Source organism: Kribbella speibonae, assembly GCF_004331375.1.
GTDB lineage: Bacteria > Actinomycetota > Actinomycetes > Propionibacteriales > Kribbellaceae > Kribbella > Kribbella sindirgiensis.
Genome location: NZ_SJKC01000001.1, coordinates 2412660 through 2468958, shown reverse-complemented (window position 1 = coordinate 2468958; position 56299 = coordinate 2412660). Strand labels below are relative to the sequence as shown.

Genomic DNA, 56299 nt, shown 5'->3' with positions numbered 1-56299 from the left:
CATCGACGGCCAGCCGCTGGCCGGACTGAGCGAGCGCAGGCTGACCGAGCTCCGGCGGGAGCGGATCGGCTTCGTGTTCCAGTCGTTCAACCTGCTGCCGGCACTGACCGTCTGGCAGAACGTCTGCCTGCCGCAAGAGCTCGACGGGCGCCGCGTGAACAAGGCCGCCGTACGGCAGGTGCTGGAGCGCGTCGGCCTCGCCGACCGGGCCAAGCACCGCCCCGGCGAACTGTCCGGCGGGCAGCAGCAGCGGGTCGCGATCGCCCGCGCGCTCGTCGCCCGGCCGGCCGTGATCTTCGCCGACGAACCGACCGGCGCTCTCGACACCCAGACCGCCGCCGACGTCCTCGAGCTGCTGCGCGAGCCGGTGCGGACCCAAGGCCAGACGGTCGTCATGGTCACCCACGACCCGGTCGCCGCGTCGTACGCCGACCAGGTCGTCTTCCTCGCCGACGGCGCCCTCGCCGGCAGCCTGACCGCCCCGACCGCCGAAGCGGTCGCCGACCGGATGACCCACCTCGGCGCGCGGTCCAACCTGCAGGCGGTGGCGGGATGATGCGTCTGGCTGTCCGCACCTTGCGCCATCGCAAGAGCGGATTCATCGCCACGTTCATCGCGGTCGTCTTCGGTACGGCGATCGTGATGGCCTGCGGCGGCCTGATGGAGACGGGGATCCGTTCCAACGTCGAACCCGAACGCCTGGCCGCGACCTCGCTGGTCGTGACCGGCAAACAGTCACACCACCGCCCCGGTGTCGAAGACCCCACTCCGCTGACCGAACGCGTCGGCGTACCGATCGACCTCCTCGCCAAGATCCGTTCCACAGAAGGCGTCTCCTCCGCGGTAGGCGACTACACCTTCACCGCCGTCGGCCCGGCGGTTGCCGAGGGCCACAACTGGTCGAGCGCCGCCCTCGCCCCTTATGAACTCAGCTCTGGGAAAGCACCGCGTTTCGGGCAGGTAGTTGTCTCGTCCGGGAAGGTCGGCGAGCAGCTGACCCTGCTGATCAACGGCGAGCCGAAGACCTTCACGATCAGCGGAATCGCCCCCCGGGCCGCGAGCCACGCGTTCTTCTCCGATCGTGACGCGGCGCAGCTCGTCCGCAACCCGTCCCGCTTCGCCGATGTCGGCGTACTGGTTGCCCCCGGCACCGACCTCTCCGCGGTCAAGGACCGGCTGGAAGAGGTCGACGGGAACCTGACGGTCCGCGCGGGGGTCGACCGCGGCCTCGCGGAGCACCCGGATGCCGAATCCCACCGTACGGCGCTGATCGCGATCGCCGGATCGTTCGGCGGGATCGCGACGATGACGATGATGTTCGTGGTCGCGTCCACGCTGGCGCTCGCGGCGCAGCACCGGCAACGTGAGTTCGCGCTGCTCCGCGGGATCGGCACCACACCCGGTCAGGTCCGGCGGATGATCCTCGGCGAGGCGCTGATGGTCTCGCTGCCGGCCGTCGTCCTCGGCTGTCTGCCCGGGATCTTCCTCGGCGGGTTCCTCTTCGACCAGCTCAGTTCGCACGGCGTCGCCTCGCCGGTGATCGAGTTCTCGCAGGGCTGGATCCCGTTCGCGGCGGGCGCCGGCGCGGCGGTCCTCGCGGCCGTCGGCGCGGCGCTGATCGCGGCCCGGAAGTCGGCGAAGATCAAGCCGGTCGAGGCGCTGGTCGAGGCCTCGTTGCAGCGGAAGTGGTTCAGCTGGATCCGGTTGCTGTTCGGTCTGTTGTTCCTCGGCGGCGGGATGGCGTTGCTGATCGTCACCGCGACGGTGATGTCCGGGCCGCTGGCCGCCTCGACCGCGGGTCCGTCGATCCTCTGCTGGGCGATCGGTGTCGCGTTGCTCGGCCCGTTCTGGAGCAAGCTGGTGCTGGGGATCTGGCGCTGGCCGGTCCAGGCGCTGACCCGGGTCAACGGCCGGCTCGCGATCCGCAACCTGTCGGCACGATCGGTCGCACTGTCGGCCGCCGCGATGCCCGTGATGCTTGCCGTCGGCATCTCGACCGCCAACCTGTACATGCAGACCACACAGGTGCACGCGTCCTCGGAGGCGTTCACACGGGATCTGCGCGCGGACGCCGTACTGGTGTCGGAGGCCGGCCTCTCGCCGACGGTGCTCTCGCAGGTTCGTGAGGTGCCTGGCGTGGCGAGCGCGTCGGCGTTCGTCCGCAGCATGGGCGCGGTCGACGACCCTCGCAAGGCTCCGTTCGACGAGGACGGCGCGCCGATCATCGGCGTGGATGCGCAGGGCGCTGAGGGCACGGCGCCGGTTCGGTTGACGAGCGGATCGCTGGCCGGCCTGACCGGGGCGACCGCGGCGATTCCGGAGTACATGGCTCAGAAGACCGGTCGCGGGGTCGGCTCGGAGATCACGATGACGTTGGGCGACGGGACCACGACGAGGTTGCGGGTGGTTGCGACGTTCGCGGCCGAGCGTGGGTACGAGACGATCATCCTGCCCGCGTCGCTGGTCGTCGCGCACACGACGGACGGGTTGACGAAGCAGATCCTGGTACGCGCCGCGCCGGGAGCCGACGTACGGCCTGGTCTGGCTGAGCTCGCCGCCGCCCACCCGGGCGTCCAGGTCGCCGACCGCAGCACGCTGGTCGCGTCGAACGTCGAGGACCTGCAGACCCAGGCGTGGATCAACTACATGCTCGTCGGCATGCTGATCGCCTACACCGCGGTCTCGGTCGTCAACACCCTGGTGTCGACCACCCTGCGCCGCCGCCGCGAGTTCGCTCTGCAGCGGCTGACCGGCTCGACCCGATTCCAGGTGCTCCGCATGCTGACCACCGAAAGCGCCCTGGTCACCCTCACCGGCGTAACGCTGGGCACCGCAGTCGCCCTGGCCTGCCTACTCCCCTTCTCCGCCAAGGTAGCCAACGACGCCCTCCCCACCGGCCCGATCTGGATCTACCTAGTAGTCGTAGGAGCCGCCGCCCTCCTGACCTTCGCCTCAACCCTCATCCCAGCCACCACAACCCTCCGCCACGCCCCCACCCAACCGACCTACAACGACTAACAGGCTGGTGTGCAGAAGAACAGGAGGTACCAAGGCCGCCCCTAGTGCACCCGAGCGTCGCGGGGTTTGCGGCATACAGCGTCCCGCAGGTGCACTACCTGTTCTTCTGCACCCCCTTCCGCGACCTCCCCCCGGGGTTTGCGCTATCGGGCGGGGGTTGGTTCGGGGACTGGTTGGAGGGCGATGGTGGTGGCTTGGATGATGGGGGCGTTGGTGCGGATCCAGGTTGAGAGGGCGACCTGTAGGTCTTCGAGGTCGCGCTCCTCGAGGATCACGCCGGGTACTGGGACGCTCGCGCCCAGCTCTGCGAGGACCGGGCGGAGGTGGTGGTCGGCCAGGAGTTTGTGGCTCGGTGCGGCTGACACCGTCACCGGGACGACCACGGAGCCGGCCAGTGCGGAGGGCCGTAGTACGTCGAGGAAGCTCTTCAGGAGCCCGGTGTAGCTGCCCTTGTAGACCGGAGTCGCGACAACGATCACCGAGGCCGACGACACCAGATCGATCGCACTCTCGAGCGCGGCCTGCGCGTCGGCCCCGGCGTCCTCACCCTGGAAGATGGCCGGGGCGATCGTCACGAGATCGATCAGCTCGTCGATCCGGTACGGCGTACCGAGCTCGGAGGCGAGCAGCTCCGCGACCGACGCCGCGGCGGCCGCTGTCCGCGACCCGGCCCGCGGGTTGCCCACCAACGTGACCACCGACTGCGGCCAGACCGGCGGCTCCTGCGCACCTTGCGGCACGACCTGCGACTCGAACGCGACTGACGGCATCTGACCCATCTCCTGACCCCTCGACGGCAACTCCCTCGAGAGTAGTCAAAGTCGAGCCGCTTACTTGACTTTCTCAGAATCCGAACGCCGGGCCCGGACCTTCACCACGACGAACCACCCGACCGCCGCCACCGCGGCCACGATCACGACCTTCTGGAACACCCCTACCGACGACTCCACCAGATGCCACCGCTCACCGAGCTGATAGCCGGCGAAGATCAGCAACGAGTTCCACACCAGGCTTCCGACGGCCGTCAGCGCCAGGAACAGCGCAACCGACATCCGCTCCACACCGGCAGGCACCGAGATCAGGCTGCGCACCACCGGAACCAGCCGCCCGATCAGCACCGCCTTCGCACCGTGCCGGACGAACCATTCCTCGGCCTTGTCGACGTCCTGCAGCTTCACCAGCGGCAGCTTTTCGGCGAGCGCCCGCGTCCGTTCCCGCCCGAGCACCGCGCCCACGCCGTACAGCGCGAGCGCACCCACGACCGACCCGAGCGTGGTGAAGACGATCGCGGCGACCAGCCCGAAGTCACCCCGCGCCGCCGCGAACCCGGCCAGCGGCAGGATCACCTCGCTCGGCAACGGCGGAAACAGGTTTTCCAACGCCACCGCAAGCCCCGCGCCGGCCGGTCCCATCCGCTCCATGAGATCGATCGCCCACCCGGCCACCCCGCCGGTCGGCTCCTGCACCGCGCTGATCAGCGCCTGATTCGTCATGCCCACGAAGCTATGTGGACGGACAAACCGACACACTCCGGCCAGCCACCAACCGGCCCGGGGGTTATCCCCCCGAGGTGAGCACACCTACCAGTTACCGGGCACATGCCATTTCCTGTACCCAGGCCCCGGCGTTTGTTCACAGATCGGCATGGCGAGGCGGTGATCCGGCGGGTGTGCGAGGGTTTCCGCATGACTGTTGAGCATGCGCCGCGAGTCGTCACCTGCTCGGACCGCACGGAGCTCGGGCGGGCCGCAAGCGCCGCCGCTGCCGAGCGGCTGCGGAAGGCGATCGCAACGACCGGGCGGGCGCGCCTCATGCTGGCCGCCGCGCCGAGCCAGACAGCCACCCTCGCCGCGCTCGCCGTGGAACCGGATCTGGACTGGAGCCGGGTCGAGTGCTTCCACATGGACGAGTACGTCGACCTGACGCCGGAGGCACCGCAGTCGTTCCGCAACTGGCTGCGCCGGAACTTCCTCGACAAGGTGCCGCAGGCAACGTTCCACCCGCTGGCACCCGAGGACGGCCCGGACACCTACGCGGAGCTGATCGGCGACGAGCCGTTCGACCTCGTCCTGTTCGGTCTCGGCGTCAACGGCCACCTCGCGTTCAACGATCCGCCCGCGGACTTCAACGACCCGGCGGCCACGAAACGCGTCGCGCTGGACGAGACCAGCCGCCGGCAGCAGGTCGACGAGGGCAACTTCGCCCAACTCACCGACGTACCGACCCATGCGATCACCGTCACCATCCCCCGCCTGCTGAACGCGCACGCGCTGATCGGTTCGGTCCCCGGATCAGTCAAACGCCAGGCCGTCCACGACACCCTCACACAGCCGATCGACCCGAACTACCCCGGTACGGCGCTGCGCACGCATCCCGACGTACAACTCTTCCTCGACACCGACTCGACCCCCTAGCCGACGCCGAGATGCAGACCACCGGACGCGTCCACGACCTGTCCGGTGATCCACCGCGCCGCGGGTGAGGCCAAGAACGCGACCACCTCGGCGACATCATCGGCACCGCCCAACCGGCCGAGTGCGGTCTGCGCGACGATCAGCTCGGTCAACCCGGGCGTCTCGAAGATCGCGCCGTTCGCCTCGGTCCGGGTCGCGCCGGGCGCGACCGCGTTCACGGTGATGCCCCGCGCGCCCAGCTCCTGCGCCAAGGTGAGTGTCATCGTTTCCAGCGCACCCTTGGTGATCGCGAACGACGTCTGCGCCGGGTTCGCCATCCGGGTCGCGACCGACGAGATCGACACGATCCGGCCGTCGTCGGACAGCATCGGCAGCAGCCGCTGGATCAGAAAGTAGGGCGCTCGTACGTTGACCGCCATCAGCCGGTCGAACGCCGCCTCCGTGTCCGCACCGATCGGACCCGCCGGTGACGCCGCCGCGTTGTTCACCAGCACATCCAGCCGCCGGCCGGCCAGCTCCGCGTCCAGCTGATCAACCACCGACTCGACGTCACCGGGCACGCCCAGCTCGGCCCCGATCACGAACCCGCGCCCGCCGATCCGCGCCAGCGTCGCCTCGGCACCGGCCTTGTCCCGCCCGTAGTGCACGGCGACCTCACACCCCGCCACGGCCAGCCGCTCCGCGATCGCTCGCCCGATGCCGCGGGAGGCACCGGTGACCAACGCGACCTTGCCGTTCATGTTAGAAACTATCATGTTGTTAGTATCTACCACATGAACTTGAGAGACCGCCAGCGTGCCGACACCCGGCAACGCATCCAGCGGCAGGCGCTTCGCCTGTTCACCGACCGCGGGTACGACGCGACCACGGTGAACGACGTCGCCGACGCGGCCGGCGTCTCGGCGATGACGGTCTACCGGAACTTCCCCACCAAGGAAGACCTGGTCCTGTACGACGACTTCGACCAGCTGACCGCGACCACGCTCACCGAGCTGCCCGCGACCGGATCACTCACCGACCGCATCGGCCGGACCGTCCTGACCATCCTCGACCTGGCCGCCACGAACGAGCACGACCTGCTCCTCGCACGCCTCCGGCTGATGATCTCCACACCAGCCCTCCAGGCCCGCCACCTGGACAGCCAGTACCGCCTCCAGGAAGCCTTCGTCAGCGCGATCGATCCCACTCTCGAGTACGGCGCCCGCGCAGCCGCAAGCGCCGTACTGGGCGTGACTCACACCGCCCTGCTCCGTTGGGCCGCAGACAACGGGGAACGCAGCCTGACCGACCTCTTCCAGGAGGCGTTCAGCGCGACTTTCGGCCACTCAGCCTAAGGACGGCACGCCCGCACGATCAGATCGGCGGCTTCGGCCGCGATGCGATGCCGGTCGTCCGCGCTCAGCGGCTCGGTGCCTTGCAGCGTCGCCACCCGGCCCTCGGCAACCACCAGGAACGTCAGCTGTCGAGTCACCAGCGCCGGATCCGGGACCTTGAGCAGGCCCTTGGCATCGCAAGCACGCAGGTACGCCGCGATCAGGTCGTCGCGCCCGGGCTTGGCGGTTTCGTCTCGCCACATCCGCTGCAACTCCGGATGGTGCGGCAGCTCCGCGATCGTCAGGCGGTGCAGCGCCGAGATCGAGGGCGACAGGACGCCGTCGAGGATCGACTCGCCAGCCGCGGTCAGGTCGGCCAGCGGGTCCCCCGTGTCCGGCATCCCCGGGTCGGCCGCCACCTCCTGGTCCTGTCGCACCGCCTCGACCACGGCGAGGAACAGGCCCTCCTTGTCCCCGAAATGGCCGTAGACGGTCTGCTTCCCGACGCCCGCGGACGCGGCGATCGCGTCGACGCTGGTGCGCTCGTAGCCGAGCTCGAAGAACATCGCGGTCGCGGCCGCGAGGATCGCCGACCGCTTGGCCGGCGACTTCTTCCGTACCGGCGGCCGTCCTGGGCCGACCGTGCGCTCATCCGTCATACAGCCACCTTACTTGACTAGACGGTTCAGTCTAATTAGCCTCAAACAAGACTGAACCGTCAAGTCTAATTAGGAGGCTTCGCCCATGCCCGTCACCGAGACCCGGCTGGAACCCCGGCTGATCCGCCTCGCGCTGGTGCTGTCGATCGGGTCTGCGGCCACGCTGCTCGACACCACCATCGTCAGCGTCGCGATCGACCGCCTGACCCGCGAGTTCGGCTCGCCACTCGCCACGATCCAATGGGTCACCACGGCGTACCTGCTCGCGCTGACCGCGATGCTCCCGCTGACCGGCTGGGCCGTCGCGCGGTTCGGCACGCGCTGGGTGTGGCGGTTCTGCCTCACCGGTTTCCTGCTCGGTTCGGTCCTGTGCGCGGTTGCGTGGTCGGCCGGTGCGCTGATCGTGTTCCGGGTGATCCAGGGGCTGGGCGGTGGGATGTTGCTCCCGCTGCTCCGCATCGTGCTGGCCGAGCAGGCGGGTCAGGACAAGCTCGGCCGGGTGATGAGCTTCGTCATCGTCCCGACCCAGCTCGCTCCGGTCGTCGGGCCGGTGCTCGGCGGCCTGATCATCGGCGCGTTCGACTGGCGATGGGCGTTCCTGGTCAACGTTCCGGTCATCGTGGCCGCACTCGCCCTCTCCCGCGGACTCGTCACCGGCGGCCCGGCCGAGACCCGGCAACCGCTCGACCTCCGCGGCCTGGCGCTCCTCTCCCCCGGACTCGCGATCCTCGTCTACGGCCTGACGTCGTACGGCGAGATCGGTCGCCTTTCCACGGTTGCGACGACCGGGCTGATCGCGGGGATCGTCCTGCTGCTCGGGTACGGCGTCCACGCGCTGCGGACGGTGACGCCGTTGCTCGATCTCCGGCTGTTCCGGGACCGGTCGTTCAGCGCCTGCGCGGCGCTCGTGTTCATCTTCGGAGGCTCGCTCTTCGGTGCGATGTTCCTGCTGCCGCTGTACTACCAGCAGATCCGCGCGGCGACCCCGCTCGAGGCGGGTCTGCTGCTGGCGCCGCAGGGCATCGGCGCGATGATCGGGACCGTCTTCGTCGGCCGAATCCTCGACCGCACCGGCGCGACCCGGACCATCATGCTCGCCGGTCTTGCCCTCGCGGTGGCCGGCACAGTCCCGTTCGCGATCGCCGGATCAGGTACGCCGGTCGCGGTCCTCGCAGTCGCTCTAGTGGTCCGTGGCGCCGGGCTGACCGCCTCGTTGCTCCCGTCGATCACGGCGACGTACGCGACCTTGCCGAAATCGCAGTACGCCGCCGCGACGACAGGGACCCGGATCCTGCAGCAGATCGGCGGCTCGCTCGGGACCGCCGTACTCGCGGTGATTCTGCAGCGCGGATCGTTCCCGGCCGCGTTCTGGACAGCGGTCGCCATCACAGCCGCCGCCGCACTCGCCGCGCTGGCGCTCCCGAATCGTTCGACAGTGTGAGACAGGGGTGAGTCAGGTCAGCTCAGGGACCCTCAGATGGGCGATGGCGAGTTCGAATTCGCCGACGTCCAGCATTTCGGCGCCGGCGTCCTTGGTGGTCGAGGCACGCATCGAGGCCGCCGCTTCCCGGCTGCCGTCCAGCGTCTCCTGGCTGTCGTAGGTGACCGACGAGACCGCCCGGCCGGACACCCGGTCGACCAGCAGGCTGGCGCTGCAGAAGCCGGCCAGATCCTCCAGTCTCGGCAGTGAGGCGAGCTTGTAGACGTCGATCGCCCGGTCCAGGTTCGCGGGGTCGACCTTCACCCAGGTCGCCCGGACACACGCACCGGCCGTCGACCGGTGATCACGGTGCAGTACGGCGATCTCCCACTCCTGCACCATCGGACTGCCGCCGAGCTCCGCGGCGATCCTGTCCCGGATCGGCTGCAGCGCTTCGTTCGTGGCCCGCATCGCCTCCTCGGACTGCCAGGCACTGGTCGTGATACAGCGGCCGGACTCCCGGTCGACCAGCATGGACAGGCCGATACAGCCGTCCATCCCGGTCAGCATGGGCATCACCTCGTCGCGCACCCGCGCGACGCCGGCGTCGATCGACGCCGGGGCGGCATTGATCGTGGTGGAACGCGCGTACACGATCCACCCCCTTACGCTCAGGGCAGCGCCCGGGCGGCGCCGCCGGACACTTCTCACCCTCCTCCCGCAAGAGAACCCTGACAAGGGCGCGCTCAGCTGTGCTCGGCGACGTCGAAGACGTTGCCCTCGGGGTCCGCCAGCGTGATCCAGTGGGTGCCGTACTCGTTGTGCTCGTCGACACGCTTGGCGCCCAGGCCCACGAGCCGGTCGACCTCGGCGGCCCAGTCGGTGGCGGCCAGGTCGACGTGCAGGCGGTTCTTGCCGTTGCGCGGCTCCGGGACCTGCAGGAACATCAGCGTCGGCGCGTCCGCGGTCCGATTCACGGTCGCGAAGAACTCGTTGCCGTCAGCATCGACGTCGGACGACAGCACTCCGGCCCAGAAGGTCGCGAGGGACTGGGCGTCCGCGCAGTCGAAGACGATGCTCTCGAGGGAGATGGACATGATTCAGCCTTTCAGCACGGGGATCTGCCGGATCGGCCAGCAGACCTCGGTTCGGTAGTCGGCCGGATCGGGGACGTCCCCCGGGCCGATCGGGTACAGCTCACGGATCGGGCCCGGCGCCACCTCGCAGTACTCCGCGACGTGACTGCCGAGCGCGCCGTACGTACGGTCGAAGTCGGTCATCGGGCCGGCGTGCACGGCGATCGCGAAGAACCCGCCGGGCAGGTCGACGAGCTCGACCCCGTCGGCCGGCGGCTGGTCCGGGGCGACCGGGAGGAAGGTGACCACCTCGCCGGCGTCGTCGGTGAAGAACTCGTCGCTGTACGTCGCGCCCGAGGTGGCGCGGATGTCACCGGCGACGGCGTCGAGCTTCCCGAAGGCGTACTCGCACCACGGGCCGATCTCGTCGCGGATGACGTGCCCGGTCACGCCGTACGCGCGGAACGGCGGGATGAACCGGTACTGCACGTCGAGCACCGGGCGGCCGGGGGTCAGGAGTTCACGCAGCGAGGTGACGACGTCACGCGTATGGGCCAACTCCTGCTCCATCCGCTCGAGATGCGCGCGGAGCGTCTCTTCGCGGGCCGTACCGTCGGATGCCTCGACCACCGCGCGGACATCCGGGAGTGGCATCCGCAGTTCGCGGAGCCGCCGGATGAGCAAGGCGGTGTCGACCTGGTCGGTGCCGTAGCGCCGGTAGCCCGACGAGGCGTCGATCGCGACCGGGGCGAGCAGGCCGATGTCGTGGTAGTGGTGCAGGGTTTTCACACTCAGATGCGTCAGGCGGGAGAACTCCCCCACCGTCACCGTCGCCGTCATGTCCCCAAGCTTCCACCCTCCGGTAACCGGAGAGTCAAACGGCACCTACCCACCTGAAAGATCTTCAGGTGGGTAGGTGCCGGATCGAGCACGTCAGCCGCGGTAGCGGCCTATGACCTTGGAGAAGTCCCAGGCATTCTGGGGGACCCCGGAGCAGGTGTCGGCGCCGCCGCCGGTGCAGGGGCGGTCGCGGTTGACCGACCAGAAGGTGAAGCGGGCCAGGTGGTGCTCGGACGCGTAGGACAGCATCGACTCGAAGTCCGACAGGTTGACGCGCTCACCGGCCACGTCGGTGAGGCCGTTCATCGAGGAGATGCCGATCTTCCGGTACGCCGCGTCGTCGGTCAGCCCGTACGCCGCCTTGACCCGGTTCTTCAGCCCGTCGGCCGCCTGCCGGGTCAGCGTGCCCATGTTGGTCGACCCGCCACCGAAGTCGAACGGCATGATCACCCAGCCGTCCAGGTTCAGCCCGGAGTTCGCACCCCGCTGGATCAGGTCCTGCCCGTTCCCGTCCGGCCCGGACGTCGTCGTGCCGAAGGTCAGGTACGTCGCGATCCCCGGGTTGTTCTGCTCGACGATCTTCAGCGCGTCGATCACCCGCTGCCGCACGGTCGCGTTGCTGAACTCGGTCGCCTCGATGTCCACGTCGAACGCCTTCAACGACAGCGCGTTGATCACCTTCTGGTACGCCGCCGCGAGCTCGCCTGCCGACCCGCAACTCTCGCCCAGCTTGTTACCGGACCAGCCGCCGACCGATACGACGACGTCACCGCCGTTGGACCGGATCGTGTTGATCGCCTGCTGATCGACCCCGCCGGTGAGCGGCCGGTTCCCGTCCCACTGCGGGTTGCAGTACCCGTTGGACAGGATGAACGCCATCGTGAACCACTTCACCCCGGTCGCGTTCATCACCGTCGCCGGGTTCGGCGGGCTTCCCCAGCCCTGATAGAGGTACGGCGCTGCCGCCATCGGCGCACCGCCCGCCGGCGGAGGTCCGTCGTCCGCGGCCGGCACGTTCCACTTCTGGTTCGCCGCTCCGGTACAGCTCCACAGCTGCAGCGGCGTACTGTTCGCGGAGTTGTTGCCGGTGACATCGAGACACTTGTTCGCCTGCGGGTTCACGAGATCCCGGCCTGACGTGTACGTCCATTGCTGCGCCGCGGATCCGTTGCAGGTCCACAGCTGCACCTTCGCGCCGTTGGCGACCGAACCGCCCGACACATCCAGGCATTTACCGAGGGCCCGCAACGTCCCGTCACTCGATCGGGACCACTGCTGAGCACTCGTCCCATTGCAGTCGTACAGCTGCACCGCCGTACCGTCGGCGGAGTTCGCGCCGGCGACGTCCGCGCACTTCCCCGCCAGGCCGGTGATCGTCCCGGTCGCTGCCTGCGCAGGGCTCGCTGTCAGCAACAGACCGCCAGCGAGCACCAGAGCGGCAGCGGCCGCCGTCACGCGCTTCATGAGATGGTCCACTTCTGGTTCGCGGCGCCGGTGCAGCTCCACAGCTGCAGTGGTGTGCCGTTGGCCGAGTTGTTGCCGGTGACATCAAGACACTTGTTCGCCTGTGGATTCACCAGGTCTCTCCCACTCGTGTAGGTCCATTGCTGGGCGGCGCTGCCGTTGCAGGTGTACAGCTGGACGCGAGCACCGTTCGCGACGGAGCCGGCGTTGACGTCGAGACACTTGCCGAGAGCACGGACCGTCCCGTCACCAGGACGCGACCACTGCTGGGCCGTCGTACCGTTGCAGTCGTACAGCTGCACCGCCGTACCGTCCGCGGAGTTCGCGCCGGCGACGTCCATGCACTTGCCGGCCAGCCCCGTGATCTGTCCGCCGCCACCGCCGTCGCCGCTCTGCGAGCCGGACCAGGTGAAGGTCGCCGACGTCTTGGTCGGCAGCGTGTAGACGAAGGACTGCGAGCCCCAGTTCACCCGCACCGACTGCGAGCCCCCTGTGGTGTTGTAGGCGATCAGGGCCTTGGATCCGTCCGGGTTCTTCCAGGCCACGTTCTTCACCGAGCTGTTCGCGGTCGAGTCGATCCGGAGCGCGCCCGGCTTCACGAACTTCGTCAGGTGGCCCATCGTGTAGTACTCGACGGTCTTGGTGACCTGACCGCGCTGGCTGTCGTTGCGGTGCACGGTGACGAGACCGGTGCAGACGTTGCAGCCGGCGCCGACGTACGGCAGGTGGTTCTCGTCCAGAGCGATACCCCACTTGACCCACGACTTGTCCCAGTTGCGGGTGTAGTCGACCAGGTTGTTCATGTCCTCGGCCTGCTGGTTCGCGATCCAGGTGCCGCCGGAGTGCTCGGTCATGTACGCGTTCACCGACGGGTACTGGTTGTGCACCGTCGTCTGCAGGCTCACGTCGCCTCCGTACCCGTGCCAGGCGATGCCGCCGAAGTTCGGGTGGTTGCGCAGTGCGGCGTCCGCGATCGGGACCGACCCGAGGTCGTTGTAGTTGCCCCAGTTGTAGTCGAGGATCAGCACCTTGGTGGTGAGCCCGGCGGCCTGCAGCGCAGGCATCAGGTTGTTCTTGGTGAACTCGAGCAGGCCGGAGCCGTTCCAGTTCATCGACGCGTAGCCGGTCGAGTCCGAGCCGCAGCAGGTCGGCTCGTTCTGCACCGAGATGTAGTCGATGTGGTTGCCCTGGGCCTCGTTCTGCTGCAGGTACTTCACGAAGTACTGCGCGTACGTCGGCGCGTACTCCCACTTCAGCCAGCCGCGGTGCACGAAGTCGTTGTTGTCCTTCATCCAGGCCGGCGCGCTCCACGGCGAACCCATCACCTTCAGCGCCGGGTTGAGCGCCCGCGCCTGCTTCGTGAGCGGTACGACGTCCGCGAGGTCGTGCTGGATGCTGAAGTCGTTCAGGTCGCAGCACGTGTCGTCGTAGGAGTAGTTGAACCGGGCCAGGTCGGACGCGCCCATCGGGTTGCGGACGAAGGCCAGCCCGATCCCGTTGACCGGGTCGAACAGGTCCTTCATCACTTGGTCGCGGGTCGCGGCCGAGATCACGTTGCTGCTGTTCAGCAGCCAGGCGGAGCTGTCGGCGAACGAGGCGCCACCGCCCTCGAAGGACTGGTACGTCGTGTTCTCGTTGACCGTGACGGTCTGGTTCGCCGAGCCGCCGGCCGGGCCGAAGTTCACCGGCGTCTGCTGCTGCAGACCGCGGGTGACGTTCTGGCCGGCGGCGTCGTTGGTGGTGGTCAGCCAGATGTTGACCTGTTCACCGGCGGCCTGGGCTGGTGCGGCGGTTCCGAAGCCGAGCCCGGCGGCGGCCACGCAGAGCGCAGCGACCACAGCGGGCAGGAAGCGTTTGACACGCATGGGGCGGTTCTCCCTTGTTTTAAAGGAGTGTGGGGCGGTTCGTTGCCGGCGTCTGCCCGCGCCGCAACTGGTGGTCAGCACGAGGTAACCATCCGTGCATACCCGTGTCAACGGCAGAACCGAGACTTTTTTCAGATCTTTTATTTAGTCTCGGGCTTGACGTGGGAGCGTTCTCACGGCACGCTGCCGCCCAATCACGCCCTCATTCAGACGCCCCCGGAAATGAGGTACTCATGAAGCGTTCCCGCTTGCTCGCGTTCGTCGGGATCGGTGCCGCACTGGTCGGCACCGCCCTCCTCCAGCCCGCGGCCACCGCGCATCAGCAGGCCGACGCGGCAGCGACCGCCACGGTCTGGGAGGACAACTTCGACGGCCCGGCCGGCCAGGCCCCCGATCCCGCCAAGTGGCGGTACGACATCGGCGGCAGCGGCTGGGGCAACAACGAGATGGAGTACTACACCAACAGCACCCGCAACTCCGCGCTGGACGGCAACGGCAACCTGGTCATCACCGCCCGGCAGGAGAACGGCGGCTACCAGTGCCACTACGGCCCGTGCCAGTACACGTCGGCCCGGTTGCTCACCGCGCAGACCTTCACCCAGACGTACGGCCGGTTCGAGGCCCGCATCAAGATCCCCCGCGGGCAAGGGATCTGGCCCGCGTTCTGGATGCTCGGCGGCGGCAACTGGCCGAACGACGGCGAGATCGACATCATGGAGAACATCGGCAAGGAGCCGGCGACCGTGCACGGCACGATCCACGGGCCCGGGTACTCCGGCGCCGGCGGGATCGGTGCCGCGTACAACCATCCGAACGGCTGGTCGTTCGCCGACGACTTCCACACGTTCGCGGTCGACTGGGCCCCGGACTCGATCACCTGGTACGTCGACGGCGTGCAGTACCAGCGCCGTACGCCGGCCGACCTGAACGGCAACGCGTGGGTCTTCAACCACCCGTTCTTCATGATCCTGAACCTCGCGGTCGGCGGCTACTGGCCGGGCTACCCGGACGGTACGACGCAGTTCCCGCAGACCATGACCGTCGACTACGTCCGCGTCTCCACCCTCGGCAGCTCCGGCGGCACCGGTACGCAGATCACCGGCCTGGCCGGCAAGTGCCTCGACGTGGCCGGAGCGAACGCCGCCGACGGTACGACGGTGCAGCTCTACGACTGCAACGGGACGAACGCGCAGAAGTGGACGCGCCCCGGCGACGGAACGATCCGGGCCCTGGGCAAATGCCTCGACGTGGCGAACGCCGGAGTTGCCGACGGCACCAGGGTGCAGATCGCGACGTGCAACGGAAACGCCGCGCAGCAATGGGTCTACACGAGTGGGCACGACCTGGTGAATCCACCGGCGAACAAGTGCCTCGATGTCACCGGCAACAACTCCGCCAACGCCACGCCGACCCAGATCTGGACCTGCTCCGGCGGCGCCAACCAGAAGTGGACCGTCTAACGGACCACGCCTCCATCACGCAGTAGTCGTACTACGGGGAGGGTCGCGGCGCCGAGTGCTACGGCGTCGCGACCCAGTTCGCACAGGACGATCGACACCTGGGCGTAGGGCCGGCGGAGTGCGTGCTTCCCCACCTCCGCGCGGAGCTCGTCGAGGTGCTTCTCCCCCAGCAACAGCCCGGCCCAGCCGCCTAGCACGATGCGCTCGGGGTTGACCAGGTTGACCAGGTTCGCGAAGCCGGCCGCCAAGTAGCCGATGGTGTCGTTGACGATCGCCGTTGCCGGCTCGGTCGTCGACTCCAGCAGTTCGACGAAGGCCGTCTCCTCGTCGGCGCCGACAGTCCCGCCGGCGAGGCGGTACCGATCCAGGACGCCTTCCGCGCCGACGTACGCCTCGAGGCAGCCCAAGGCGCCGCAGCGGCACTGGCGGCCGCCGTACATGATCGTCATGTGGCCCCACTCGCCCGCGCTGCTGCGGGCGCCGCGGTAGCTGGATCCGCCGGCCACCAAGGCCGAGCCGACACCCGAGCCGACCAGGGCGACGACAGCGTCGGTCGCGCCGCGGCCCGCGCCGAACCACATCTCCGCCTGCCCGAGCATGTTCGCGCCGTTGTCCACGTGCACCGGGATATCGGTGCCTTCGGCAAGCAGCTCGGCGAGCGGGACCGCCTCCCAACCGAGTGTCTGCGCGTCGACGATCGCATTGTCCTCGACTACGCCGGCGACCGCGACACCGAGCCCGAGCACCTGCTCCGGCTGGATGCCGGAGGCAGCGATCACGGTCGAAAGCCCTTCCAGTACGTGCTTCACGACCGCTTCGGGTGACGGCGTGGCGATCGGGTGGTCGGCCCGCGCCAGCACGTTCATCGCGAGGTCGAACAGCTCCACCCGGACCCGGGTCTCCCCGACCTCGGCGCCGACGACGTACCGGAATGTTGGCGCCACCCGCAACAGGACCCGGGGCCGGCCGCCCTCGGACTCGACCGAACCGGCCTCCTCGACCACACCCTCGGCGATCAGTTCGGCGACCAGGTTGCTGACGCTCGCGGCGCTCAGCGAGGTCCGGACGGTCAGCTCCTGGCGACTCAGCGGGCCCTCGCGATAGATGCCGGTGAGGATCACCGAGCGGTTGGACCGGCGCATGTCACGCACCGTGGTCCGGCGTACTTCCATCCCTCAACCTCACGCTGCAGGGCCCCAGGTGGGCCGCTCGACCCCGAGTTCATCATGCCGTCCCACCCGACGGAAGGGGTGGCTTCTTCCAAGTCGTGAACTAAGCAGCGATTCGTTACCACTCCGTGATTGACGGCCCGTTGCGGTGTCGGCTTTGATCTACGGAACCGCTTCCGAAACCGGTTCCGTAGCGTCCGGCCCCGACCGCCCGAGGGGAGATTCAGCGTGTCCATCACGATCGCCGATGTCGCGGCCCGTGCCGGTGTCAGCAAGACGACCGTGTCACGCGTCCTCAACGGCAAGGGCGAACTGGACCTGCGCACCGCCGAGCGGGTCCGGCAGGTGATCGCCGAGCTCGGGTACGTGCCGAGTGCCCGCGCGGTCGGCCTGGCCCGCGGCCGGACCCGGATCGTCGGGATGCTGGTCCCCTCACTCACCTGGCCCTGGATGGGCGAGGTGCTGCAGGGCGCGGTCGACGTGGTCGAGAGCGAGGGCTACGGGCTGCTGCTGTTCACCTTCAACCGGGGTGAGGAATCCATGCAGCAGTTCGCGTCCCAGGTCTCGGCGCAGTCGTTCGACGGCCTGCTGGTGATCGAGCCCGAGGGCACGCTCACCTACATCGAGCAACTGCACGCGCGGGGCCTGCCCGTGGTCCTGATCGACGACCGCGACAAGCGCCCGCAGTTCCCGTCCGTCGCCACCACGAACTACGCCGGCGGCGAGTCCGCCGCCCGGCACCTGCTGGAGCTCGGCCGTCGCCGGCCACTGGTGATCACCGGCGTCGAACGCTTCGGCTGTACCCACGAACGCCTGGACGGCTTCCGCGACACCTACGCGGAGGCCGGGATCGAGCTCGACCCGAGACTCGTGTTCGAGGGCGACTTCACCCACGAGAGCGGACGCCGCGGCGTCCAGCACGCGCTCGACGAGCGACTCGAGTTCGACGCGGTCTTCGCCCACAACGACCTCTCCGCCGGCGGTGCTATCCAGGCCGTCCGGGAGACCGGGCGGAACGTGCCGAGCGACGTGTCGGTGGTCGGGTTCGACGACATTCCGTACGCCGAACACACCGAGCCCCCGCTGACCACGGTGCATCAGCCGATGCGCCAGATGGGTCAGGCCGCGGCCCGGATGCTGATGGGGTACTTCGGCGGCACACCGCTGCCGGAAACCCCGCAGGTGCTGCCGACGACCCTGATCGTCCGCAGCTCAACCGCCCCGAAAACCCGGTCCCACCAGTAGCTCCGGCGGCGGGGCAGCTGCCCCTGTCCCGCCGCCGGCGTACCCCTCGATATCGATCCGTTAAGGCGTCCGCTCTTCCCATGAGAGCGTTCTCACGCCACGATGCAGTCGCCCTTCCGGCTCAGGGAGGGGCATCCGCCAACAGATACACAGGAGGAACCGATGCGGGCACGACGTACAGTCGCGCTGGCCCTCACGGGCTTGCTCGCGGCAGCCGCTCTGGCTGCTTGTAGCAGCGGGGACGGTAATTCAGGCAGCTCCGGCAACAACGGCTCCGGCACCGCCGCGACCGTTCTGAACATCGGCATGCCGAACGGTCCGCAGACCGAGAACCACAACCCGTTCCTCGGCTCCTCCTCGGGCGCCTCGCTGGGCTACCGCTGGATGATCTTCGAGCCGCTGGTGATGATCAACGGGATCAAGCCGACCGAGCCCGGCAAGCCGTGGCTGGCGACCGAGTGGAAGTGGGACGCCAACTACACCAAGCTGTCGCTGACCGTCCGTGAGGGCGTGAAGTTCTCCGACGGCAAGCCGATGACCGCCGAGGACGTGGCGTACTCGTTCCAGATCCGCAAGGACAACGAGGGCCTCAACCAGGACGCGATCCCGTACGGCACGATCACCGCGTCCGGCAACAAGGTCGACCTGACCTTCACCCGGTCGCAGTTCACCAACCAGAACAAGATCCTGACCGTGTTCGTGATCCCGAAGCACCAGTGGTCGACGATCAAGGACCCGAGCCAGGACACCCTGAAGAGCCCGATCGGCACCGGTCCGTACACGGTGAAGTCGTTCACCCCGCAGACCACCACGCTGACGTTGCGCGACTCGTACTGGCAGGACCTCCCGAAGGTCAAGGAGCTGCGGTACACGTCGTACAACGACAACAACGCCCAGACCACCGCGCTCGCGAACGGCGCGTCGGAGTGGAGCTTCGTCTTCGTCCCGAACGTGAAGGCCGTCTACCAGGACAAGGACCCGAAGAACCACAAGCTGTGGTTCCCGGCGAACCTGGGCATCCACGGTCTGTGGATCAACACCACCCGCAAGCCGTTCGACAACCCCGCGGTGCGGCGCGCGATGAACCTGGTGATCAACCGCGACGACATCTTCATGCAGGGCGAGGCCGGGTACTTCTACCCGAAGGTCGAGTCGATGACCGGCATCCCGACCCCGGCCGGTGAGTCCTTCATCGCGCCGGAGTACAAGGACCTCAAGCACAAGGTGGACGTCGACGCGGCCAAGAAGGAGCTCACCGACGCCGGCTTCAAGCTCGAGGGCGACGTCCTCAAGGACCCGGCCGGTAAGCCGGTGACGATCACGCTGACCGACCCGGCCGGCTGGTCCGACTACATCACCGACCTGGAGATCATCAAGGACAACCTGTCCACGATCGGGATCAAGGCGACCGTCGACAAGGCCAACCAGGACGCCTGGTTCAAGAACATCGACGAGGGCAACTTCGACGCCGCGATGCACTGGACCAACGGCGGCGCGACGCCGTACGACATCTACCAGAACATCATGGACGGCAAGATCCTGAAGCCGGTCGGCAAGGGCGGCGTGAGCGGCAACTACGGGCGGTTCAACAGCCCGGAGGCGACCAAGGCGCTCGACCAGTACGCGAACGCCGCGGACGACGCGGCCCGCACCGCCGCGCTGAACACGCTGCAGAAGATCATGGTCGAGCAGATGCCGATCATCCCCACCTCGGCGTCCAACGTCGGCGGTCTCTACAGCACGAAGAACTGGGTCGGCTGGCCCGACGAGCAGAACCAGTACGGGCCGGCGCAGCCGACCCAGCAGAACGCTCTGCAGATCATCCTGAACCTGAAGCCGGCCGGCAGCCAGTAACAGCGGTGGACGGCGCCAGGCCCGGTCGGCCTGGCGCCGTCGCCTTGAGGAGAGACTGATGACGGTCACCGAGACCGAGGTTGTTCTGGAGGCCGAGGGCCTCACCAAGCATTTCCCGGTACGGCGCGGGCTCCGCGACCTGCTCACCCGCGAGCACAAGGCGGTGCACGCCGTCGACGACGTCCGGCTGACGCTCCGCCGGGGCCGGGTGACCGCGCTGGTCGGCGAGTCCGGTTCGGGCAAGTCGACCGTCGCGCGACTGCTGGCCCAGTTGTACGGGCGCACATCCGGCGAGATCCGGCTGCACGGGGAACCCATCACCGTGCACGGCGGCCGGAAGTTCCGGGCGTACGCGCGCCGCGTGCAGATGATCTTCCAGGACCCGTTCGCCTCGCTGAACCCGACGCACACCGTGCGGTACCACCTGACCCGGTCGCTGCGCATCCACGGCCGGGCCGGCGACCTGGAGGAGAACCTCCGCGATCTGCTGAACCAGGTCCAGCTCACTCCCCCGGAACGCTATCTCGACAAGTTTCCGCACGAACTGTCCGGCGGTCAGCGGCAGCGCGTGTCGATCGCCCGCGCGCTCGGCGCGGACCCGGAAGCGCTGCTCGCCGACGAACCGGTCTCGATGCTCGACGTGTCGATCCGCCTCGGCGTCCTGAACCTGCTGCGGGACCTGAAGGAACGGCTCAACCTCGCGATCCTCTACATCACCCACGACATCGCCTCGGCCCGGTACTTCGCCGACGAGACGCTGGTGATGTACGCCGGCCGCATGGTCGAAGGCGGCGACTCCGAGACCGTCACGCAGCACCCCGCGCACCCCTACACCCGGCTGCTGATCGAGAGCGCGCCGGACCCCGATCGCCTCGGCGAGCTGAGCAAGCCCGAGGACCAGGCCGGCGGCGAACCGCCGAGCCTGATCGCGCCGCCGTCCGGCTGCCGGTTCAACCCGCGCTGCGTGCACGCGATGCCCAAGTGCTCGACCGATCTCCCGCCCCGCTTCGAGCTCCCCGTCGCGGGTCATTGGGCCGCCTGCTGGCTCTACGAGGAGGGGGCGGCGAAGTGAAGTTTCTCCTGCAGCGGTTGGTGTTCTACGTCTTCACGGCGTGGGCGGCACTGACCATCAACTTCTTCATCCCGCGGATGATCCCGGGCGACCCGGTGACGTCGCTGATCAACAAGTTCCAGGGCCAGATGAGCACCGACGCGATCAACTCGCTGTACGTGCTGTTCGGCCTGGACAAGAACGCGTCGCTCTGGAGCCAGTACGTCGACTACTGGGGCCAGGTGTTCCGCGGCGACCTCGGGTTGTCGTTCACGTTCTTCCCGACCCCGGTCGCGGAGATCCTCCGGCAGAGCCTGCCGTGGACGATCGCCCTGGTCGGCATCACCACGTTCGCCAGCTTCATGATCGGTACGTCGCTGGGCGTGCTGGCGGGCTGGCGGCGCGGGTCGGTGATGGACGGACTGTTGCCGGTGACAACGTTCCTGTCGTCGATCCCGTACTTCTGGCTCGGTCTGCTGGCGATCACGCTGCTCGCCGGTCCGGACAGCTTCTTCCCGTCGTCCGGCGGTTACGAACCGGGGCTGGTGCCGTCGTGGAACGCCGAGTTCATCGGGAGCGCCGTCCAGCACAGCCTGCTGCCGGCGATCACGATCCTGATCTCGTCGGTGAGCGGCTGGATCCTCACCATGCGGAACATGATGGTGACGGTGGCCTCCGAGGACTACATCACGGTCGCGCACGCGAAGGGTCTGCCCGAGCGCCGGGTGATGGTCAGCTACGCGGCCCGGAACGCGCTGCTGCCGAACGTTTCCGGCTTCGCGCTGTCGCTCGGCTTCATCGTCGGCGGCACGCTGCTGGTGGAGATCGTCTTCTCCTACCCGGGCATCGGCTACAACCTGTTCCAGGCCGTCGGCGCGAAGGACTACCCGCTGATGCAGGGCGTCTTCCTGGTCATCACCTTGTCCGTACTCGTCGCCAACCTGCTGGCCGACGTCGCCTATCTGCTGCTCGATCCGCGTACCCGGAAGGAGGGCTGACGATGTCCGCACCAACCTCCACGATCACCGCGGTCACGCCCGAAGGACCTGAGGTCGCGGCCGCACCGGCGAAGCGCCGCCGGTTGCGATTCGTCGCGAACCCGAAGGCCGCCACCGGTCTGGTCGTGCTCGCGTTCTTCTGCCTGATCGCCATCATCGGCCCGTGGATCGCGCCGTTCGACCCGTCCGCCCGGAGCAGTGACCTGATCCAGGCGCCGTCCGGCAAGCACTGGTTCGGTACGACGCATCTCGGCCAGGACATCTTCAGCCAGGTGCTCGTCGGGACCCGCGGCGTGATGTTCGTCGGCCTGCTGGCCGGCCTGGTCGCGACCGCGTTGTCGATCCTGATCGGTGTCAGCGCGGGCTTCCTCGGCGGTGCCGCGGACGACAGCCTGTCCGCGTTGTCCAACGTTTTCCTGGTGATTCCGGCGCTCCCGCTGATCATCATCGTCGCGTCGACGATCCCGTCCGCCGGTGACCTCATGGTCGCGCTGGTGATCGGGCTGACGTCGTGGGCCTGGGGTGCCCGGGTGCTGCGGGCACAAACGCTTTCTTTGCGGCGCCGGGACTACGTCGAGGCCGCGCGGGCGACCGGTGAGAGCACCTGGCGGATCATCACGTTCGAGATCATGCCGAACCTGACCGCGATCATCGCCTCCGGTTTCGTCGGCACGGTGATCTTCGCGGTGATGTCCGAGATCACGCTGGCCTTCATCGGGATCTCGACGATCTCGGAGTGGAACTGGGGCACGATCCTGTTCTGGGCCCAATCACAGCAGGCACTGGCCCAGGGCGCGTGGTGGTGGTTCGTCCCGGCCGGGCTCGCGATCGCGATCCTCGGTACGGCGCTGTCGCTGATCAACTTCGGCATCGACGAGTTCGTCAGCCCGCGGTTGCGCAGCAGCGGTCACACGCGCATCAAGACCAAGGACGGGCACTCGGTCCGGATGCGCGTCGGCTTCACCCCCGTCCTGTCGTCGAAGCAGGCGCCGGTGACTCCCGTCGTACGCCGTGAGCAGGAGGAGGTCGCGTGAAGGCGCCGGTGCTGGAGATCAAGAACTTCCACGTCGACTACGGGCTCGGGGACGAAGCGGTGCAGGCGGTGCGGGACGTCACGCTGACGTTGCATCGCGGCGAGGTGCTCGGGCTGGCCGGCGAGAGCGGTAGCGGGAAGTCGACGCTGGCGTACGGCGTGACGCGGCTGCTGCCGCCGCCCGGCGTGATCAGCGGCGGGTCCGTGGTCTACCACCCCGCGTCGGGTGATCCGTACGACGTGATGGCGCTGACCGACGCGGAACTCCGGGCGTTCCGGTGGGCCGAGACGTCGATCGTGTTCCAGGGCGCGATGAACTCGCTGAACCCGGTGCACAAGGTCTCGACCCAGATGCTCGACGTGATCAAGGCGCACGAGCCGCAACTGTCGCCGCAGGCCCGGATCGCCCGGGCCCAGGAAATGCTCAAACTCGTCGGCATTTCCGCGGACCGGATGGACGCGTACCCGCACCAGCTGTCCGGCGGGATGCGGCAGCGGGTGATGATCGGGATGGCGCTCGTACTCGAGCCGCAGGTCGTGATCATGGACGAGCCGACCACCGCGCTGGACGTGGTGATGCAGCGGCAGATCCTCGCCCAACTGGTCGAACTGCGCGAGCGGCTCGGGTTCTCGGTGCTGTTCATCACCCACGACCTGTCGTTGCTGGTCGAGTTCTCGGACCGGATCGCGATCATGTACGGCGGCCGCATCGTCGAGGAGGCCCGCTCGAAGGACCTCTACACCGACAGCCTGCACCCCTACAGCGAAGGCCTCCTCAAGTCCTTCCCGGCCCTGCGCGGAGAACGGCGCGAGCTGTCCGGGATCCCTGGTTCGCCGCCCGATCTTCGCGGCATGCCGACGGGATGTTCGTTCCACCCGAGATGCCCGCAGGCGTTCGACCGCTGCTCGGCCGAGATCCCGGTGCTGGGGATCCCGTCGGCCCGCAACGACCCCCACCGATCTGTCGCGTGCTGGCTCCCCGGCCGCACAGCCTAGAAAGGCGAATATGAGCACTCTCATCGCGCGGCTCCCGGCCAACTTCCGCTGGGGAGTCGCCACCTCGGCGTACCAGATCGAGGGCGCGATCAACGCGGACGGCCGGACCCCATCGATCTGGGACACGTTCTGCCGCGTACCGGGCGCGATCGACAACGGCGACACCGGCGACATCGCCTGCGACCACTACCACCGGATGCCGCAGGACGTCGGCCTGATCAAGGACCTCGGTCTGGACACGTACCGGTTCTCGGTGGCGTGGCCGCGGGTCCAGCCACGCGGCAAGGGCCAGGTGAACCCGGCCGGGATCGGCTTCTACGACCGGCTGGTCGACGAGCTGCTTGCCCAGGGCATCGATCCGTGGGTGACGCTGTACCACTGGGACCTGCCGCAGGAGCTCGAGGACGCGGGCGGCTGGCCGGTGCGCGACACGGCGTACCGGTTCGCGGAGTACTCGATGCTGGTGTTCGACGCGTTGCAGGACCGGGTCGACACCTGGACGACGCTGAACGAGCCGTGGTGCTCGGCGATGCTCGGCTACGCGTACGGCGCGCACGCCCCGGGCCGGCGCGAGTACCCGGCCGCGATCGCCGCCGTCCATCATCTGCTGCTCGGGCACGGGCTCGCGACGTCCCAGATGCGGGCGGCGGCACCGCGCAAGCTCGACATCGGCATCACGCTGAACGTCGCGACGTCGTACCCCGCGTCGGACGCGGAGCCGGACGTCGACGCGGCGCGGCGCGCGGACGGGATGGGCCGGCGGATCTACCTCGACCCGCTCGTCCACGGGCACTACCCCGCCGACGTGGTCGCGGACCTCGCCCGCGAAGGCGTCGAGCTGCCGATCGAGGACGGCGACCTGGAGATCATCTCCGCCCCAATCGATGTGCTGGGCGTGAACTACTACTTCAGCCAGAAGTTCACCGGGTACGCCGAGGACGGCAGCACCGTCGACGCTCAGGGCCTTCCCGTCAGTCGCGACGTACCGCTGGGCAGGCCGCGCACCGCGATGGACTGGGAGATCGTCCCCGAAGGCTTCACCGATCTGTTGCTGAGCATCGCCCGCGACTACCCCGGCCTCCCGATGGTCATCACCGAGAACGGCTCCGCCTTCGACGACGTCCCCGACTCCGATGGCTTCGTGAACGACACCGACCGCACCGCCTACTTCACCTCCCACGTCACCGCGGTAGCCGACGCCATCGCCCAGGGCGCCGACATCCGCGGCTACCTGGCCTGGTCCCTGATGGACAACTTCGAATGGGCCTACGGCTACGTCAAACGCTTCGGCATCATCCGCGTCGACTACGACACCCAGAAACGCACCCCGAAGGCCAGCGCCCGGTACCTCAAGGAACTGGCTGCCAGCCATCGGGCCGGGCAGTCCTAGCGGTAGAAGAGCGGGTCGGCGACCAGACCGAGTACGACCGCGCGGGTCGGGTCGCTCTTCGCGGACGGCTTCGTCGGGTAGGTCACGCGGATCACGATCTCGCCGCCGACCGGCCATTCGTAGCGGGCGGTTCGAACGTACGTCGTTCCGTCCGGTCCCTCGGCGTACTGACCCCGGCCGCGGTCCGGTAGCGCGGCCGGGGAGCAGGTGGGCATCGAGAGGAGTTCGGCGCAGGAACCACGGCGCGCGGTGCCGAACGTGGTGAGCTCCACCTTGACGGCACCCAGGGCGCCCGCGACGTATTCCGGTTCGTTCCTTCCGGGAGTGCGCACGCTCTGCAGCAGGAGGTTCAGGTAGCGCGCCACCTGGAGTTCACCGGCCGGGCGATGGGCCTGAAACGTCTGCGCCCGGAGCAGCATCTCTGTGCGCTGACTCTCCGGCGGGGTCGCTGTCAGGGTTTCGGCGGGGCTGAGCACCGCACTGCCGACGGCTCCGACCGCAAGCACGGCGACGGTCGCGGAGGTCCCGGCCAGCAACCGGCGGACACGGAGCCGCCGTCGGCCGGCGGTCAGGTCTTCGGCCGGTGAACGCGGCAACAGGTCGTCCTGTGCCGCCGCGGCGTCGGTCAGTCGGTCGGACAGGATCTTCTCGTCGATCATCGGTGTGGTCCTCCTACGGCCCGGAACTGGGCGGTCAGCAACTCGTTGAGCTTGGACAGGGCACGCGTGCTCTGGCTCTTTACCGTGCCGGCGGAGCAGTCGAGGTCGGCGGCCGTCTCCTCGATCGTCAGTCCGAGGAAGTACCGCAGGACGACGACCCGGCGCTGCCCCGCCGGCAGTTCGGCGAGCGCCTCCATCAGGGCCCGCCGATCCTCCGCGGCCAGACCGGAGCCGGCGGGCGGATCCAGACCGTCCAGCCCCGGGGACTCCCGGCGCCACGGCCGCCGGCTCTCGTCGATCCCGGAGTTCACCAGGATCCGCCGCACGTACGCGTCGACGTTCCCGGACCGCTGCACCCGGTTCCAGGCGACGTACAACTTCATCAGCGCGGTCTGGACGAGATCCTCGGCCCGGTGCACGTCGCCGCAGACCAGGTACGCGATCCGCCGCAGGTGCGTGCGCCGCAGCTCGACGTACTCGCTGAACTCGTCGTCCCGTTTCGCCATCCGGCTCCCTTGCTCGCTCCGTCACCGCTACATACGGAGCCGATGACGAAAGTGTTGTCATCGTCGCCGAAATGTGGAGAACTCGTGGAGATCGCGGTCTCCACGAGCCCTCCAAGTTTCGGGGCGCCGGGCGGCGGAGAGTCGACCCCATCACTGAGGGATGGGGGCGGGGACGATGTACGACGTGGTGGTGGTCGGAGCCCGGTGTGCCGGGGCTGCGACCGCGATGTTGCTGGCCGGGACCGGCCGCGACGTGGTGATGGTCGACAAGGCACGGTTGCCGAGCGACACGGTGTCGACCCACGGGCTGCTGCGCGGCGGTGTGGTGCAGCTGTCGCGCTGGGGCCTGCTCGATCGCGTGTTCGCGACCGGTGCGCCGGCGATCACGCAGGTGCTCTTCGACATCGAGGGGGACTCGAAGGTACGGCGGATCAAACAGCGGGCCGGCGTGGACAGCCTGGTCGCACCACGCCGGTACGTGCTCGACGAACTCCTCGCGGACGCCGCCGTGGAGTCGGGCGCGGAACTCCGGACAGGGGTGACCGTCACCGGACTGCTGCGCTCGGACGACGGCGGGGTCGCCGGCGTCACCGGCCATGATGCGAACGGCGGCCACGTCGAACTGCCCGCCCGCCTCGTGATCGGTGCGGACGGCCGCCGGTCACGGATGGCCGGCCTCTTCGGCGCGGAGAAGCTCGAGCAGTTCACTTCGCCGTGCGCCGTCTTCTACACGTACGTCTCCGGTCTCGCACCGGATACCTACGCGTTCCACATCGGGAAGGACAGGTTCGCCGGCGTCTTCCCGACCAATGACGCTGCCTGCGTCTGGCTGATCCGGCCCACCCCGCTGCTCGAACCGATCCGGACGGCGGGCTCCGACCGGTCGAAGGCCTTCGTCGAACAACTCGACCTACTCGTTCCCGAACTCGGCGAACGAGTGCGCGCGGGCCGCATCACCGAACGACTCCGCGGTACGGCGAACCTGCCGAACTACCGCCGGCGATCCCACGGTCCGGGGTGGGCCCTGGTCGGTGACGCCGGCTACCACCGGGACCCGATCACCGGGCACGGCATCACCGACGCTTTCCGGGACGCCGAACTACTGGCGACCGCCGTCGACCAGGACGACCTGCCGTCGTACGAGGAGACCCGGGACGTGATGGCTCGCGAGGTCTTCGACCTGACCCGCGCCCTGACCGCCTTCCCGGCACCGGAGCGCTTCGTCGAGCTGCAACTGCAGCTCAGTGACGCGCTCGAACGCGAGGCCGACGCGCTCGCCTCGTTTCCAGAACTCACCGCACTTGCCGCTTGAAGGGACCAGCACCATGACCGCAACCACGACCGATAACGGCCGCAACGGTGTCGACGTCGCCACGTTGTTCGCGACGCTCGATGCCGTCAAGGCGCAGCCGGAGATCGCCCGCTTCCAGTTCCGCGCCACCAACCGGTGGATCAGCGGCACCCACAACCGCGGCACGATCAACGGGTACTACGGAGCCGGCCAGGAGAACACGCGTCCTGCCGACTTCACCTTCGACGCCGACCACCCGCCGGTACTGGTCGGCGGCGACAACGGGCCGACCCCGGCCGAGCACCTGCTGCACGCCCTCGCCGCGTGCCTGACGGCAGGTCTGGCCAACATCGCGTCGGCGCGCGGCATCGACCTCGAGGAGGTCACGTCGACGGTCGAAGGCGACATCAACCTGCTCGGTATCCTCGGGCTCGACCCCGAGGTCCGCAACGGGTACGAGGCGATCCGCGTCGTGTTCCACGTCAAGGGCGACGCCGAGGCGGAGAAGCTCCGCGCCCTCGTCGAACAGTCCCGCAGCCGCTCCGCGGTGTACGACGTGATCACCCACGGCGTCCCGGTATCGATCGACGTGGCGACGGCCTGACCTCAGCGCGGCGCGCGGAACACGTTTTCGGCGACCGGCTCCGTCGCGATCCCCGAGCCGGCCAGCAGATCGCGCACCCCCGAGGTCAGCCACACCGACCCCGGGGGTGCGTCGTCGGCCAGCCCGATCGCGACCTGGACGCCGTACGCGTCGAGCTCGAGTTCGTCCTTGGGTACTTCGGCGATCGCGATACCGAGCCGATCGCCGTCCCGCAGCTGGGCGAGCCCCGCGCGCACCGCGGTGGCCGGTCCGTCGAACAGCACCACCGTCCGGCCGGCCGGACCGACGCGGCGACGGCCACCCGCCGCGGCCAAGCCGGTCACCACGTCGTCCGACCTGTGGCCGGCCGGTACGACGACCGCGGCCAGCGCCAGCGGACGCGCCACCGGATCGGGAAGGTCGCGCAGGAACTCCTCGATCGGGTCGAGGATCTGATCCGGGTTCCCGGAGACGAAGTGGTCGTTGCCCTCCAGTTGCTCGAACCGCGCGCCGGGGACGCGATCGGCGATGTACCGCGAACCGCCGATGTCGACGAGCGCGTCACCGGTCCGGTGCAGCACGAGCGTCGGAACCCGGACGGCGGGCAACGCGTCGCGGACGTCCACCAGGGAGTTCATGTCCATCAGCGCCCGGACGGTCGACGGTGTCGCGGACGCGCGCATCCGCTGCGCCCACCAGCGCTGCATCGGCTCGTCCGCCGACGGGCAGCGCAGCAGCATGTCGGCTTCCCAGTCCCATTTGTTCACGAGGAGTTCGGTGTACGCCTCCCGCTCCTCCTGGGGCTGCGCCCACGGATAGTCCTCGGACCACACCCGCTTGGCATAGGTGCCGTACAGGACCAGCCCGGCCACCCGATCCGGGTGCGCGGCGGCGCACAGGACCGACATCGGGCCGCCCTCGGAGTACCCGACCAGCACCGCCCGGCGCGAACCGACCGCGTCCATCACCGCGAGGACGTCGTGCATCCGCGTCTCGACGTCGGGGATGCCGGACGGCCGGTCCGACATCCCGGTACCGCGCTTGTCGAACCGGATCAGCCGCCCGAAGGACCCGAGCCGGTGCAGGAAGTGCGCGTGCCGGGGATCCGCCCAGTCGAGCTCGAGGTGCGAGATGAAACCCGAAACCAGCACGATGTCGAGGTCGCCGCCGCCGGTCACCTGGTACGCGATGTGGAGCCCGTCGCTGACCGTGTACCTGATCGGCTCGCTCGGCCGCAGCCCGGGCTGCGTCTCGACCGGTGCGACGAACCGGTACCCGCGGCCGTGCAGCGTGCGGATCATCCGCTGGCTGTGACCGTCGTCCCCGAGCGCCCGCCGGATCTGCTTGATCCGGCTGGTGACGGCCGTCTCGCTGACGAAGCGGCCGCCCCAGACGCTGTCCATCAGTTCCTCTTTCGGAACCACCCGGTCACGGTGCGAGACGAGATACGCCAGTACGTCGAACGCCTGCGGCTCCAGCGGCACAGGCGACCCACCCCGCCGTACCTCGAACAACGCCGGGTCGAACTCGAGATCCCCACCAAACCCAAGCACCACTCTCCGAACTATGCCGGGTCAGCTACCCGAAGTCAGCCAGTCGCAGCTCGACTCCGAGGTCTTCGACGCGCTTGCGGGTGTCGTCGGACAGCTCGGCGTCGGTGATGATCATGTCGAGCTCCTCCAGATCCGCCACCTGGAACTTCGAGGTGGTGCCGTACTTCGTGCTGTCCGCCAGGAGAACCGTGCTGGTCGCGGACGCCAGCGCGGCGCGTTTCAGATCCACCTTGTCGAGGGTCGGCGCGCTCACCCCGCGGGAGATGCTCCACGCTCCCGTGCTGAGGAAGAACAGATCCAGGTTGATCGCGGACAGCGTCGCCGCGGCGAGCCGGCCGCTGCTCGACGCGCTCTCCTTGTCGACGGCCCCGCCGGTGTGGATCACCGCGACGTCCGGTACGTCGAACAGCGCGGTCACCGCGTAGAAGTCGTTGGTGACGACGGTGAGATCGCGCCGCCCGACGAGGTGCGGGACCACCGACTCACACGTCGTACCGGCGTCGAGATAGATCACCATGCCGTCGGTGACCAACTCGGCGGCCGCGGCGGCGATCGCGCGCTTCCGCGGCAGCTCGAGAACCGCGCGCTGCCGGCGTTCCTGGGGCGGCACCTGCCCGGCCGTCCCGGCGAGCCGGACGCCGCCCTGCACGGACACGACCTGGCCGGACGCCTCCAGCGCCGCGATGTCCCGCCGGACCGTCATGTGCGAGACCCCGAGGTAGTCGGTCAGCGCCCGCGTGCTCAGTACGCCGTCACGGCGCAGCAACTGGAGCACCCGCTGGTGCCGCTGCTCCGGAATCAAAGGTCCCGTGCTCTCCATGATCAGAACTTAACAGATCTTCACATCATCTGTTGACGGATGTGAATCACTGAAATAATCTGTGAAACCATGTTCACAAAGTTGCAACGACTTCAGGCCATCGCCGACACAGGCGTGGTCCTGATCGTCCGGCTCGACGACGCCGAGGAGGCCTACCAGGTCGCCACGGCGGCGATCGCGGGCGGCATCCGGGCGCTGGAGATCACCTACTCCGTCCCGAACGCCCTGCGGGTCATCGAGCGACTCGCCACCGAGCACCCCGACGTCGTCGTCGGCGCGGGCACCGTGCTGGACGCGCAGGCGGCGTACGCCGCGATCCAGGCCGGCGCGCAACTGCTGGTCAGCCCGAACCTCAGCCCCGAGATGCTCGCGGTCGCCAACCGCTACCAGGCGGTCTCGATCAGCGGGGCGTTCACCCCGACCGAGATCGTCAACTCGGCCGAGGCCGGCGCGGACCTGGTCAAGCTGTTCCCGGCCGAGGTCCTCGGACCGCAGTACGTGAAGTCGGTGCTGGCCCCGCTCGGCCACATCCCGGTCGCGCCGACCGGCGGGGTCACCCCGGAGAACGTCGGCGAATGGTTCGCCGCCGGTGTCTCCGCGGTCGGCGTCGGCAGCTTCGTGACCAAGGCCGAGCACACACCGGGCGACTACGAACCAGTGGCGATCGCCGCCAAGACCTTTCTGGCCGCCGTCGATCAGGCGCGCGCTTCATAAACTCTCCCTAGGAGAACCGCCATGCAGGACACAACTCTTCAGACCACGGACACCGCACAGGACGCGCCCGCACGACCGACCCGCGTGCGGTGGTTCTTCATCGGCCTGCTGGTCATCGGCGGCGTCGTCAACTACCTCGACCGCGGCACGCTCGGCGTCGCGAACACGACGATCGCCGCGGATCTCGGCCTGAACACGATCGAGATGGGCGTGCTGCTCTCGGCGTTCGCCTGGCCGTACGCGATCGCCAACCTGCCGGCCGGATACCTGGTGGACCGGTTCGGCGCGAAGGCGATGTACGCGTGGGCCGCCGGCCTGTGGTCGGTGATCACGATCATCACCGGCTTCGCGCGCAGCTTCTCCTTCCTGTACGCCGCGCGCGTGGCCCTCGGGATCGCGGAGTCGCCGTTCTTCACCTCCGGCCTCAAGGTCTCCCAGCGCTGGTTCCACAAGGACGAGCGGTCGCTGCCGCTGTCGCTGATCAACACCGGCTCGCAGATCGCCAACGCGATCGCACCGCCGCTGCTGACGTTCCTGATGCTGACGATGAGCTGGCAGGGCATGTTCATGGTGGTCGGCGCCTTCGGCCTGATCGTGGTGGCGGTCTGGGTGAAGCTGTACCGCAACCCGACGGCCGCCGAGGAGGCCGCGATCAAGGGCCTCGGCGAGGAGGCCGCCGCCGAACGGCAGGCCGCGAAGGGCTCCTGGGGCTCGCTGCTCAAGCAACGCAACACCTGGTTCATGGTGATCGGCGCCTTCGGCATCTTCTACACCGTCTGGGTCTACCTGACCTGGCTGCCCGGCTACCTGCACACCAGCCGCGGGTTCAGCCTGACCAAGACCGGCTGGATCGGGGCGCTCCCGTTCCTGTGCGGCATCGTCGGCGTCCTGACCGGCGGGCTGATCTCCGCGTGGGCGATCAAGCGCGGCGTCCGGACCCTCACGGCGCGGAAGATCCCGATCGTCGGCGGCGCGGTACTCGCCGCGGCCGCGGTCCTGCCGGTGGCATTCGTGCAGAGCGACGTACTGAGCATCACGCTGCTGTGCGTCGGGTACTTCGCGGCGCAGATCCCGATCGGCGTGATCTGGACCCTGGCGTCGGACCTGGCCAAGCCCGCGCAGGTCGCGTCACTGGGCGCCATCCAGAACTTCGGCGGCTTCCTCGGCGCGGCGCTCGCTCCGACCGTCACCGGCTTCATTCTCGATGCCACCGGCAACAACTACAGCCTGGTGTTCATCGTCGGCGGCGCACTGCTGCTGGTGGGCGCGACGTCGTACGGTGTGTTCGTGAAGGAACGTCGTGACTCCTAGGGTGTTCTTCGTGATCGGGCCGGCCGGCTCCGGGAAATCCACCGTGAGCCGGCAGCTGGCCCGGCGGTACGCCGCGACGTATCTGGACAAGGACACCGTCGCGACGTCGTTCACCGAGCTGCTGCTCGAGCAGAACGGTTCGGACAAGAACGACCGGGACCACAACGCGTTCTACCAGGCGGCGATCCTGCCGCTGGAGTACGCGACACTGCTCCGGCTCTGCGCCGACAACCTCGACGTCGGGCGTTCCGTCGTACTGGATGCTCCGTTCGGCCGGTACTTCAGCGACCGCGACTACCTGGTCGACGCCACGGCCGGGTGGCCGGCGGCGGAGCTGATCGTCGTCCACGTCACCGCGGAGAGCCACGCGATCCACGACCGCGTGGCCGATCGCGGCCTCCCTCGCGACACCTGGAAGCTTGCGCACTGGGACCAGTTCTGGGCCACCGCTACCACCAGGCCGTGCGAATGGTCCGGGGCCACCCACATCCTGCTGGACAACTCCGGCCGGACGCTGAACCTGGACGGGTTCGACGAGGTGTTGCGGCTCTCGCTGACATCGTGACCCGCCTGGGATGGCGCAGACCGTCGCCGGCCGCCACGATCGGAGTATGCGCAGAATCGCCCCGTCTGCGATCATCGTCATCCTGCTGGCGTTGATCAGCCCTGTTGTTCCCGCGACCGCCTCGACTCCTGATCGGCTGGTTGCCGATTGGGTCGCGCCCCTGAGCACCAGCGGCCGCTACATCGTCGATGCGAACGGCAACCGGTTCCGGTTGAAGTCCGGGAACTGGCACGGTGCCAGCGGGACGTGGAACGGGTCCGGCGACCAGAGCGACAACGCCAACCACCACGCCGGCGAGAACAGCAACCGGATGCCTCTCGGGCTGGATCGGGCACCGATCGCGGACATCATCGCGGGTTTCGCCGAGCTCGGGCTGAACAGCGTCCGCCTGCCGTTCTCCAACGAGATGATCCACGACAACACGCCTGTCTCGGCCGTCGCGGCCAACCCCTCACTGGCCGGCAAGACACCGCTCCAGGTGTACGACGTCGTCGTACAGCAACTCACCGCCGCCGGGTTCGCCGTCATCCTGAACAACCACACCACCACGACCCGCTGGTGCTGCGGTCTGGACGGCAACGAACGCTGGAACGCGAGCCAGTCGACCGAGACCTGGGAGAACGACTGGCTGTTCATGGTCAACCGCTACAAGACCAACCCGCGCGTCGTCGGCGCCGACCTCTACAACGAGGTACGGCGGGATCTCCTGGACGACCCGAACTGGGGCCTCGGCGACCAGCACGACTGGTTCGCCGCCTCACAGCACCTCGGCGACCGGATCCTCACCGAGGCGAACCCGAACCTGTTGATCGTTGTCGAGGGCATCAACTGGACCGGCATCCCCGCCGACGGTCTCCCGCACGACCGCCCGACGCTCACCCCGGCGCGCACCCTGTCGCACACGCTGGTCGCGTCGAACAAGCTCGTCTACTCGGCGCATTTCTACGACTACACCGGCCCGCGGCACAGCGGCGCGACCGGGACCGGCGAGACCCACGATCCGCGGTACCGCGATCTGTCGCCCGAGGAACTGATCAGCGAACTCACCCGGCAGGCGTTCTTCGTCACCGGCGAGGAAGGGCATTTCACCGCCCCGCTGTGGATCAGCGAGTTCGGCATCGGCGGCCGCGAGGAGACCGGCGTCCTGCAGCGCGCCTGGTTCGAGCACTTCGTCGACCAGTTGATCCGCACCGACGCCGACTTCGCGTACTGGCCGCTGGTCGGCTGGCACGAGAACCGCACCGGCAACGGCTGGGCCCTGCTGGCCTGGGACTCCGCCGGTCAACGCATCGGCCTGTACGACGGCGACGACTGGCGCGCGTCCGCCTGGACCCGCTTGCTGAACGCACCGAGCAAGACCGGGCCGGTCGAGCCGTCGACGGTGTGGAAGATGCTCAGCCCGGACCACGGAGACTTCGTCCAGTCGTTGCGGATGCGTGTGGCGGGCGACTGGGACACCGGCGCCCGCAAGGCCGCGTGCCCCGACGGACTCCGCCTGGCCGGCCTCAGCCACACCGGCAACCGCGGCCTCTGCCGCTCAGGCGGACCTGTCTGGTCGGGCGCCTATGAAGTGGTTCACGACGAGAGCCATGTGTCTCCTGACTGGGCCTCGGGCTACACGAAGTACCAGTGCGCACCGAACTTCTACCTGATCGGCTACAGCGTGCGCGGCGCCCGCGTGTCGTCCGCCCTGTGCGCCGGGACGTCGCAGTCGTTGGGATCAGTTGGCCGGACGGTTTGGTTCGACCGCGGCGACAACCGTGGCGGTGGCGGCGGCGACTTCGCGAGCGGGCACTACAAGGGCCAATGCGCCGACGACGAGTACGCCGCCGGGATCGCTTTCACGACGCGCGTCGGTTCCAGCGGTACCCCGGATGCCCTGTATTGCCGCAGACTCGTCCCATGATCCCTGCACCCGCTCTCCTCACCTCAGCCGACGGAACCTTCACCCTCACCACCTCCTCGGGCGTCACCGCACCTCCCGAGCTCGCCGACCCGGTAGCCCGCTTCGTCGAGGACGTGGAACTCGACGGCGGCCTCGCGCTGACCGGTTCCGCCGGGATCACCGTGGAGCTCGCGCCGGTGGACGACGTACCACCCGCTGCAGGCCTCCGCGCGGATGGCGACGAAGGTGCGGATGAGCGGTATGGGTTGGAGGTTGCGGCCACCGGGGTACGGGTTTGGGGTCCGACGCCGGAGGGGGTTCACCGAGGGCTGACCTCTCTGCGTCAGCTCATCTCGGCGCATCTGCAGGACGGTGCGGCTGTGCTACCTGCTGCTCGGATCGTCGACGGGCCGCGGTTCGCGTGGCGTGGGCTGTCGCTCGACGTCGTACGGACGTTCCATACGCCGGACGAGGTACGACGCGTGATCGACATGCTCGCGTTGTACAAGCTCAACGTGCTGCACCTGCACCTGACCGACGACCAGGGATGGCGGGTCGAGGTGCCGTCGCGACCGGCGTTGACCGATGTCGCCGCGAAGGGGGCGCTCGGCGATCGTCCAGGCGGGTACTACACCCGGGACGAGCTGGCCGAGCTGGTTGCGTATGCGGCTGAGCGGTACGTGACCGTCGTACCCGAGATCGACATGCCCGGGCACACGTCGGCGGTGTTCACGGCGTACCCCGAGCTGGCCCCGGCCGAGCTTCGGACGATCGAGCTCGGCAACGGTACGTCGATCCCGCTGAACGCGCTCGAGCCGGGTCGCCCCGAGACGTGGACGTTCGTCGAGGACGTGCTGGACGCGGTCATCCCGCAGTTCCCGCAGAGCGCGTACGTGCACATCGGCGGCGACGAGACCTGGGGGATGTCGGACGAGGATCACGTGACGTTCGTCGAGAAGGCGGCCGGGCTCGTCCGGGATCGCGGGAAGAAGGTGGTCGGCTGGCAGGAGATCGCCCGCGCCACGCTCGGCTCCGAGGATGTCGTGCAGTTCTGGCTGGACCTCGACATCGACAAGATGGGCGAGAACCCGGACGCGCCGACGCCGCCCGAGGAACTGCTGCCGGTGCTGGCCGACGCGCTGCGCAAGGCGAAGTACGACGCCCCGAAGGCCCTCGAGCAGGGCGCGAAGCTGATCGTCTCGCCGGTGACCTGGCTGTACTTCGACCGCCCGCACGCCGACACGTCCACCGACGCCGAGCAGGACAAGGCCCGGGAGCGTCTCGGCCTGGAGTTCTACGGTGCCGCGTCGATCGAGCACGGCGTTTCGTGGGACCCGGTGGACAGCCTGCCCGGCATCGAGAGCGCCGACCAGATCGCCGGCGTCGAGGCCGCGATCTGGTGCGAGACCATCACCGGCCCCGAGGACCTCGAACTCCTGCTCCTCCCCCGCCTCCCCGGCGCCGCCGAGAAAGCATGGTCCCACAAAACCGACACCAACTGGCCCGAGTACGCGACCCGCCTAGCCCAGCAGTCCCCAGCCTGGCGCAACCGCACCTGGACCTGGCTCCAGTCCGTCGAGGTCGACTGGATCTGACCTCACTTTGAGAACCCACCAACCGTTTTTCAGCTCGCTGGGTGGTTGGTGGGTTCTCAAAGTTGTTGGGATTAGCAGGTGGCGGTGGGGGCGGCCCAGTCGGCGCGGTCGTTGTAGCCGCCGTCGCCGGCGTCGCCGACGAGGAGGTCGAGGACGCGGACGCCGGTCAGGTCGACGTCGAACTGCTTCGGGGTGAAGCGGTCGACGGTGCCGCTGTCGAACAGGACCTTGCCGTCGCCGACGACCTGGAACGTCGACGTACCGCCGTCCGGACCGACGTTGCCGACCACGTCGTCGATGCCGACGGTGCCGGTCAGCCGCGCGCACGACTTGCCCAGGTAGTACCGGATCAGCGACGGGGACGCGACACCGATCCCGGTGGAGTACGTCGTGCCAGTGAGCTTGATCGGGTTGCCGCCGCCGACGCTCTCGTCGATCGTCGGCGACATCCAACCGCTGGTCGCGGTGATCCACTGATGATGCGACAACGGCACCGTCCCACTCGGCGGTTCGGGCGCGACGACCACCGGAGACAGTACGGTCGTCTGCTTCTGTACGCCGTACCCGATCGCCTGGTACGTCGTTGTCGCGGTCAGGCTCGCGGTGCCGGGCGGGGCACCGGCCGGGAGCTTGACGGTGAACGCGAACGTGGCTTGCCGGCCGCCTTCGATGAGAGCAGGTGCCTTCGACAACGACTTCACTGTCCACCCGGTGCCACCGGCGACCGTTACCGCCGGGGTGAACACCGGCAGCAGCCCATCGTTGCGGACGGCAACCTGCACGGTGAGCTCGTCACCACCGGCAACCACCGGCGCCGCCCCCTCGGGCTGCGCGTCCGTCCCGACCTTCGTCACCTGCGGGATCCCCGCTGTCACATGCGGTACGCCGGGAATTCCACGGGCCGGTGCGACGCGGAACAACGCCGTACCGTGGGCCGGAACCGCCGCGCTGATCACGCCACCGCTCTCGGTCACCTTGTTGCTCCAGGCGTTCTTGAGCGTGAACCGATCGCCACTCAGTCCGACCGCCGACGCGGTAGTGGTGAGCGTTTGCGCGCTGTCGCCCCTGTTGAGCAGTACGACGGCGCGGCTGCCGTCGGCGAGCCGCTTGACCCACGTCTCCGTCGTACCGGCCGCGCCGACGCGAACCGCCTGAACCGCGGCCTTGTCCTGGTTGATCGCCAGCACGTCCGGATCGGTCAGCATCCCGATCGTGGTCGCGCTGAGCTTACGGATATCGCTGCCGACGACGAGTGGTGCGGCGGCGACCGCCCACAGCGTGAACTGCGTACGGAACTCCTCGTCGCTCATCCCGAGCTCGGGCGCCAGGTAGTCCGGGTCGCTGAACGCGCCGGGCTTCACGACCTCCGGGTGCCGCGCGTTCGCGTCGTAGTTCCGCAGTACGTCTTTGAACTTGATGTCGCCCTGGAACCCGACGTCGGTGTACGTACGCCACGACTGTGCAATTTCCGGCGCGTACGACCACGAGTTGATCGACTGCTGGGACTCCGGGTAGTTGCCCCAGTCCGGCGACGTCACCGGGTTGCACAGGTTGAAGATCATCGGCCGGTGGCTGGCGTTGTTACGCAGCGCCTGGGCGAACTCGGTGAAGACCGTCTTCGGGTCCAGGTTCGCCGCGATACCGCACAGGTAGTCGACCTTGACCGCGTCGAAGCCCCAGGCGGCGAACTGGTCCGCGTCGCGCTGGTAGTACCCGCCGCTCCCGAGACCGCACTTGCCCGGGATGTACGGGCCGGCGTCGGTGTAGATACCGGCCTTCAGGCCCTTGCTGTGGATGTAGTCGACCAGCGGCTTCAGGCCGTTCGGGAACTTGGCCGGGTTCGGCACCAGGTCGCCGGCGTCGCTGCGGGACTGGTCGGCCTGCCAGCCGCCGTCCAGCCAGACGATGTCGTAGCCGGCCTTCGCGAGGCCACGGCTCACCAGGGAGTCCGCGACCGACTTGATCGTGTCCTCGGTGAAGTCGCCACCGAGTCCGTAGTACGTGTTCCAGCCCATGTAGGGCGTCGGGCTGAGGACCGGAGCTGTGGCCTGAGCCGCCACAGCTCCGGTGGTAGTCGCGAGCGCGCCGGCCAGCAAGGCCGCCGCGATCACCCCACCTAGCAATCGCTTCATCCTGATTTCCTTTTCTGCCGTTGAGCGGAACGGTCAGTCGAGAAGCTCGACGACCAGGCAGTGCGAGTCGGCGGAGTCGTCGAACGCGACCCCGACCTGCAGCAGGTAGCTGCCCGAGTGGGTCTCGTTGCCCACCCGGTAGTTCTTCGCCGGATCCAGCCCGGCCAGCGGCACCCGCCGCGGCCGGGTCGGCAGCGTGCCGCGCACGTTGCCGTCGCCGGTCTCCCACAGGAACACCACGGACTTGTGCGGACCGACGTACTGCACGCCGCCTGCCAGCCCGTAGACCTTGCTCTCGGTAATCAACTCCCGAAAGCCCTTGTACTGCTCGATATGACGTGCGGCCGTCTTCAGCTGGTCGTCGGTCCAGCGCGAGAGATCCGCGCCGATCCCGAGCACGCCGGCCATCGCGACATGGAACCGGACATCGAGCGACCGCTCCCGACCGTCGTGCGTACCCTCGGCATCGGTCACCCACGAACTCATCAGATGCGGAGCGAACCCGCTCCGGAATCCTTCCTGAATCCGCAGCCGATCCAGCGGCGCCGTGTTGTCACTCGGCCAGAGCGTGTCCACCCGCGCGGCCGTCCCCAGATCCACCCGCGCGCCGCCACCCGCGCACCCTTCGACGAACACGTCCGGATGCTCGGCCCGCAACCGATCGAGGATGGCGTAGAGATTCGTCACCACGCGGCCATCAAGATCCCGGCGCTGATCCCCGGAGTCCAGCCGTGGCCGATTCGCGTCCCACTTCAAGTACTTGATGTCGTACGACGACAGCAACCGATCGAGTGTTCCCCAGATGAACTCGCGGACATCGTCGCGACTCAGATCGAGCAACAGCTGATTCCGCACCAGCACCGGCGCCAGGCGGTCCGTCCGCAGAATCCACTCCGGGTGCTCCTCCGCCAAGCTCGACTTCGGGCTGACCGACTCGGGCTCGATCCACAACCCGAAATCCAGGCCGATCGCTCGCAGCCGGTTGATGAAGCCGTCGAGCCCGTCGGGGAACTTGGCCGGATCGACCTCCCAGTCCCCCAGCCCGCCGGTGTCGTCCGACCGGCCGACGAACCATCCGTCGTCCACCACGAACGTCTCGACGCCGATACCCGCCGCCCGCCGCGCCAACTCGAGCTGATGGTCGGCGCGGATGTCGAACTCGGTCGCGAACCAGGAGTTGTACAGCACCTTCGGAATACGTTTTCGCGACCCAGCCCGCTCGTACTCGTGGAAGACCCGCGCCAACCCGTCCGCGCCCTCAGCACTGCAAGCCCCGACAGCCTTCGGCGACACCCACGTCTGTCCCGGCTCGAGCCGCAACCCGCGGCTCGACGACGTCCGGCCGGCCTGGATGCGCAGCAGTCCGGTCGTGTCCACGTCGGCCGACATCTCCCACGACCCCGACCACGCCAGCTGTACGCCGTACGCGACATCCCCATCGGTAGCCAGGAACGGCGAGTACGAATGCCCTGTGATCCCCTGCGCGCTCCCGATCGTGAACCGTCCGCGCGGCAGCGTCACCGACGTCTGCTGGAACTCGCTGTTCCACTCGCCCCACAAGTACTTGACGGTGTTCCCCACCGGAACCACGAACCCAGCCGAATCGTGCCGATACAGCGTCAGCTCGTCCGCTCCGTCGTTCCGCACCGAGACCCAGCGCTCCACCGCATCCCCGACCATCCGGTAGTGCAGGACGATCCGGATGACATCCGCGAACTCGAGTTCCAGCTCGTCACCCTCACGGGCCTCGACGAACACCGGCCGGAACTCGTCGGAACCGTCCGGTCCGCCGACCACCAGGTCAACAGGTGCCGTGTAGCGGACGCCGCGGACGGCGTACTCCACGGGCTCCACGTCCGCGCGCGGGACGAAGTGCTCCGTGCCGACGATCTCCACCGGATGCGAGCCCCAGGCAACCAGTTGCGCCCACTGACCGTGATCCGGTACGCCGACGACGTACGACGTCGACGTACCGCGCAAGGTCCACGTCCTCACTTGACCGCTCCGATCGCCAGCCCGCCGACGAAGTGTTTCTGGAACCGGAGGAACACCGCGACCGTCGGCACTGCCGCGATCACCGTGCCGGCCGCGATCACGTTCCACGACGACACGAACAGGCCTTGCAGACCGAGCAGCGCGGGTGTGACCGGCATCTTCTCGCCGGAACGGATCACCGTGATCGACCACAGCAGGTCGTTGAAGATCCACGTGAACGACAGCGCCCCTAGCGCTGCTAGCGCCGGACGGGTCAGCGGCAGGATCACCGCCGAGTAGATCTTCCCCGGCCCGGCCCCGTCGATCGTCGCGGCCTCCTGGATCTCCCGCGGCAGGTCCCGCATGAACCCGTGCAGCACGAACGTGTAGAACCCGAGCCCGAACCCGACATGCACCGCGATCAGCGCGATCAGCGTGTCGTAGTACCCGATCAGCTCCACGAACCGCGAGATCGGGATCAGCAGGATCTGCGGCGGCAACAGATTCCCCATCAACATCAGCAACAGGATCGTCCGCCGGAACGGGATGCTGTAGCGCGCCAGCCCGTACGCCGCGACCGACGCCAGCCCGAGACTCAGCAGCACGGCCGGGATCGTCACCAGCAGGCTGTTGATCAGCGCCCGGAACTCGTCCGCGTCCTCCCACGCCGACTTGTACGTCGAGAATGTGAACGAATGCGGCAGTGATCCGAGTCCGTTCGCCGCAACGTCGTCGAACGAACGGAACGAGATCACGATCACCCACAGGATCGGCGCCACCCACAGGAACGAGATCAGCCCCATCGCGACGTGGTAACCGGTACGCCGTATCACGTTTCCTCCCGGAAGGCGCGGATCAGGTAGCCGAGGATGACGGCCAGGGCGAGGACGAAGATCACCACGGCCAGCGCGGACGCGTACCCGAGCTGGGTGGACTGGAAGGCGGTCGAGTACATGTACGTGCTGAGCAGCTCCGACGAGTGGTACGGCCCGCCCTTCGTCATCGACCAGACGATGTCGAAGGACCGCAGCGAGTCGATCACGATCACCGACAGGACGACCGAGTTCACGCCCTTGAGCTGCGGGATCGTGACGTACCGGGTGCGCTGCCAGGCGGACGCGCCGTCGACCTTCGCAGCCTCGTAGAGCGCGGGGTCGACCGCCTTCAGGCCGGCCAGGTACAGCACCATCACGTACCCGATCTGGCGCCACAGGGCCGGCACGATCACGGCGTACAGCGCGGTGTCCGGGTCGGCCAGCCACGGGCGAATGAAGTTGCCCAGGCCAACGGTCCGGAACACCGTGTCGACAAGTCCATCCGGCTGGTAGAACACCCGCCAGATCAGCGCGGTCACCACCAGGCTGAAGACCACCGGCGTGAACAGCGCGGCCCGGTAGATCCCGACACCGCGCCGCTCCCACTGCAGCAGCAACGCCATCCCGAACCCGCCGACCACGCTCAGCCCACCGAACAGCACCAGCCAGATCGCGGTGTTCTTCAGTGCAGTCCGGAAAATCGGATCGGAAACCATGTCCCCGAAGTTTCCGAACCCGACGAACCGAGGCGCCGACAACCCGTCCCAACTCGTCAACGCCAACCAGAACCCCTGCACAGCGGGCCAGAACACCCACACAGCCTCGACCACGAACGGCACCAGCACGAACGCGAGGATGAGCGGAGAGACCCGCCGCGTACGACGTTTTCCGAACGCCGAACCGCTTCGGCTCCGGGTCTCCACAGCTGTGGCTGTCACGCCTTGAAGACCTTCTGGGCTGCTGCCTGCCAGTCGGCGAGGATCTTGTCGATCTGGTCCGGCTTGTCGAGGAACTTGGTGAGGGCGGCGTCGGCGGTCGGCTGGAGGGCGTCGCTGGAGTCGCGGTTGAAGAACTGGGTGATCTCGGCGGCGCCTTCGATCATCGCCTTGCCCTTCTTCACCAGCGGTGTATCAGCCGACTTCCCGTCCGGGTTCGCCGGAATCGCCGTACCGGAAGAGTTCTGCACGTAGATCTCCTGCGCCTCGGCCGTCGCCAGCCAGGTCAGGAACTTCTTCGTCCCGTCGACGTCCTGCACCTTCTTCGAGGCGAAGTACCCGTCCGTCGGCGCCTCCTCGGCGACCGGTACGGCCGGATCGATGATCGGGAACTGGAAGAAGTCGATGTCGTCCAGCGCGTCCTTCGGCGCCGAGTCCGCGAAGAACGTCCCGATCAGGAACATCCCGGTCTTCCCCGCGAGCAGCGCCGACGTCGCCTCCTGGAACGGGAACGACTTCCCCTTCGGGTCGAAGTACGGCAGCACCTCGCGCCACTTCGTGAAGACCGCCTTCACCTTCGGGTCGGTGAAGTTCCCCTGGCCGGCCAGCAGCTGCCGGTGGAACGGCGCGCCGTTGATCCGGATGTTCAGGTAGTCGAACCACGCCGAGGCGACCCACGGTGTGTCGCCGAGCCCGATCCCGATCGGCGGAATCCCCTTGCCCTGAATGGTCTTGCACACGGCGACGAACTCGGCCCAGGTCTTCGGCGGTGTCACGCCCCACTTGGCGAAGTTCGACTTCCGGTAGAACATGCCCCACCAGTAGTAGCTGGTCGGCACGAAGATCTTCTGGCCGGCGCTGCTCGTGGACAGCGTCTGCATCGCCTTCGAGTAGTTGCCCATCGAGTCCCAGACGCTCGAGACGTCGAGCAGCAGGTCCTTCTTCGCGTACGAGTCCGCGACCGAGCCGGCGTACCAGGTGTAGACGTCCGGCGGGTTCGCCGAGGTCAGGTACGTCGGCAGCTGGGTCCGGAAGATCTCCGACGCGACCGTGTTCAGCTTGACCTGGGAGCCGCCGGTCTTGTTGTACGCGGCAACGAGTTTCTCCATCGCGGCCTTCGCCTGCTCGCTGGACAGGTTCGACTGCAGCGCCAGCTCACCAGTGGCCGCGCCGCCGCTGCCCGGACTCTTCGACGATGTCGCGCACCCGGGAACCAGGGTGGCTGCGCCGAGCAGTCCGAGTCCCTTGAGGAAAGTCCGCCGATCCGCTGCCAATGCAGTCATGCCCGAACTCCTGAGCTCTGCCCGGCCGGCGATGCCAGTCGGGTCTGTGGTGTGTTGCGGACGATCTTGCGGCGACGCGTCGCAGCTGTCAATATTAATTCGTAAATTACGAGCAAATCGCTTGACCGGGCATTACCTGTCACGGTCAACTGGTGCCTCGTTCATCGTTGGAACCCTGCCTGCCTCCGTGCTTGGGTAGGACCTCGGCTTCTGGAGGAGGCGGCACGTGCGGCTGGCTGGGCGGGTGATCGTGGTGACCGGGGCTGCGTCGGGGATCGGCGCGGCCTGCGCCGAACGCGCGCAGACCGAGGGCGCGCAGGTGGTGCAGGTCGACGTCCATCCCTGCAAGGACGTGCCGGGCAAGGCGATCAGCGTGGTCGGCGACGTGTCGTCGCAGGACACCTGGGCGGAGGTCCGGTCCCGCGGCCGGGACGAGTTCGGTCCGATCGACGGTCTGGTCAGCAACGCGGTCGTCGTCGACGTGAAACCGGCCCACGAACTGTCACCGCCGTCCTGGCAGCGTCAGCTCGACGTCAACCTGACCGCGGCGTTCCTCGGTTTCCAGGCGCTGTACGACGACCTCGTCGCGAACGCCGGCTCGGTCGTCCTCGTGTCGTCGGTGCACGCCATCGCGGGCCTGCCCGGACATCCGGCGTACGCCGCGACGAAGGGCGCACTCGTCGCGCTCGGACGCCAGCTCGCGGTCGAGTACGGTCGCTCGATCCGGGTGAACACCGTGCTTCCGGGGCCGATCGTGACCGCGATGTGGGACCGGGTCGACGCCGAAGGACGTGAACGCAGCGCGCAGGCCACCGCGCTCGGGCGGCTCGGGCAGCCGGACGAGGTCGCGCAAGCCGTCGCGTTCCTGTTGTCCCACGAGGCGTCGTACGTGACCGCCACCAGCCTGGTGGTCGATGGCGGATGGTCCGCAACGAAGGACTCGGCGTGAGGGAGAGCGGTGTGACGGGGATTCAGCGCGGGGTTTCGCGAGGGCTGCACGGGCAGATCGTCGAGGTGATGGCGCAGCGCATCCTGTCCGGGCAGATCCCGGAGGGCGCGACCATCAACGTGACCGAGCTGCAGGCCGACCTCGGGGTCAGCCTGACCGCGGTCCGGGAGGCGCTGAAGGTGCTGACCGCGAAGGGCCTGGTCGACGCGCGGCAGAAACGCGGCACGTTCGTCCGCCCGCGCTCGGACTGGAACCTGCTCGACGCGGACATGATCCGCTGGCACTTCAAGGACGCCGACGTACGGCCCGAGTTGCTCGAGGAGCTGCACGAAGTGCGCGGGATCGTCGAGCCTGCCGCGGCTCGGCTGGCCGCGCTGCGCTCGGACGACGCAGACCTCGCGGCCCTCGACGAGGCGCTCGCGGCGATGGAGTCCGCCGGTGACAACGTCGCCGCGGCGTCCGCGGACCTCGCGTTCCATCGCGCGTTGCTGGCCGCGACAGGCAACGAACTGCTGACCAAGATGGAAGTGATCATGGAGACCGGGCTCGCGGATCGCGACCGGCTGGTGCACAGGGTCAAGCCGTCGGACGACCCGGTGCCGAGCCACCGGCGCGTCGTGGACGCGGTCCGCGCGCACGACCCCGAGGGTGCCGAGCTCGCGATGCGGGAGCTGCTCGCGAAGGCCGCCGAGGACCTCACCGAGGTCCGCGGCTCGTCCGGCCGCCGTACGTCGGCGCGTAGGCGGCGCTCGTGAAGATCGAGAGGATCGAGACGTTCCTGGTCCCGCCACGCTGGCTGTTCTGCCGGATCGAGACGAGCGACGGTGTGGTCGGGTGGGGCGAGCCGGTCGTCGAAGGACGCGCCGAGGTCGTCCGGGCCGCGATCGACGTACTGTCGGAGTACCTGATCGGCCAGGATCCGCTGCAGATCGAGCGGCACTGGCAGGTGCTGACGAAGGGCGGGTTCTACCGCGGCGGGCCGGTGCTCAGCAGCGCCGTCGCCGGGCTCGACCACGCGCTGTGGGACATCGCGGGCAAGGTGTACGGCGCTCCGGTCGCCGCGCTCCTCGGCGGGCGGGTCCGCGACCGGGTCCGGGTCTACGCCTGGGTCGGCGGGGACGAACCGTCCGCGATCGGCGAGTCCGTCGCGGAGCAGGTCGCGGCCGGGATGACGGCCGTGAAGATGAACGCCAGCGGGCAGATCCAGACCTCGCCGTCCGTTGCCGAGGTCAACGACATCGTCAACCGGCTGGCGGCCGCGCGGGCGGTCCTGGGCGATTCCCGGGACGTCGCGATCGACCTGCACGGACGGGTCGGCGTGGCTGCGGCGCGGCGGATCCTGCACGCGGTCGAGGACCTGCAGCCGATGTTCGTCGAGGAGCCGGTGCTGCCGGAGCAGATGGCGCACCTGTCCTCGGTGGTGGAGGCCTCGACGGTCCCGGTCGCACTCGGCGAACGGCTCTACCACCGGGCCGACTTCCTGGCGCCCTTGAACGCCGGCGTCGCGGTCGTGCAGCCCGACGTCTCCCACGCCGGCGGGATCTCCGAGCTCCGCCGGATCGCCGTCCTCGCGGATGCACATGGCGCGATGCTCGCACCGCACTGCCCCCTCGGGCCGATCTCGCTGGCGGCCTCGTTGCAGGTGTCGTTCGCGACGCCGAACTTCCTGATCCAGGAGCAGAGCCGAGGCATCCACTACAATGTGACCAGCGACCTCACGTCGTACGTCGTGGATCCCGCGCCGTTCGACTGGGTCAACGGGCATGCCGAGTGGAATCCCCTGCCCGGCCTGGGAATCACGGTCGACGAGGACGCCGTCCGTGCCGCGGACCGAACCGGCCACGCCTGGCGCAACCCGGTCTGGACCCACGAGGACGGATCCTTCGCCGAATGGTGACCCAACAGCCGAACCGGACGGTGACGGTCGACCCCGCCGACGGGGGCCGCTGGACCTCGCTCCAGCTCGGTGGCCGCGAATGGCTCTGGGCCGGACCCGGCCTGGTGACCGGGGCGCGTACCGGGCTCGCCACCTTCATCGACGCGGGCGGTGTCGACGAATGCTTCCCCACCGTCCGCGGATTCCCCGACCACGGTGGCTTGTGGAACCAGCCCTGGGACACCTCAGTTGAGCACGGGGGCGCGATCCTCACCCGCGCCTTCACCCCCGGTACCGACACCCTCGCCGTCGACTACCGCCTCGAGGCGGTCCCGGGTTATCGGTTCGTGTGGGCCGCACACGCGCTCCTCGACTGCAACGCCGGGGCAACCATCTCCGCACCGCCCGGGACCGAATGCCGCCTGTATCCCGAAGCGGAGCCGTGGTTGCCGTGGGCCTGGCCGGACGACGACCCGTGGGTGACCGCCGTCTGGCCGACACCCCTTGATCTTGGAGTGTTCGGCCCCACCGACGGGACGGCCGCGGGCGCAGTCCTCGTGGACTGCCCGACGGTATCGGTCCGCGATCGCGGCGCGGAGCTCACCATGACCTTGAGTTGCCCGGGGCAACCAGTCTCCACCGCGCTGTGGCGCAACCAGGGCGGCTTCCCGACCGATGCGCCGTACCGGAGTCTCGGGGTCGAGCCGATGCTGGGTCGCGTGTTCGACCTGGCGACCGCCGGTCCGGACGACGCCGCGGTGGTGCCGGCGAGTGGTGAACTGACCTGGCGGTTGACGTTGTCCGCCAGGTCAGTGTGATGTCACCCGAGGGGCAGATCGAGTACGGCATTGGGCGCCGAGGTGCTGTTCGCGGTACGGATGCTGTTGAGCTCGGTCGCGGTCAGGGCCCGCTTGTAGAGCCGGACCTCGTCCAGCGAGCCATCGAAGTGGTGCGCGCCGTCCAGGCGTTGCCCGACGTACATCTTGAAGGGCCGGCCGGGGCTGACCGATCCGGTCGGGGCCGTGACACTAGCGGCCTGGGTACCGTCGACCCAGATCGAGAGCGTACCGGCCTTGCGTTGCAGGGCGACGTGGTGCCAAGCGTTGTCGTTGTAGGCCTTCGTGGTCTGGACCGCGGCCGTGTTGCCGCCGGTGGTGATCAGGCCGCGGATACGACTGTCCGCGGGTTCGGCGCGCAGCCAGAATTGCGAGAACTCGTTGATGTTGTAGCCCCAGAAGATCGCCTGGGGCGTCGTGCTGGCGCCGTACTTGATCCACGCCATCGCGGTGAAGTCACCCGCGCCGACCGCGAGCGATTCGGCGAACGGGAGCTGGATCGCGTCGTCAACGCCGTCGAGGTCTCTCGCCTGCCCGAACTTGCCCGTCACGGCGGTGGTGCCACCGCGCAGGTAGCTGTCGTTGTGCAGGCCGGAAACGTCCGGTGTCGTCGGACCGCCGAGCGGCGCATCCGGGTGGCCGATGTCGGTCTCGGTGAAGCGGGCGAAGCGGATCTGGTCGCGGGCGTCGACCGTGCCGCCTTCGTACAGCAGGCCGATCTCGCCGGTGTCGAGGATCGCCATGTCGGAGTATCCAGACCAGTCGCTGGTGATGCGGGTGCCCTCGGCAACGGTCTGCCAGGTCTTGCCCTCGTCGAAACTGGACCTGATCGTCATGTATCTGCGCCGATCCGGATCCGCCGGCGCCGCGAACAGAAGGCGGTTGTACTTGTCGCCTTGATCGACAGCTCTGAGGCGTTGGAGCGACCCTTGGACGACGGGCGTAGTCAGTCCGTCGATGGTGGCGAACGGCGCGGAAAACGTTTGACCGCCGTCGTTGCTGACCGCGGCCATCCGGCTCGCGCCCGACGTACCGGCGTTGTTGCGCGCACCGGCGTACACACCGCCGTCGACCTTCTCGACGACGCTGATCTCCTGTGGCGTGGCGTCCGAGCGGAGATCGGTCGCGCCCTTGTGCCAGGTCTCACCGTGGTCGTCGCTGTACACAAGCTGACCGGCGTTCTGGCCGGCGCCGTTGTCGTAGTTGGTGCCCGCGACGAGGCGGCCGGTGTGCGCGCCGCGGGTGAGCTGGATGCCGTGCACAGGCCCGGTCGCGTACCAGCCCCAGGCCGGATCGTCGATCTGGCCGCCGATGTTCTTCGCCGCACTCCAGGTCTTCCCGTCGTCGTCACTGACCTGGACGTACGGCGTACGCGGGCGGCTCGTCGTACCGGGGTCCATCGTGCTCAGCAGCACGATCCGGCCGGTCTCGTAGTCGACGATCGGCGCCGGGTTGCCGCGGGTGGCGACCGCATTCGGGTCGGTGTCGGTGCCGGAGAGGACCGTCTGAGTCGCCGACCAGGTGCGGCCGTCGTCCTCCGAACGGCGCAGCACGAGGTCGATCTCCTGGGAGTCCGCGCACCACGCGCGGCGGGCCTCGGCGAACGCGAGCAGCGTGCCGGCCTTGGTCTTCACGATCGCGGGGATGCGGTAGCAGCCGAATCCGGCGTCCCCTTTGTTGAACAGAACTGTTGTGGTGACGGCAGCTTGGGCGGTTGGCGCTGGGATGGTCAGCGCGGCCAGCGCGAGGACCATGAGCAGGGCTTTGAGCTTAGGCATGAGCGGATGCCTCCTGAAAGTAAACAACGGGGCGGTTGTCTACCTCGAAATTTAGCCACACATTTGGCGTCCACGCCAGAGCTCATGGGACGTCCTATGTCTGGATCGATCACATAGGTTGGGGATTATGGATCTGCTTGCCGAACTCCGGAGCCGGAAACTGCTCGCGATCATCCGCGCCGACGGGGCGGACACCGCCTTCGCCTGCGTCCAGACCCTCGTCGAGGCCGGCATCATGGCCCTCGAGGTCTCGCTCACCACGCCCGGCGGCGTCGAGGCGATCGCGAAGGCGCGGGCGCAGTACGACGCTTCTATCTTGATCGGTGCCGGCACGGTCGTCACCGCGGCGCAGGCCGACGAGGTCGCCGCTGCGGGGGCCGACTTCACCGTGACGCCGGCGATCACGCGCGGCGCCCACCGCTCGGTCGAGCTCGGCCTGCCGCTGCTGTGCGGCGCCCTCACGCCCACCGAGGTGGTGGCCGCTCTGGATCTCGGCGCCACCGCCGTCAAGATCTTCCCCGCCAAGGTCCACGGCCCCGGCTACCTGTCCGAACTCCGCGCACCCCTCCCCGACGCACCGCTCCTCGCGGTCGGCGGCGTCGACGCGGTCTCCGCCCCGAAGTACCTCGCCGCCGGCGCCATCGCAGTCGGCGTAGGCTCCCCCCTCCTAGGCGACGCCGCCACCGGCGGCCCCCTCTCCGAACTATCCATCCGAGCCAGCACCTTCCGCACCGCCCTCAACATCTGACCCCCACCCCGCCCCCTCGAATTTGCCTGGCAGACCCGGCAATTTGGCTGGCAGACCCGGCAATTTGGCTGGTCCACCCACCAAATGAGGGGTTCTGAACCCTCGATGACGGTCAGGAACCCCTGACTTGGTGGGTGGGCCAGGCAAATAGGCTCGTCAGGTGCGGGAGGCCGGACCGGCCGACAGGGCGATCCGGCGGATCGCCTCGGTTCTCGGAGTACGACTGGAGCGGTGAAATGACGGATTTGCTGACGTTCGGCGAGACGATGGTTTCGGTGCGGACTGCTCGGCCGATGCGGCTCGGTGGGGATGCGCAGCTCTCGATCGCGGGCTCGGAGAGCAACGTGGCGATCGGTGTCGCGCGGCTCGGGCACGACGTCACCTGGCTGAGTGCCGTGGGCAACGACGAGCCTGGGCGGCTGATCGAGCGGACGCTGCGTGCCGAGGGTGTCGGTACCCGGATCCGGTTCGCCGACGACGCGTTCACCGGGTTCATCGCGTTCGACCAGCCGTCGCACGACATCACCCGCGTGAGCTACCACCGCCGCGGCTCGGCTGCTTCCACCCTGACACCGGACGAGATCTCGGCCGCGGTCACCGCCACGGCTCCGAGGTTGCTCCACGTCACCGGGATCACACCCGCGCTCTCCGACACAGCACGCGCCGCGACGCTGGCCGCCGTACGCACGGCCTTCGCAGCGGGCATCCAGGTCTCACTCGACGTGAACTACCGCGCCCGCCTCTGGACCCGCCCCGAAGCATCCACCGCACTGCGCGAACTCCTCCCCCACCTCCACACCGTCTTCGCCTCCGACGACGAACTCGACCTCCTCACCGACGCCGAACACCCAGTCGCCGACCTACTCAACACCGTCAACACCGTCGTCGTAACCGCCGGCGGAGAGGGCGCCTGGTCCCACACCAAGGCCACGCCATCGTCTGAGGAGCAGCCCGGGGACGCCCCGCGGACCGAGGGGCAGCCAGGGGACGCGCCGTCGGCCGCGGTTCACACCATCCACAGCCCGGCGCTTCCGGTGACTGTTGTCGACAGCATCGGTGCGGGTGACGCGTTCGTCTCCGGCTACCTCTCCGCCACCCTCGACAACCTCGCCCCCGACGCCCGCCTCACCCGCGCCACCACCTCAGGCGCCTTCTGCGTCACGGCGTACGGCGACTGGGAATCCCTCCCCACCCGCCAAGACCTAACCCTCCTGACCCACACCCAAGGCACCGCCCTCCGCTAACACCCCGCGCCATGCCCGCGCCATGCCCGCGCCCGCTTGCGGACGTGCAGTGCACAGGAAGTGGTGGGGGGAGGGAAATAGGGCTCTCCTGTCCGATGTGTGGGCGGCGATCGACCCGGTCTGGGATCAGGGAACAGGCAATGGTGGGTGGGCACCTGGTATTGCCTGTCCCGAGTCACCATTGCCTGTTCCCGGTCCCCAGTGCGTGTTCCTGGTGCGTGTCCTCGGTTGCCGGTATCGGTCGGGTGTATCGAGTGGCGGGTTTCGGCGGTGTCCCCGTGACGGTGTGTGGTGTCGTCGGAGCGGGTGAGCTGTCTGGTTGGGAAAGAAATTGTCGCGATCTGCAACTTTGTTTCCCCGCTGTTCGGGATTCGCCCTTGAACCGGGCAGCAGCGCAAACCCACACCTGCCCACCCACGACTTCCCCGGGGCACGACTTACCCGGGGGTACAGAGCTCCCCAAACCGGTTTGGGGACGATGACGTGCCGTTGTGGGGGTGCAGGGCTCCCCAAACCGGTTTGGGGAGGATCACGTGCTGTTGTGGGGGTGTGGGGCTCCCCGAACTGGTTTGGGGAGCGACAGCGGCGGCGGGGGTTTGTGGGGGTGCGGGGCGGCTCGACAGGTAGCGCGCCGGTGGGGCGCCGTACGTGCGAGCGTGGTCACGTTCAGGTGCGCTACCCAGCCCTTCGACACGTCTTAATGAGAACGCGCACTCAGGCGCTCGGGGCCGCGCCGACCACCCATACCTCGGTCACAAGAGCCGGAAATAGCCTGTTCAACGGCCCCGCCACGTCGGCGCACCCCCAACAACTGCCAGCCCTCCGGCGAAGGTTGTCAGCGGCGGTGATTGGGTGATCCGGTCGGCGCAGTTCGCCTAGCGCTCCCGGACCGAGTACGTCAGGTGGGTCACCTTCGGCGAGTGTTCCGCGCTGACCTGCTCCAAAGCGATCCGCCCGGCGTCCACGCCCTCGAACAACCGGATCCCGGCGCCGAACAGCACCGGTGACAGCGCGATCGAGAACTCGTCGATCAGCCCGGCATTCAGATATTCGAGGATCGTCTCCCCACCACCCGCGATCCGCACATCACGTTCACCGGCCGCCTCACGCGCCCGCTCAAGCGCAGCCTCGATCCCATCGTTGACGAAGTGGAACGTCGTCCCGCCCGGCCGCTCCCACGGATCACGCTTCTCGTGCGTCACCACAAACACCGGCGTATGGAACGGCGCCTCCGCCGGCCACATCCGTTCACCGGCGTCGAACATCCGCTTGCCCATCACCGTCGTACCAGTGCGCTCGAACGTCTCCCGCGCGATGTCGTTGTCGCGCCCCTCCTCACCGCCCTTGCCGAGCTTCAGGTTCTCCCGGAAGAACCGCAGCGGAAACACCCACCGCTGCAACTCCATCCATTGCTTCCCCATCAATTCCTCGGGCGAATCCGGCGCAATGAACCCGTCCACCGACATGGACACCCCGAAGAACACCTTCCCCGCCATCAGCCTTCCACTCGGGAGCTGACGTACGCAGCCAGCTTGCTCAACGTCTGCCGACCGCCCTCGACCGCGCCGTACTTCTCGACCGCCTCGTCGCGCAGCTCCTTGGTGCGGAACACCGTACGCATCTCGAGCCGCGTCGCCGCACCGTCAGGCGCGAACGTCAGAATCGACTCGAACGGATTCGGGTCATCGCTGGACTCGCCGTGCAGCAACGCGATCCGCTCCGGTGCGGCGATCTCGGTCCAGGTGATCCACTCGTCGTACTCCGTGCCGTCCGGCCCGTGCATCACGAAGTCCCACACGCCGCCGACGCGAAACTCGAACGTCTGCGTGGTCGTGGTGAACCCATCCGGCCCCCACCACTGCGACAGGTGCCGGACCTCGGTGAACGCCTCGAACACCAACTCCCGTGGAGCGTCGATGACCCGCGAAATCACGATCTCCCGCTCCGCCGTCGGGGTCTGTGCCGGCGCCCCTCGTCCCGTCGTGCTCATCAGCTATTCCTCCAGCCGTGTCTGCTTCAGATCCTGCACGTACGCGTCCAGCCGATCGAAGCTCTCGTTCCAGAACCGCTCGAACCCGCCGGCCCACTCATGGACCGGTCGCAACCCGCGGGCGTCCAGGCCGTACAGCCGCTGCTTGCCGGCCTTGCGATCCCGCACCAACCCAACCTCCCGGAGCACCCGCAGATGCTTGGACGCCCCCGGCTGAGTCATCCCCAGCTCCTGGGCCAGCTCGGTCACCGGCCGCTCACCCGCCCGCAGCAGCACCAGAATCTCCCGGCGCTGCGGCTCGGCGATCGCGTTGAACACGTCCGACGTCGTCGCTGCTCGTGCCATGCCGGCAATCATATGCCTATATCGGAATGCGTCAAGCAAGTGTCACGCGGACGACGGCTCGCTCGTCCTAGACCCGCGACGCCGAACGAGGAGGACCTGTGGAACTGCCTGTCGTGCGGAACGTGTCGGAGCTCGAGCAGTTCGGCACACCGGAGCCAGCTGTCCGCGACAAGGTCGAGGCGCGACTCAGCGACGTACACGCCGAATGGATCGCAGACTCACCACTCGTCTTCGTCGGTACGTCGTCCGCCGCCGGCCACTGCGATGTCTCGCCGAAGGGCGACCCACCCGGCTTCGTGAAAGTGCTGGACGAAACCACGCTCGTGATTCCGGAACGTTCCGGAAACCGCCGGATGGACGGATTCCGCAACATCCTCGAGAACCCGTACGCCGGCCTCGTCTTCGTCGTCCCCGGTCGTCCGAGGACGCTCCGGGTGAACGGCCGCGCAAGGATCGTCACGGACGGCCCGTTCTTCGACGACCTGATCGTCCGCTCGCAGCGCCCGCGGCTGGCGCTCGTGCTCGACGTCGAGGAGGTGTTCTTCCACTGCCCGAAGGCCTTCACGCGATCCCGAACCTGGAAACCCGCGACCTGGAACCCCACACCCCAACCACCCCGACGCTGTCCCACTTTGTGCACCAGATCCGCACGTTCAGCGCCCGCAGGCGCGGATCCCGTGCACAAAGTGACTCGGGTGGACGTCAGGCGTCGTCGTTTGTGGGGAAGAGGATCGGGCTGAGGAGGTAGCGGGAGCGGCCTGGGGTCGCCTCGTTCGACAGGACGGGGAGGATCGCGGCGCGCAGGCCTTCGATCAGTTGGTGGAGTTCGGCTTCGGTCAGCCAGATGCCGTGCTGGCGGTAGCCGACGAGGTCCGCGATCGGGTCGGCTCCGTCGCGCTCGACGTACGCGTTGAACTCCGCGACCAGCGCCGCCATCGCCGCGGCGAACCCGCGCCGATGATCCTCGACCGTCAGCTGTTCGAGCTGCTCCGGCGTGATCGACGCGGACGCGACGCGCAGCCGGAAGCGTCGCTCGACGGCGCCCCGCACCCGCCGCTCCTCCGCGACCTCGAGGATGCCGCCCTCGGCGAGCAGCTCGACATGCCGGTACAGCGTCGCCTTCGACACGTCCGCGATCCGCTCCCCCAGCTCGGCGGTCGTCAGCCCCCGGCCGCCACGCAGTGCATGCACGATCCGCAATCGCACCGGATGCCCCAGCAGCTCCAACGGACCCATGGCGCAACAATCTCACGCCATGCTACCTTTCTCAAACCATGAGAAAGGTACGCCGATGACCTGGACTCCCCCGCCGTACGCCGATCCGGCCGCGTTCACCGAGCACGACATCACCCTCGACGCGGCCGGCCGAACCGTCCCCGGCACGTTGACGCTGCCCGCGCGACCGACCGGGCGAGGCGTCGTACTGCTGACCGGCGGCGGTCCGTTCGATCGCGACGAGACGAGTGGACCGAACAAGCCGCTCAAGGACCTCGCCTGGGGCCTGGCAACGCAGGGCGTCGCGGTCCTGCGCTTCGACAAGATCACCGCGAACCGGCCCGAAGCGATGGCGGAGCCTGGGTACACGATGACCGCGGAGTACGTCCCGCACGGGATCGCCGCCGTACGGCTGCTCGCCGAGCACGTCGACCGCGTCGTCCTCGTCGGTCACAGCATGGGCGGCAAGATCGCACCGAAGATCGCCGCCGAGGAACCGCTCGTCGCCGGCGTCGTGATCATGGCCGGCGACACCCAGCCCATGCAGCATGCGGCCGTCCGCGTCGTGCGCTACCTGGCGCAGACGAATCCCGAGGCAGTACCGCCCGAGACCGTCGCACTCTTCGAACGCCAAGCGCTCGCGGCCGACAACGTGACCCCGGATACGCCGGCGTCCGACCTTCCATTCGGCGCACCGGCCTCCTTCTGGCTGGACCAACGCGACTACGACCCAGTCGAGACGGCCGCCAAACTCGACGTACCGATCCTCGTCCTACAAGGCGGCCGCGACTACCAGATCACCGTCACCGACGACCTCCCAGCCTGGCGCAAAGGCCTCCCGAACGCCACGATCACCGTCCTCGACGCCGACAACCACATCTTCTTCGCAGGCGACGGCCCGTCGACAATGACCGACTACCAACTCCCCGGCCACCTGGACCCAGCAGTCATCACCACCATCACCAACTGGTTGCCTTAAGCAAGAGGATGCGTGCCCATGAACGATGGTCAGTTGGAAGCTGTCGACGCCTCGGACGCTGCGCAGGATGCCGGTGAATGTCTGGGGTGGGCGGGCACGGCCGGCGCTGATCCAGCTGCCGCGACGATTTCCAGCGCGTTGCTGCTGGGCAGGTCCGCAGGCGCTCGCAGGTTTTTCAGCATCCATCAGGACGAGATCGACCCGGCGACCAGGGACCTGATCCTGGAAGCGTTTGCAATCGAGGCCACTGAAGGCGCCAGCGCCGCTGCCCGTGTGCTCGCTCCCCTGGTCTCCCCCACGCCGACCCCACCGGTTGCCTACAGCGACTCCTAGGCCAGCAGCGCCGGGTCGGACTCCAGTTCGCGTTCGGGGTCGAGGGGCAGGACGATTTTGAAGACGGTGTGGCCTGGCTCGGACTCGACGCGGAGGTCGCCGTGGTGTTTCTTCACGACG

The 56299-nt window shown here is 68.3% G+C and carries 54 protein-coding genes (2 of these 54 only partly in view); 29 read left to right on the top strand and 25 right to left on the bottom strand.

The window, feature by feature from the left end:
* On the top strand, positions 1 to 556 hold the 3' portion of the coding sequence (locus E0H92_RS12420; RefSeq protein ID WP_131496292.1) for an ABC transporter ATP-binding protein. 230 nt of this gene lie to the left of the window's left edge; the window shows 556 of its 786 coding nt (coding positions 231–786); the start codon falls outside the window, past its left edge; it ends in the stop codon at positions 554 to 556.
* A complete protein-coding gene (locus E0H92_RS12415; RefSeq protein WP_131496291.1) occupies positions 553 to 3018 on the top strand; it encodes an ABC transporter permease in 2466 nt (821 codons plus the stop codon). The genes E0H92_RS12420 and E0H92_RS12415 overlap by 4 nt, the downstream gene beginning before the upstream one ends.
* Positions 3019 to 3161: 143 nt before the next feature.
* Here E0H92_RS12415 and E0H92_RS12410 read toward each other — a convergent pair whose 3' ends face one another.
* Positions 3162 to 3788, bottom strand: a complete 627-nt coding sequence (locus E0H92_RS12410; RefSeq protein ID WP_131496290.1) for an NADPH-dependent FMN reductase — start codon at positions 3786 to 3788, stop codon at positions 3162 to 3164.
* 60 nt (positions 3789 to 3848) lie between these two features.
* The gene (locus E0H92_RS12405) at positions 3849 to 4511 is read right to left on the bottom strand and encodes a DedA family protein (protein ID WP_131467658.1); all 663 of its coding nucleotides are present in this window, start codon (positions 4509 to 4511) and stop codon (positions 3849 to 3851) included.
* Between the two features lie 192 nt (positions 4512 to 4703).
* Here E0H92_RS12405 and E0H92_RS12400 point away from each other — a divergent pair, with 192 nt between their 5' ends.
* A complete protein-coding gene (locus E0H92_RS12400) occupies positions 4704 to 5432 on the top strand; it encodes a 6-phosphogluconolactonase (RefSeq protein ID WP_131496289.1) in 729 nt (242 codons plus the stop codon).
* Here the strand turns inward: E0H92_RS12400 and E0H92_RS12395 are convergent.
* Positions 5429 to 6187, bottom strand: a complete 759-nt coding sequence (locus E0H92_RS12395; RefSeq protein WP_238173388.1) for an SDR family oxidoreductase — start codon at positions 6185 to 6187, stop codon at positions 5429 to 5431. The two genes, E0H92_RS12400 and E0H92_RS12395, sit on opposite strands and share 4 nt — an antisense overlap.
* 18 nt (positions 6188 to 6205) lie before the next feature.
* Here E0H92_RS12395 and E0H92_RS12390 point away from each other — a divergent pair, with 18 nt between their 5' ends.
* Positions 6206 to 6766 (top strand): TetR/AcrR family transcriptional regulator, encoded by a 561-nt coding sequence (locus E0H92_RS12390; protein WP_131467660.1) that lies wholly within the window; start codon positions 6206 to 6208, stop codon positions 6764 to 6766.
* Here the strand turns inward: E0H92_RS12390 and E0H92_RS12385 are convergent.
* Complete coding sequence (locus E0H92_RS12385; protein ID WP_131467661.1) at positions 6763 to 7404, bottom strand: TetR/AcrR family transcriptional regulator; 642 nt, start codon at positions 7402 to 7404, stop codon at positions 6763 to 6765. The genes E0H92_RS12390 and E0H92_RS12385 overlap by 4 nt on opposite strands.
* 85 nt (positions 7405 to 7489) lie before the next feature.
* On the opposite strand from E0H92_RS12385, the gene E0H92_RS12380 reads away from it, so the two are divergent.
* Positions 7490 to 8845, top strand: coding sequence for a DHA2 family efflux MFS transporter permease subunit (locus E0H92_RS12380; protein WP_131496288.1), 1356 nt, complete (start codon positions 7490 to 7492; stop codon positions 8843 to 8845).
* A gap of 12 nt (positions 8846 to 8857) precedes the next feature.
* Here the strand turns inward: E0H92_RS12380 and E0H92_RS12375 are convergent, their stop codons facing one another.
* The 5 genes from E0H92_RS12375 to E0H92_RS12355 form a co-directional block, all read right to left on the bottom strand.
* A complete protein-coding gene (locus tag E0H92_RS12375) occupies positions 8858 to 9478 on the bottom strand; it encodes an antibiotic biosynthesis monooxygenase family protein (protein WP_131467663.1) in 621 nt (206 codons plus the stop codon).
* Between the two features lie 92 nt (positions 9479 to 9570).
* Positions 9571 to 9921, bottom strand: coding sequence for a VOC family protein (locus E0H92_RS12370; RefSeq protein WP_131467664.1), 351 nt, complete (start codon positions 9919 to 9921; stop codon positions 9571 to 9573).
* 3 nt (positions 9922 to 9924) lie between these two features.
* Positions 9925 to 10740, bottom strand: coding sequence for a MerR family transcriptional regulator (locus tag E0H92_RS12365; RefSeq protein ID WP_131467665.1), 816 nt, complete (start codon positions 10738 to 10740; stop codon positions 9925 to 9927).
* A gap of 93 nt (positions 10741 to 10833) precedes the next feature.
* Positions 10834 to 12204, bottom strand: coding sequence for a chitinase (locus tag E0H92_RS45010; protein WP_131496287.1), 1371 nt, complete (start codon positions 12202 to 12204; stop codon positions 10834 to 10836).
* A complete protein-coding gene (locus E0H92_RS12355; RefSeq protein WP_131496286.1) occupies positions 12201 to 14069 on the bottom strand; it encodes a ricin-type beta-trefoil lectin domain protein in 1869 nt (622 codons plus the stop codon). The genes E0H92_RS45010 and E0H92_RS12355 overlap by 4 nt, the downstream gene beginning before the upstream one ends.
* A gap of 233 nt (positions 14070 to 14302) precedes the next feature.
* On the opposite strand from E0H92_RS12355, the gene E0H92_RS12350 reads away from it, so the two are divergent.
* A complete protein-coding gene (locus tag E0H92_RS12350; RefSeq protein ID WP_131467668.1) occupies positions 14303 to 15529 on the top strand; it encodes a glycoside hydrolase family 16 protein in 1227 nt (408 codons plus the stop codon).
* Here the strand turns inward: E0H92_RS12350 and E0H92_RS12345 are convergent.
* Complete coding sequence (locus tag E0H92_RS12345; RefSeq protein ID WP_131467669.1) at positions 15526 to 16701, bottom strand: ROK family transcriptional regulator; 1176 nt, start codon at positions 16699 to 16701, stop codon at positions 15526 to 15528. The genes E0H92_RS12350 and E0H92_RS12345 overlap by 4 nt on opposite strands.
* 225 nt (positions 16702 to 16926) lie before the next feature.
* Here E0H92_RS12345 and E0H92_RS12340 point away from each other — a divergent pair, with 225 nt between their 5' ends.
* From E0H92_RS12340 to E0H92_RS12310, 7 genes are all read left to right on the top strand, one after another.
* Positions 16927 to 17943 carry a LacI family DNA-binding transcriptional regulator gene (locus E0H92_RS12340; RefSeq protein ID WP_131467670.1) on the top strand — a complete coding sequence of 339 codons (1017 nt, stop codon included), beginning with the start codon at positions 16927 to 16929 and terminating at the stop codon, positions 17941 to 17943.
* Positions 17944 to 18105: 162 nt separating this feature from the next.
* The gene (locus E0H92_RS12335; RefSeq protein WP_131467671.1) at positions 18106 to 19797 is read left to right on the top strand and encodes an ABC transporter substrate-binding protein; all 1692 of its coding nucleotides are present in this window, start codon (positions 18106 to 18108) and stop codon (positions 19795 to 19797) included.
* A 58-nt stretch (positions 19798 to 19855) separates the two neighbouring features.
* Positions 19856 to 20869, top strand: coding sequence for an ABC transporter ATP-binding protein (locus E0H92_RS12330; protein WP_131467672.1), 1014 nt, complete (start codon positions 19856 to 19858; stop codon positions 20867 to 20869).
* Positions 20866 to 21846 (top strand): ABC transporter permease, encoded by a 981-nt coding sequence (locus E0H92_RS12325; RefSeq protein WP_131285319.1) that lies wholly within the window; start codon positions 20866 to 20868, stop codon positions 21844 to 21846. Before E0H92_RS12330 ends, E0H92_RS12325 begins: the two co-directional genes overlap by 4 nt.
* A 2-nt stretch (positions 21847 to 21848) precedes the next feature.
* Positions 21849 to 22880 (top strand): ABC transporter permease, encoded by a 1032-nt coding sequence (locus E0H92_RS12320; protein WP_131285321.1) that lies wholly within the window; start codon positions 21849 to 21851, stop codon positions 22878 to 22880.
* A complete protein-coding gene (locus E0H92_RS12315; RefSeq protein ID WP_131467673.1) occupies positions 22877 to 23875 on the top strand; it encodes an ABC transporter ATP-binding protein in 999 nt (332 codons plus the stop codon). Before E0H92_RS12320 ends, E0H92_RS12315 begins: the two co-directional genes overlap by 4 nt.
* Positions 23876 to 23885: 10 nt before the next feature.
* Entirely contained in the window at positions 23886 to 25265 is a 1380-nt protein-coding gene (locus E0H92_RS12310) for a GH1 family beta-glucosidase (RefSeq protein WP_131496285.1), read from the top strand.
* On the opposite strand, the gene E0H92_RS12305 is transcribed toward E0H92_RS12310, so the two are convergent.
* Together E0H92_RS12305 and E0H92_RS12300 are read right to left on the bottom strand one after the other, a co-directional pair.
* On the bottom strand, positions 25262 to 25924 hold the full coding sequence (locus E0H92_RS12305; protein WP_131496284.1) for a hypothetical protein: 663 nt from the start codon (positions 25922 to 25924) through the stop codon (positions 25262 to 25264). The two genes, E0H92_RS12310 and E0H92_RS12305, sit on opposite strands and share 4 nt — an antisense overlap.
* Positions 25921 to 26430, bottom strand: a complete 510-nt coding sequence (locus E0H92_RS12300) for a SigE family RNA polymerase sigma factor (RefSeq protein WP_131496283.1) — start codon at positions 26428 to 26430, stop codon at positions 25921 to 25923. The genes E0H92_RS12305 and E0H92_RS12300 overlap by 4 nt, the downstream gene beginning before the upstream one ends.
* Before the next feature lie 175 nt (positions 26431 to 26605).
* On the opposite strand from E0H92_RS12300, the gene E0H92_RS12295 reads away from it, so the two are divergent.
* Both E0H92_RS12295 and E0H92_RS12290 read left to right on the top strand, forming a co-directional pair.
* Positions 26606 to 27742, top strand: coding sequence for an NAD(P)/FAD-dependent oxidoreductase (locus E0H92_RS12295; RefSeq protein WP_165549758.1), 1137 nt, complete (start codon positions 26606 to 26608; stop codon positions 27740 to 27742).
* A 13-nt stretch (positions 27743 to 27755) separates the two neighbouring features.
* The gene (locus E0H92_RS12290; RefSeq protein WP_131467678.1) at positions 27756 to 28325 is read left to right on the top strand and encodes an OsmC family protein; all 570 of its coding nucleotides are present in this window, start codon (positions 27756 to 27758) and stop codon (positions 28323 to 28325) included.
* 2 nt (positions 28326 to 28327) lie between these two features.
* On the opposite strand, the gene E0H92_RS12285 is transcribed toward E0H92_RS12290, so the two are convergent.
* Together E0H92_RS12285 and E0H92_RS12280 are read right to left on the bottom strand one after the other, a co-directional pair.
* A complete protein-coding gene (locus tag E0H92_RS12285; RefSeq protein WP_131496281.1) occupies positions 28328 to 29860 on the bottom strand; it encodes an alpha/beta hydrolase in 1533 nt (510 codons plus the stop codon).
* 22 nt (positions 29861 to 29882) lie between these two features.
* Positions 29883 to 30677 carry a DeoR/GlpR family DNA-binding transcription regulator gene (locus tag E0H92_RS12280; RefSeq protein ID WP_131496280.1) on the bottom strand — a complete coding sequence of 265 codons (795 nt, stop codon included), beginning with the start codon at positions 30675 to 30677 and terminating at the stop codon, positions 29883 to 29885.
* A gap of 69 nt (positions 30678 to 30746) precedes the next feature.
* Here E0H92_RS12280 and E0H92_RS12275 point away from each other — a divergent pair, with 69 nt between their 5' ends.
* From E0H92_RS12275 to E0H92_RS12255, 5 genes are read left to right on the top strand one after another with little or no spacing between them, the layout of a single operon-like run.
* On the top strand, positions 30747 to 31391 hold the full coding sequence (locus tag E0H92_RS12275; RefSeq protein ID WP_131496279.1) for a bifunctional 4-hydroxy-2-oxoglutarate aldolase/2-dehydro-3-deoxy-phosphogluconate aldolase: 645 nt from the start codon (positions 30747 to 30749) through the stop codon (positions 31389 to 31391).
* Between the two features lie 21 nt (positions 31392 to 31412).
* Positions 31413 to 32702 (top strand): MFS transporter, encoded by a 1290-nt coding sequence (locus tag E0H92_RS12270; RefSeq protein WP_131496278.1) that lies wholly within the window; start codon positions 31413 to 31415, stop codon positions 32700 to 32702.
* Positions 32692 to 33267: a P-loop nucleotide/nucleoside kinase family protein gene (locus E0H92_RS12265; RefSeq protein WP_131496277.1), complete on the top strand. Its 576-nt coding sequence runs from the start codon at positions 32692 to 32694 to the stop codon at positions 33265 to 33267. Before E0H92_RS12270 ends, E0H92_RS12265 begins: the two co-directional genes overlap by 11 nt.
* 46 nt (positions 33268 to 33313) lie before the next feature.
* A complete protein-coding gene (locus E0H92_RS12260; protein WP_202873580.1) occupies positions 33314 to 35173 on the top strand; it encodes a glycoside hydrolase family 5 protein in 1860 nt (619 codons plus the stop codon).
* A complete protein-coding gene (locus E0H92_RS12255; protein ID WP_165549757.1) occupies positions 35170 to 36747 on the top strand; it encodes a beta-N-acetylhexosaminidase in 1578 nt (525 codons plus the stop codon). The genes E0H92_RS12260 and E0H92_RS12255 overlap by 4 nt, the downstream gene beginning before the upstream one ends.
* A 71-nt stretch (positions 36748 to 36818) precedes the next feature.
* Here E0H92_RS12255 and E0H92_RS12250 read toward each other — a convergent pair whose 3' ends face one another.
* The 5 genes from E0H92_RS12250 to E0H92_RS12230 are packed head-to-tail and all read right to left on the bottom strand — an operon-like array spanning position 36819 to position 43886.
* On the bottom strand, positions 36819 to 38879 hold the full coding sequence (locus E0H92_RS12250; protein WP_131467686.1) for an NPCBM/NEW2 domain-containing protein: 2061 nt from the start codon (positions 38877 to 38879) through the stop codon (positions 36819 to 36821).
* 33 nt (positions 38880 to 38912) lie between these two features.
* Positions 38913 to 40874: an alpha-galactosidase gene (locus E0H92_RS12245; RefSeq protein ID WP_131496274.1), complete on the bottom strand. Its 1962-nt coding sequence runs from the start codon at positions 40872 to 40874 to the stop codon at positions 38913 to 38915.
* Entirely contained in the window at positions 40871 to 41686 is an 816-nt protein-coding gene (locus tag E0H92_RS12240; RefSeq protein WP_131285348.1) for a carbohydrate ABC transporter permease, read from the bottom strand. Before E0H92_RS12240 ends, E0H92_RS12245 begins: the two co-directional genes overlap by 4 nt.
* Positions 41683 to 42606, bottom strand: coding sequence for a carbohydrate ABC transporter permease (locus E0H92_RS12235; RefSeq protein ID WP_238173387.1), 924 nt, complete (start codon positions 42604 to 42606; stop codon positions 41683 to 41685). The genes E0H92_RS12240 and E0H92_RS12235 overlap by 4 nt, the downstream gene beginning before the upstream one ends.
* Positions 42603 to 43886, bottom strand: coding sequence for an ABC transporter substrate-binding protein (locus E0H92_RS12230; protein ID WP_131467688.1), 1284 nt, complete (start codon positions 43884 to 43886; stop codon positions 42603 to 42605). The genes E0H92_RS12235 and E0H92_RS12230 overlap by 4 nt, the downstream gene beginning before the upstream one ends.
* Positions 43887 to 44112: 226 nt before the next feature.
* Between E0H92_RS12230 and E0H92_RS12225 the strand changes: the two genes are divergently transcribed.
* Genes E0H92_RS12225 through E0H92_RS12210 form a run of 4 tightly spaced genes read left to right on the top strand, consistent with a single transcriptional unit; the run spans position 44113 to position 47529 of the window.
* On the top strand, positions 44113 to 44835 hold the full coding sequence (locus tag E0H92_RS12225; RefSeq protein ID WP_131467689.1) for an SDR family NAD(P)-dependent oxidoreductase: 723 nt from the start codon (positions 44113 to 44115) through the stop codon (positions 44833 to 44835).
* A gap of 11 nt (positions 44836 to 44846) precedes the next feature.
* A complete protein-coding gene (locus E0H92_RS12220; protein WP_238153449.1) occupies positions 44847 to 45590 on the top strand; it encodes a FadR/GntR family transcriptional regulator in 744 nt (247 codons plus the stop codon).
* Entirely contained in the window at positions 45587 to 46732 is a 1146-nt protein-coding gene (gene dgoD / locus E0H92_RS12215; RefSeq protein WP_131467691.1) for a galactonate dehydratase, read from the top strand. The genes E0H92_RS12220 and dgoD overlap by 4 nt, the downstream gene beginning before the upstream one ends.
* On the top strand, positions 46726 to 47529 hold the full coding sequence (locus E0H92_RS12210; RefSeq protein WP_131496273.1) for a hypothetical protein: 804 nt from the start codon (positions 46726 to 46728) through the stop codon (positions 47527 to 47529). The genes dgoD and E0H92_RS12210 overlap by 7 nt, the downstream gene beginning before the upstream one ends.
* Before the next feature lie 2 nt (positions 47530 to 47531).
* On the opposite strand, the gene E0H92_RS12205 is transcribed toward E0H92_RS12210, so the two are convergent.
* Complete coding sequence (locus E0H92_RS12205; RefSeq protein ID WP_131496272.1) at positions 47532 to 49325, bottom strand: sialidase family protein; 1794 nt, start codon at positions 49323 to 49325, stop codon at positions 47532 to 47534.
* Positions 49326 to 49452: 127 nt separating this feature from the next.
* Here E0H92_RS12205 and E0H92_RS12200 point away from each other — a divergent pair, with 127 nt between their 5' ends.
* Both E0H92_RS12200 and E0H92_RS12195 read left to right on the top strand, forming a co-directional pair.
* On the top strand, positions 49453 to 50073 hold the full coding sequence (locus E0H92_RS12200; protein ID WP_131496271.1) for a bifunctional 4-hydroxy-2-oxoglutarate aldolase/2-dehydro-3-deoxy-phosphogluconate aldolase: 621 nt from the start codon (positions 49453 to 49455) through the stop codon (positions 50071 to 50073).
* A 236-nt stretch (positions 50074 to 50309) separates the two neighbouring features.
* A complete protein-coding gene (locus tag E0H92_RS12195; protein ID WP_131496270.1) occupies positions 50310 to 51317 on the top strand; it encodes a sugar kinase in 1008 nt (335 codons plus the stop codon).
* Positions 51318 to 52192: 875 nt separating this feature from the next.
* On the opposite strand, the gene E0H92_RS12190 is transcribed toward E0H92_RS12195, so the two are convergent.
* The 3 genes from E0H92_RS12190 to E0H92_RS12180 are packed head-to-tail and all read right to left on the bottom strand — an operon-like array spanning position 52193 to position 53652.
* Complete coding sequence (locus tag E0H92_RS12190; protein ID WP_131496269.1) at positions 52193 to 52813, bottom strand: dihydrofolate reductase family protein; 621 nt, start codon at positions 52811 to 52813, stop codon at positions 52193 to 52195.
* Positions 52813 to 53307, bottom strand: coding sequence for an SRPBCC family protein (locus E0H92_RS12185; protein WP_131496268.1), 495 nt, complete (start codon positions 53305 to 53307; stop codon positions 52813 to 52815). Before E0H92_RS12185 ends, E0H92_RS12190 begins: the two co-directional genes overlap by 1 nt.
* A 3-nt stretch (positions 53308 to 53310) precedes the next feature.
* Positions 53311 to 53652 carry an ArsR/SmtB family transcription factor gene (locus E0H92_RS12180; protein ID WP_131334403.1) on the bottom strand — a complete coding sequence of 114 codons (342 nt, stop codon included), beginning with the start codon at positions 53650 to 53652 and terminating at the stop codon, positions 53311 to 53313.
* A gap of 98 nt (positions 53653 to 53750) precedes the next feature.
* On the opposite strand from E0H92_RS12180, the gene E0H92_RS12175 reads away from it, so the two are divergent.
* Complete coding sequence (locus E0H92_RS12175; protein ID WP_165549756.1) at positions 53751 to 54392, top strand: MSMEG_1061 family FMN-dependent PPOX-type flavoprotein; 642 nt, start codon at positions 53751 to 53753, stop codon at positions 54390 to 54392.
* On the opposite strand, the gene E0H92_RS12170 is transcribed toward E0H92_RS12175, so the two are convergent.
* Positions 54355 to 54888 carry a helix-turn-helix domain-containing protein gene (locus E0H92_RS12170; protein WP_131496267.1) on the bottom strand — a complete coding sequence of 178 codons (534 nt, stop codon included), beginning with the start codon at positions 54886 to 54888 and terminating at the stop codon, positions 54355 to 54357. The two genes, E0H92_RS12175 and E0H92_RS12170, sit on opposite strands and share 38 nt — an antisense overlap.
* 55 nt (positions 54889 to 54943) lie before the next feature.
* Here E0H92_RS12170 and E0H92_RS12165 point away from each other — a divergent pair, with 55 nt between their 5' ends.
* Positions 54944 to 55846, top strand: a complete 903-nt coding sequence (locus E0H92_RS12165; protein ID WP_202873579.1) for an alpha/beta hydrolase family protein — start codon at positions 54944 to 54946, stop codon at positions 55844 to 55846.
* A gap of 18 nt (positions 55847 to 55864) precedes the next feature.
* Positions 55865 to 56179: a hypothetical protein gene (locus E0H92_RS12160; RefSeq protein ID WP_131496266.1), complete on the top strand. Its 315-nt coding sequence runs from the start codon at positions 55865 to 55867 to the stop codon at positions 56177 to 56179.
* On the opposite strand, the gene E0H92_RS45475 is transcribed toward E0H92_RS12160, so the two are convergent.
* Positions 56176 to 56299, bottom strand: the 3' end of a protein-coding gene (locus tag E0H92_RS45475; protein ID WP_131467700.1) for an ATP-binding protein. It continues 1337 nt past the right edge of the window; 124 of the gene's 1461 nt are visible here — the last part of the coding sequence; its start codon lies beyond the right edge, outside the window; the stop codon is at positions 56176 to 56178. The genes E0H92_RS12160 and E0H92_RS45475 overlap by 4 nt on opposite strands.

Bases quoted from the DNA above. Each gene is read 5' to 3' on its own strand.
- E0H92_RS12395 (WP_238173388.1), bottom strand. From the start codon at position 6,187: ATGATAGTTTCTAACATGAACGGCAAGGTCGCGTTGGTCACCGGTGCC.
- E0H92_RS12280 (WP_131496280.1), bottom strand. From the start codon at position 30,677: ATGGAGAGCACGGGACCTTTGATTCCGGAGCAGCGGCACCAGCGGGTG.
- E0H92_RS12385 (WP_131467661.1), bottom strand. From the start codon at position 7,404: ATGACGGATGAGCGCACGGTCGGCCCAGGACGGCCGCCGGTACGGAAG.
- E0H92_RS12270 (WP_131496278.1), top strand. From the start codon at position 31,413: ATGCAGGACACAACTCTTCAGACCACGGACACCGCACAGGACGCGCCC.
- E0H92_RS12320 (WP_131285321.1), top strand. From the start codon at position 21,849: ATGTCCGCACCAACCTCCACGATCACCGCGGTCACGCCCGAAGGACCT.
- E0H92_RS12230 (WP_131467688.1), bottom strand. From the start codon at position 43,886: ATGACTGCATTGGCAGCGGATCGGCGGACTTTCCTCAAGGGACTCGGA.
- E0H92_RS45010 (WP_131496287.1), bottom strand. From the start codon at position 12,204: ATGAAGCGCGTGACGGCGGCCGCTGCCGCTCTGGTGCTCGCTGGCGGT.
- E0H92_RS12390 (WP_131467660.1), top strand. From the start codon at position 6,206: ATGAACTTGAGAGACCGCCAGCGTGCCGACACCCGGCAACGCATCCAG.
- E0H92_RS12205 (WP_131496272.1), bottom strand. From the start codon at position 49,325: ATGCCTAAGCTCAAAGCCCTGCTCATGGTCCTCGCGCTGGCCGCGCTG.
- E0H92_RS12345 (WP_131467669.1), bottom strand. From the start codon at position 16,701: ATGGAAGTACGCCGGACCACGGTGCGTGACATGCGCCGGTCCAACCGC.
- E0H92_RS12370 (WP_131467664.1), bottom strand. From the start codon at position 9,921: ATGTCCATCTCCCTCGAGAGCATCGTCTTCGACTGCGCGGACGCCCAG.
- E0H92_RS12310 (WP_131496285.1), top strand. From the start codon at position 23,886: ATGAGCACTCTCATCGCGCGGCTCCCGGCCAACTTCCGCTGGGGAGTC.
- E0H92_RS12300 (WP_131496283.1), bottom strand. From the start codon at position 26,430: ATGGCGAAACGGGACGACGAGTTCAGCGAGTACGTCGAGCTGCGGCGC.
- E0H92_RS12170 (WP_131496267.1), bottom strand. From the start codon at position 54,888: ATGGGTCCGTTGGAGCTGCTGGGGCATCCGGTGCGATTGCGGATCGTG.
- E0H92_RS12355 (WP_131496286.1), bottom strand. From the start codon at position 14,069: ATGCGTGTCAAACGCTTCCTGCCCGCTGTGGTCGCTGCGCTCTGCGTG.
- E0H92_RS12255 (WP_165549757.1), top strand. From the start codon at position 35,170: ATGATCCCTGCACCCGCTCTCCTCACCTCAGCCGACGGAACCTTCACC.
- E0H92_RS12295 (WP_165549758.1), top strand. From the start codon at position 26,606: ATGTACGACGTGGTGGTGGTCGGAGCCCGGTGTGCCGGGGCTGCGACC.
- E0H92_RS12275 (WP_131496279.1), top strand. From the start codon at position 30,747: ATGTTCACAAAGTTGCAACGACTTCAGGCCATCGCCGACACAGGCGTG.
- E0H92_RS12200 (WP_131496271.1), top strand. From the start codon at position 49,453: ATGGATCTGCTTGCCGAACTCCGGAGCCGGAAACTGCTCGCGATCATC.
- E0H92_RS12405 (WP_131467658.1), bottom strand. From the start codon at position 4,511: ATGACGAATCAGGCGCTGATCAGCGCGGTGCAGGAGCCGACCGGCGGG.
- E0H92_RS12160 (WP_131496266.1), top strand. From the start codon at position 55,865: ATGAACGATGGTCAGTTGGAAGCTGTCGACGCCTCGGACGCTGCGCAG.
- E0H92_RS12195 (WP_131496270.1), top strand. From the start codon at position 50,310: ATGACGGATTTGCTGACGTTCGGCGAGACGATGGTTTCGGTGCGGACT.
- E0H92_RS12380 (WP_131496288.1), top strand. From the start codon at position 7,490: ATGCCCGTCACCGAGACCCGGCTGGAACCCCGGCTGATCCGCCTCGCG.
- E0H92_RS12365 (WP_131467665.1), bottom strand. From the start codon at position 10,740: ATGACGGCGACGGTGACGGTGGGGGAGTTCTCCCGCCTGACGCATCTG.
- E0H92_RS12250 (WP_131467686.1), bottom strand. From the start codon at position 38,879: ATGAAGCGATTGCTAGGTGGGGTGATCGCGGCGGCCTTGCTGGCCGGC.
- E0H92_RS12210 (WP_131496273.1), top strand. From the start codon at position 46,726: ATGGTGACCCAACAGCCGAACCGGACGGTGACGGTCGACCCCGCCGAC.
- E0H92_RS12410 (WP_131496290.1), bottom strand. From the start codon at position 3,788: ATGCCGTCAGTCGCGTTCGAGTCGCAGGTCGTGCCGCAAGGTGCGCAG.
- E0H92_RS12305 (WP_131496284.1), bottom strand. From the start codon at position 25,924: ATGATCGACGAGAAGATCCTGTCCGACCGACTGACCGACGCCGCGGCG.
- E0H92_RS12400 (WP_131496289.1), top strand. From the start codon at position 4,704: ATGACTGTTGAGCATGCGCCGCGAGTCGTCACCTGCTCGGACCGCACG.
- E0H92_RS12330 (WP_131467672.1), top strand. From the start codon at position 19,856: ATGACGGTCACCGAGACCGAGGTTGTTCTGGAGGCCGAGGGCCTCACC.
- E0H92_RS12335 (WP_131467671.1), top strand. From the start codon at position 18,106: ATGCGGGCACGACGTACAGTCGCGCTGGCCCTCACGGGCTTGCTCGCG.
- E0H92_RS12415 (WP_131496291.1), top strand. From the start codon at position 553: ATGATGCGTCTGGCTGTCCGCACCTTGCGCCATCGCAAGAGCGGATTC.
- E0H92_RS12190 (WP_131496269.1), bottom strand. From the start codon at position 52,813: ATGGCGGGGAAGGTGTTCTTCGGGGTGTCCATGTCGGTGGACGGGTTC.
- E0H92_RS12165 (WP_202873579.1), top strand. From the start codon at position 54,944: ATGACCTGGACTCCCCCGCCGTACGCCGATCCGGCCGCGTTCACCGAG.
- E0H92_RS12260 (WP_202873580.1), top strand. From the start codon at position 33,314: ATGCGCAGAATCGCCCCGTCTGCGATCATCGTCATCCTGCTGGCGTTG.
- E0H92_RS12350 (WP_131467668.1), top strand. From the start codon at position 14,303: ATGAAGCGTTCCCGCTTGCTCGCGTTCGTCGGGATCGGTGCCGCACTG.
- E0H92_RS12290 (WP_131467678.1), top strand. From the start codon at position 27,756: ATGACCGCAACCACGACCGATAACGGCCGCAACGGTGTCGACGTCGCC.
- E0H92_RS12185 (WP_131496268.1), bottom strand. From the start codon at position 53,307: ATGAGCACGACGGGACGAGGGGCGCCGGCACAGACCCCGACGGCGGAG.
- E0H92_RS12180 (WP_131334403.1), bottom strand. From the start codon at position 53,652: ATGGCACGAGCAGCGACGACGTCGGACGTGTTCAACGCGATCGCCGAG.